The 56662-nt window shown below is 57.6% G+C and carries 56 protein-coding genes (1 of these 56 cut by a window edge); 24 read left to right on the forward strand and 32 right to left on the reverse strand.

From position 1 onward, the window contains the following. Window positions 1-226: 226 nt before the first annotated feature. The 5 genes from C4S72_RS23705 to C4S72_RS23725 form a co-directional block, all read right to left on the reverse strand. Window positions 227-832, reverse strand: a complete 606-nt coding sequence (locus C4S72_RS23705) for a Yip1 family protein (protein ID WP_104005692.1) — start codon at window positions 830-832, stop codon at window positions 227-229. A 126-nt stretch (window positions 833-958) separates the two neighbouring features. Beyond that, entirely contained in the window at window positions 959-1867 is a 909-nt protein-coding gene (gene cyoE, locus C4S72_RS23710) for a heme o synthase (RefSeq protein WP_104005693.1), read from the reverse strand. Further along, window positions 1845-2873, reverse strand: coding sequence for a COX15/CtaA family protein (locus C4S72_RS23715; protein WP_235009248.1), 1029 nt, complete (start codon window positions 2871-2873; stop codon window positions 1845-1847). Before C4S72_RS23715 ends, cyoE begins: the two co-directional genes overlap by 23 nt. A gap of 13 nt (window positions 2874-2886) precedes the next feature. Further along, on the reverse strand, window positions 2887-3354 hold the full coding sequence (locus tag C4S72_RS23720) for a hypothetical protein (protein WP_104005694.1): 468 nt from the start codon (window positions 3352-3354) through the stop codon (window positions 2887-2889). Next, on the reverse strand, window positions 3321-4076 hold the full coding sequence (locus C4S72_RS23725; RefSeq protein WP_160115581.1) for an SURF1 family protein: 756 nt from the start codon (window positions 4074-4076) through the stop codon (window positions 3321-3323). The genes C4S72_RS23720 and C4S72_RS23725 overlap by 34 nt, the downstream gene beginning before the upstream one ends. Before the next feature lie 26 nt (window positions 4077-4102). On the opposite strand from C4S72_RS23725, the gene C4S72_RS23730 reads away from it, so the two are divergent. Beyond that, window positions 4103-4306 carry a DUF2909 domain-containing protein gene (locus tag C4S72_RS23730; RefSeq protein WP_104005696.1) on the forward strand — a complete coding sequence of 68 codons (204 nt, stop codon included), beginning with the start codon at window positions 4103-4105 and terminating at the stop codon, window positions 4304-4306. 24 nt (window positions 4307-4330) lie between these two features. Here C4S72_RS23730 and C4S72_RS23735 read toward each other — a convergent pair whose 3' ends face one another. The 9 genes from C4S72_RS23735 to msrP form a co-directional block, all read right to left on the reverse strand. After that, entirely contained in the window at window positions 4331-5233 is a 903-nt protein-coding gene (locus tag C4S72_RS23735; RefSeq protein WP_407657731.1) for a cytochrome c oxidase subunit 3, read from the reverse strand. Further along, window positions 5230-5802, reverse strand: a complete 573-nt coding sequence (locus C4S72_RS23740; protein ID WP_104005698.1) for a cytochrome c oxidase assembly protein — start codon at window positions 5800-5802, stop codon at window positions 5230-5232. The genes C4S72_RS23735 and C4S72_RS23740 overlap by 4 nt, the downstream gene beginning before the upstream one ends. Window positions 5803-5806: 4 nt before the next feature. Further along, window positions 5807-7417 (reverse strand): cytochrome c oxidase subunit I, encoded by a 1611-nt coding sequence (ctaD, locus tag C4S72_RS23745; RefSeq protein ID WP_104005699.1) that lies wholly within the window; start codon window positions 7415-7417, stop codon window positions 5807-5809. Beyond that, on the reverse strand, window positions 7417-8547 hold the full coding sequence (gene coxB / locus C4S72_RS23750; protein ID WP_104005806.1) for a cytochrome c oxidase subunit II: 1131 nt from the start codon (window positions 8545-8547) through the stop codon (window positions 7417-7419). Before coxB ends, ctaD begins: the two co-directional genes overlap by 1 nt. A 220-nt stretch (window positions 8548-8767) precedes the next feature. Then, window positions 8768-8974, reverse strand: a complete 207-nt coding sequence (locus C4S72_RS23755) for a DUF2970 domain-containing protein (protein WP_104005700.1) — start codon at window positions 8972-8974, stop codon at window positions 8768-8770. Between the two features lie 90 nt (window positions 8975-9064). After that, window positions 9065-9307, reverse strand: a complete 243-nt coding sequence (locus C4S72_RS23760; RefSeq protein ID WP_104005701.1) for a DUF3144 domain-containing protein — start codon at window positions 9305-9307, stop codon at window positions 9065-9067. Window positions 9308-9321: 14 nt separating this feature from the next. Beyond that, on the reverse strand, window positions 9322-9624 hold the full coding sequence (locus C4S72_RS23765; protein WP_104005702.1) for a hypothetical protein: 303 nt from the start codon (window positions 9622-9624) through the stop codon (window positions 9322-9324). 167 nt (window positions 9625-9791) lie between these two features. After that, window positions 9792-10424 carry a protein-methionine-sulfoxide reductase heme-binding subunit MsrQ gene (locus C4S72_RS23770; RefSeq protein WP_104005703.1) on the reverse strand — a complete coding sequence of 211 codons (633 nt, stop codon included), beginning with the start codon at window positions 10422-10424 and terminating at the stop codon, window positions 9792-9794. Further along, window positions 10415-11419: a protein-methionine-sulfoxide reductase catalytic subunit MsrP gene (msrP, locus tag C4S72_RS23775; protein WP_104005704.1), complete on the reverse strand. Its 1005-nt coding sequence runs from the start codon at window positions 11417-11419 to the stop codon at window positions 10415-10417. Before msrP ends, C4S72_RS23770 begins: the two co-directional genes overlap by 10 nt. 308 nt (window positions 11420-11727) lie before the next feature. Here msrP and C4S72_RS23780 point away from each other — a divergent pair, with 308 nt between their 5' ends. Then, entirely contained in the window at window positions 11728-12657 is a 930-nt protein-coding gene (locus C4S72_RS23780) for a 2-hydroxyacid dehydrogenase (protein WP_104005705.1), read from the forward strand. A 70-nt stretch (window positions 12658-12727) separates the two neighbouring features. Here C4S72_RS23780 and C4S72_RS23785 read toward each other — a convergent pair whose 3' ends face one another. From C4S72_RS23785 to C4S72_RS23805, 5 genes are all read right to left on the reverse strand, one after another. Then, window positions 12728-14185, reverse strand: a complete 1458-nt coding sequence (locus C4S72_RS23785; RefSeq protein WP_104005706.1) for an NAD-dependent succinate-semialdehyde dehydrogenase — start codon at window positions 14183-14185, stop codon at window positions 12728-12730. Window positions 14186-14249: 64 nt separating this feature from the next. Beyond that, window positions 14250-15134, reverse strand: coding sequence for a GNAT family N-acetyltransferase (locus C4S72_RS23790; protein WP_104005707.1), 885 nt, complete (start codon window positions 15132-15134; stop codon window positions 14250-14252). 11 nt (window positions 15135-15145) lie between these two features. Then, window positions 15146-15622, reverse strand: a complete 477-nt coding sequence (locus C4S72_RS23795) for an Lrp/AsnC family transcriptional regulator (RefSeq protein ID WP_104005708.1) — start codon at window positions 15620-15622, stop codon at window positions 15146-15148. 54 nt (window positions 15623-15676) lie between these two features. Then, a complete protein-coding gene (locus tag C4S72_RS23800; RefSeq protein WP_104005709.1) occupies window positions 15677-16345 on the reverse strand; it encodes a hypothetical protein in 669 nt (222 codons plus the stop codon). 377 nt (window positions 16346-16722) lie between these two features. Then, window positions 16723-17685, reverse strand: coding sequence for a LysR family transcriptional regulator (locus C4S72_RS23805; protein WP_104005710.1), 963 nt, complete (start codon window positions 17683-17685; stop codon window positions 16723-16725). A gap of 103 nt (window positions 17686-17788) precedes the next feature. On the opposite strand from C4S72_RS23805, the gene C4S72_RS23810 reads away from it, so the two are divergent. The 6 genes from C4S72_RS23810 (at window position 17789) to C4S72_RS23835 (ending at window position 23782) form a co-directional block, all read left to right on the forward strand. Continuing rightward, entirely contained in the window at window positions 17789-18871 is a 1083-nt protein-coding gene (locus tag C4S72_RS23810) for an ABC transporter ATP-binding protein (protein WP_104005711.1), read from the forward strand. 57 nt (window positions 18872-18928) lie between these two features. Beyond that, a complete protein-coding gene (locus C4S72_RS23815; protein WP_104005712.1) occupies window positions 18929-19627 on the forward strand; it encodes an HAD-IA family hydrolase in 699 nt (232 codons plus the stop codon). A 1-nt stretch (window position 19628) separates the two neighbouring features. Further along, window positions 19629-20948 carry an NAD(P)/FAD-dependent oxidoreductase gene (locus tag C4S72_RS23820; protein ID WP_104005713.1) on the forward strand — a complete coding sequence of 440 codons (1320 nt, stop codon included), beginning with the start codon at window positions 19629-19631 and terminating at the stop codon, window positions 20946-20948. A 39-nt stretch (window positions 20949-20987) separates the two neighbouring features. After that, entirely contained in the window at window positions 20988-22037 is a 1050-nt protein-coding gene (locus C4S72_RS23825; protein ID WP_104005714.1) for an ABC transporter substrate-binding protein, read from the forward strand. Window positions 22038-22103: 66 nt separating this feature from the next. After that, window positions 22104-23003: an ABC transporter permease gene (locus C4S72_RS23830; RefSeq protein ID WP_235009250.1), complete on the forward strand. Its 900-nt coding sequence runs from the start codon at window positions 22104-22106 to the stop codon at window positions 23001-23003. After that, entirely contained in the window at window positions 23000-23782 is a 783-nt protein-coding gene (locus C4S72_RS23835; RefSeq protein WP_104005716.1) for an ABC transporter permease, read from the forward strand. Before C4S72_RS23830 ends, C4S72_RS23835 begins: the two co-directional genes overlap by 4 nt. 73 nt (window positions 23783-23855) lie before the next feature. Here the strand turns inward: C4S72_RS23835 and C4S72_RS23840 are convergent, their stop codons facing one another. Further along, window positions 23856-24476, reverse strand: coding sequence for a cupin domain-containing protein (locus tag C4S72_RS23840; RefSeq protein WP_104005717.1), 621 nt, complete (start codon window positions 24474-24476; stop codon window positions 23856-23858). Between the two features lie 255 nt (window positions 24477-24731). On the opposite strand from C4S72_RS23840, the gene C4S72_RS23845 reads away from it, so the two are divergent. From C4S72_RS23845 to C4S72_RS23860, 4 genes are all read left to right on the forward strand, one after another. Next, entirely contained in the window at window positions 24732-25481 is a 750-nt protein-coding gene (locus C4S72_RS23845) for a substrate-binding periplasmic protein (protein WP_104005718.1), read from the forward strand. Between the two features lie 72 nt (window positions 25482-25553). Beyond that, complete coding sequence (locus tag C4S72_RS23850) at window positions 25554-26210, forward strand: amino acid ABC transporter permease (protein ID WP_104005719.1); 657 nt, start codon at window positions 25554-25556, stop codon at window positions 26208-26210. Continuing rightward, window positions 26207-26938, forward strand: coding sequence for an amino acid ABC transporter ATP-binding protein (locus C4S72_RS23855; RefSeq protein ID WP_104005720.1), 732 nt, complete (start codon window positions 26207-26209; stop codon window positions 26936-26938). Before C4S72_RS23850 ends, C4S72_RS23855 begins: the two co-directional genes overlap by 4 nt. Window positions 26939-26944: 6 nt before the next feature. Then, on the forward strand, window positions 26945-28222 hold the full coding sequence (locus tag C4S72_RS23860) for an NAD(P)/FAD-dependent oxidoreductase (protein ID WP_200826890.1): 1278 nt from the start codon (window positions 26945-26947) through the stop codon (window positions 28220-28222). A 68-nt stretch (window positions 28223-28290) separates the two neighbouring features. On the opposite strand, the gene pssA is transcribed toward C4S72_RS23860, so the two are convergent. The 5 genes from pssA to C4S72_RS23890 form a co-directional block, all read right to left on the reverse strand. After that, window positions 28291-29061 (reverse strand): CDP-diacylglycerol--serine O-phosphatidyltransferase, encoded by a 771-nt coding sequence (gene pssA / locus C4S72_RS23865; protein ID WP_104005721.1) that lies wholly within the window; start codon window positions 29059-29061, stop codon window positions 28291-28293. Between the two features lie 83 nt (window positions 29062-29144). Next, window positions 29145-30134 carry a patatin-like phospholipase family protein gene (locus C4S72_RS23870; RefSeq protein WP_104005722.1) on the reverse strand — a complete coding sequence of 330 codons (990 nt, stop codon included), beginning with the start codon at window positions 30132-30134 and terminating at the stop codon, window positions 29145-29147. A 118-nt stretch (window positions 30135-30252) separates the two neighbouring features. Next, on the reverse strand, window positions 30253-30831 hold the full coding sequence (locus C4S72_RS23875) for a protoglobin domain-containing protein (protein WP_104005723.1): 579 nt from the start codon (window positions 30829-30831) through the stop codon (window positions 30253-30255). 533 nt (window positions 30832-31364) lie between these two features. Next, entirely contained in the window at window positions 31365-32192 is an 828-nt protein-coding gene (locus C4S72_RS23885) for a dienelactone hydrolase family protein (RefSeq protein ID WP_104005724.1), read from the reverse strand. Between the two features lie 99 nt (window positions 32193-32291). After that, window positions 32292-34172: a sigma 54-interacting transcriptional regulator gene (locus C4S72_RS23890; protein WP_104005725.1), complete on the reverse strand. Its 1881-nt coding sequence runs from the start codon at window positions 34170-34172 to the stop codon at window positions 32292-32294. A 320-nt stretch (window positions 34173-34492) separates the two neighbouring features. Between C4S72_RS23890 and C4S72_RS23895 the strand changes: the two genes are divergently transcribed. From C4S72_RS23895 to C4S72_RS23915, 5 genes are all read left to right on the forward strand, one after another. Beyond that, window positions 34493-35959 carry a CmpA/NrtA family ABC transporter substrate-binding protein gene (locus tag C4S72_RS23895; RefSeq protein WP_104005726.1) on the forward strand — a complete coding sequence of 489 codons (1467 nt, stop codon included), beginning with the start codon at window positions 34493-34495 and terminating at the stop codon, window positions 35957-35959. Between the two features lie 3 nt (window positions 35960-35962). Continuing rightward, window positions 35963-36790, forward strand: coding sequence for a nitrate ABC transporter permease (ntrB, locus tag C4S72_RS23900; protein ID WP_104005727.1), 828 nt, complete (start codon window positions 35963-35965; stop codon window positions 36788-36790). A gap of 3 nt (window positions 36791-36793) precedes the next feature. Then, window positions 36794-37705 (forward strand): ABC transporter ATP-binding protein, encoded by a 912-nt coding sequence (locus C4S72_RS23905; RefSeq protein ID WP_104005728.1) that lies wholly within the window; start codon window positions 36794-36796, stop codon window positions 37703-37705. A gap of 59 nt (window positions 37706-37764) precedes the next feature. Then, window positions 37765-38205, forward strand: a complete 441-nt coding sequence (cynS, locus tag C4S72_RS23910) for a cyanase (protein WP_104005729.1) — start codon at window positions 37765-37767, stop codon at window positions 38203-38205. Between the two features lie 73 nt (window positions 38206-38278). Further along, a complete protein-coding gene (locus C4S72_RS23915) occupies window positions 38279-38752 on the forward strand; it encodes a nuclear transport factor 2 family protein (protein ID WP_104005730.1) in 474 nt (157 codons plus the stop codon). A 140-nt stretch (window positions 38753-38892) separates the two neighbouring features. Here C4S72_RS23915 and C4S72_RS23920 read toward each other — a convergent pair whose 3' ends face one another. The 3 genes from C4S72_RS23920 to C4S72_RS23930 form a co-directional block, all read right to left on the reverse strand. Continuing rightward, window positions 38893-40908: a glycoside hydrolase family 3 protein gene (locus C4S72_RS23920; protein ID WP_160115582.1), complete on the reverse strand. Its 2016-nt coding sequence runs from the start codon at window positions 40906-40908 to the stop codon at window positions 38893-38895. Window positions 40909-41341: 433 nt separating this feature from the next. After that, on the reverse strand, window positions 41342-42850 hold the full coding sequence (locus C4S72_RS23925; RefSeq protein WP_104005732.1) for a sodium:solute symporter family protein: 1509 nt from the start codon (window positions 42848-42850) through the stop codon (window positions 41342-41344). A gap of 2 nt (window positions 42851-42852) precedes the next feature. Further along, a complete protein-coding gene (locus tag C4S72_RS23930) occupies window positions 42853-43035 on the reverse strand; it encodes a hypothetical protein (RefSeq protein WP_104005733.1) in 183 nt (60 codons plus the stop codon). A 616-nt stretch (window positions 43036-43651) separates the two neighbouring features. Between C4S72_RS23930 and C4S72_RS25830 the strand changes: the two genes are divergently transcribed. Both C4S72_RS25830 and C4S72_RS23935 read left to right on the forward strand, forming a co-directional pair. After that, the gene (locus C4S72_RS25830) at window positions 43652-43798 is read left to right on the forward strand and encodes a hypothetical protein (protein WP_160115583.1); all 147 of its coding nucleotides are present in this window, start codon (window positions 43652-43654) and stop codon (window positions 43796-43798) included. A gap of 206 nt (window positions 43799-44004) precedes the next feature. Continuing rightward, entirely contained in the window at window positions 44005-45357 is a 1353-nt protein-coding gene (locus C4S72_RS23935) for an SIR2 family protein (protein WP_104005734.1), read from the forward strand. Between the two features lie 128 nt (window positions 45358-45485). Here C4S72_RS23935 and C4S72_RS23940 read toward each other — a convergent pair whose 3' ends face one another. The 3 genes from C4S72_RS23940 to C4S72_RS23950 are packed head-to-tail and all read right to left on the reverse strand — an operon-like array spanning window position 45486 to window position 49977. Beyond that, window positions 45486-48404, reverse strand: coding sequence for a c-type cytochrome (locus C4S72_RS23940; RefSeq protein ID WP_104005735.1), 2919 nt, complete (start codon window positions 48402-48404; stop codon window positions 45486-45488). After that, a complete protein-coding gene (locus C4S72_RS23945) occupies window positions 48401-48877 on the reverse strand; it encodes a (2Fe-2S)-binding protein (RefSeq protein WP_104005736.1) in 477 nt (158 codons plus the stop codon). Before C4S72_RS23945 ends, C4S72_RS23940 begins: the two co-directional genes overlap by 4 nt. Before the next feature lie 47 nt (window positions 48878-48924). Further along, window positions 48925-49977 carry a 2,5-dihydroxypyridine 5,6-dioxygenase gene (locus C4S72_RS23950; protein ID WP_104005737.1) on the reverse strand — a complete coding sequence of 351 codons (1053 nt, stop codon included), beginning with the start codon at window positions 49975-49977 and terminating at the stop codon, window positions 48925-48927. A gap of 352 nt (window positions 49978-50329) precedes the next feature. Between C4S72_RS23950 and C4S72_RS23955 the strand changes: the two genes are divergently transcribed. The 4 genes from C4S72_RS23955 to C4S72_RS23970 all read left to right on the forward strand — a co-directional run bounded on the left by C4S72_RS23955 (window position 50330) and on the right by C4S72_RS23970 (window position 53759). Continuing rightward, on the forward strand, window positions 50330-51478 hold the full coding sequence (locus tag C4S72_RS23955) for an FAD-dependent monooxygenase (protein ID WP_104005738.1): 1149 nt from the start codon (window positions 50330-50332) through the stop codon (window positions 51476-51478). A gap of 2 nt (window positions 51479-51480) precedes the next feature. Then, the gene (locus C4S72_RS23960; RefSeq protein ID WP_104005739.1) at window positions 51481-52281 is read left to right on the forward strand and encodes an alpha/beta fold hydrolase; all 801 of its coding nucleotides are present in this window, start codon (window positions 51481-51483) and stop codon (window positions 52279-52281) included. Window positions 52282-52348: 67 nt separating this feature from the next. After that, on the forward strand, window positions 52349-53104 hold the full coding sequence (locus tag C4S72_RS23965) for a maleate cis-trans isomerase family protein (protein ID WP_104005740.1): 756 nt from the start codon (window positions 52349-52351) through the stop codon (window positions 53102-53104). Window positions 53105-53123: 19 nt separating this feature from the next. Beyond that, window positions 53124-53759, forward strand: coding sequence for an N-carbamoylsarcosine amidohydrolase (locus C4S72_RS23970; RefSeq protein ID WP_104005741.1), 636 nt, complete (start codon window positions 53124-53126; stop codon window positions 53757-53759). A gap of 105 nt (window positions 53760-53864) precedes the next feature. Here C4S72_RS23970 and C4S72_RS23975 read toward each other — a convergent pair whose 3' ends face one another. Then, on the reverse strand, window positions 53865-54269 hold the full coding sequence (locus C4S72_RS23975) for a MarR family winged helix-turn-helix transcriptional regulator (protein ID WP_235009251.1): 405 nt from the start codon (window positions 54267-54269) through the stop codon (window positions 53865-53867). 239 nt (window positions 54270-54508) lie between these two features. On the opposite strand from C4S72_RS23975, the gene C4S72_RS23980 reads away from it, so the two are divergent. Next, window positions 54509-56662, forward strand: partial view of a xanthine dehydrogenase family protein molybdopterin-binding subunit gene (locus C4S72_RS23980; protein ID WP_104005743.1) — the 5' portion only. It continues 126 nt past the right edge of the window; only the first 2154 of its 2280 coding nucleotides appear in the window; it begins with the start codon at window positions 54509-54511; the stop codon falls past the right edge of the window.

Genomic DNA, 56662 nt, shown 5'->3' on the forward strand with positions numbered 1-56662 from the left:
CTTAGAAATTCAAGTGGTTGGAAAACCGCCTCGCTGGTCGTCTGCAACCCCGAAGGGCGTGTCGTCTCAAGCGAGGAGGCGCATTCTACAGACCTACCGGAGGGAGTCAACAGCCTTTTTGGAAATAATTTACAAAAACTTCAAAGCGCCCTTTTGGGGCTGTAAACAGGCCATAAGAAAGGGAGCTAAGGCTCCCTTTCTTCACACTCCCTTCGATGCAGGAAAATCATCCAGAGACATAGCTTAACGGTACCACCGTACTCCAGAGAATCACCGTAGCGGCCAGCAGACCTACCAGCACTACCAGACCCACGGTGAGGATAGAGGTTGAAAAGAAGAATGCGCGGTCTTCCGGAATCTGCATGATCTCCGGTACACCACTGTAGAGCAGGTAGACCGAGTAGCTCAGCGCTATCAATCCCACGATGACGTTGAACCACAGCATGGGGTATAGACCTGCAAGCCCAGACAGGAACAAAGGTGTCGCGGTAAAGGTTGTCAGCACCATGCACTCGTCAAAGCTCACGCTGCCGCCATAGGTTTTCTCCATCCAGCGGATCGTATAGGCGATGAAGCCAACGGCGACCCACATCGCGATATAGAGCGCGATCGCTGCGGGTAACGCACTGGACACTGAAAGTTTTACGTAATCGGAACCGGTAATACTCCAGCCTACCTGAGTAGTACCTATAAACAGCGCTATAGCCGGGATTGCGGCCAGTACGCTGATCTGGGCGAGGAACACATGTGTTGTGGAGTAATGCTCACTCTTGATTGAGCGCCACTCCCGCTTCGGGTGATAGAACACCCCCATCATGTGCTGCAGGAACATACGTCTACCCTCCTAACGAACGGCTATTGTTATTTTCCCGTCCGTGTTGCTTTGCAGATTGGTCTTCAGGCATGGCGTGAGGATTCACGATTCCGCCTTTCCATCACCCGCTTTCCAGCGGACTTTTTACAGCTGCAGTTTCAAGTAGTGATCAACAAGAAGTATGGCAAACAACGCCATGATGTACAGGATCGAGAAGCGGAACATTTTCATCGGATCCGCAGCCTCACGCGTACTGTACAGACGCCAGGCCCAGTAAAGCAGGCGAGCATCTATTACCAGTACGCAGGCCAGATAGATCAGACCACTGAGACCAATAAAATATGGCAAGAAGGTCAGCAGCACGGTTATCAGCGTGTATAAAAGAATCTGTAACCGGGTGAAGTTCTCTCCATGGGTGATCGGCAGCATCGGAATCCCCGCACGGGCATAATCATCCTTGCGAGCGATACACAGCGCCCAGAAATGAGGTGGCGTCCAGGCGAAGATAATCAGCATCAGCAACAGACCGTCTGCAGTGATCTGGCCGGTGACGGCAACCCAGCCTATCAACGGCGGCGCCGCACCCGCTACGCCACCTATCACGATGTTCTGCGGCGTAGCCCGTTTCAGAAACGCGGTGTAAACGAAGGCATAACCGATCAGCGAACCGAGCGTCAGCCAGGCTGTGAGCGGATTGACCGTTAGCGCCAGCAAGGCGATACCCGCGATACCCAGCAACGCGGCAAACACCACCGCCTGTAAAGGCGTCACCCTCCCCTGTGGCAGGGGACGGCGAGCGGTGCGCGCCATACGAGCGTCTATCCCCTGATCCAGCACATGATTCACCGCTGCTGCCGAGGCCGCGGCCAGCCCAACCCCGAGATTGGTCAATAGCAGCAGGGGCAATGACGGCAATCCAGAGGTTGCCAGACACATTCCCACCACCAGGGTTAGCAACATCACTGCAATGACTTTTAGCTTGCAGAGCGCCAGGTAATCGCGCCAGCCCGCCTTACCGACTATCTCTGGTCTAGCCAGGGGATAGGTAGCCATGAATGACCTCCGTTCGCGTCCGCTTTACAAAAGCCCTGCCGTAAACGGCCATCACCGCTAGCAGCAGCATAACCGCTGCGGCGTGATGAGCCGTCGCTAAAGCCAGGGGTAACTGGAAAATCACGTTGAGCACTCCCAATGCAATCTGGCCACAGGTCACCACCCAAACCAGCCCAAGCCAAGGCATCAGGGAGTGGTTCTCGCGCAGGCGCCAGGTTGCCATCAGCAGGGAAATAACAAACATCAGCGCGCCGAGCCGGTGGCTGATCTGGATAGCAGCCCGCGCCTCAGCCGGAAGCAGGCCGCCCTCATAGTTGGGACCAAGAGGAACCACCGGATTCATCCCGGTAGCAAAATCATATTCGACCGAGCTCTCCTGATGACAGACCAGCCAGTGATCGCACGCCCAGCCTGCGTAGTTTGTGCTGGTCCAGCCCCCCAGTGAAATCTGAATAAACAGCGCCGCGACGAGCATCACCGCCCCAACATCTGGGTGACGATCGGTTTGCAGGCCATGATCTTTCAATACACTCAGCCTTTGGCGCAGCCTCACCAACAGGGCAAGAGTGGTCATTCCACCCAGCAGATGCAGAGTGACCACCCAGGGAACCAGCTTGAGAGTCACCGTCCACATGCCGAACAGCCCTTGAACGATCACCAGCACGAGCAGACCGCAGGAGAGCACAACGGGATAGCCTTCAAGCTTGCGCTTACGCATTGCAAGCAGCGCCTGCAAAAGAATCAGTAAACCCAACAGTGAAGCGGCATAACGATGCACCATCTCCAGCCAGCCTTTTTTCAGATCCACCACATGGCCAGGGAAATCGATCAGGATCCGCTCTTCAACCTGATGCGCTGACGGCAACACGAAATGCCCATAACAGGCCGGCCAGTCAGGGCAACCCAGACCCGCATCATTAAGACGGGTCCAGCCGCCGAGCAGAACCACCACAAGAGCAAGCCCTATGGACAGATTGACCAGGCGCAGGCTGACGTTCAGATTCATGCCCACCTCCGACTCAGCCTAGCTGAGATGCCTTAAGCAGACGCTTGAGATCCTTAAGCAGCGGCTTGCCGATCAGCTCAGGCCCGTACTTCAGCACCAGATTGCCGTTGGGATCAATCAACCAGACGCCCTGCTCCATGTCGAGCGTTTCCGCCTCGGCCACATGCACACGCAACCGGGTCGAATCCCGTCCGAGCGCATCATGAATGGCCTTAAGCTGCGCCACCTGGCTCTGACAGTTTTGCCGACACTCGCTTTCAGGCTTGACCAGCAGGGTCCAGTGCCCTGTGTATAACTCGCTGCTGCCGCCCCATTGGTTCAGCGTGAGTACCGGGTTCTGCAATTCACCTTGATTGGTACCCCCGCCTGTCAGAGAAAACTCCTGGGTATAGGCCAAAAACGCTGTCCCCATGGGTATCAGCGCTGTCGCCCAGATCGCCCAGAGAGTCAGTCGTGATGCTGTTTTCTTGTTATTTTCCATTCCAGCACTCCTCCCAGAATCAGCAGGGTCAGCGCTAACGCAAACCACTGCACCGCGTAGCCTAGGTGCCTTTCCGGCGGCATCTGCCCCGCACCGGGGACCCTCGCCTTAACTCCCTCGATCGCCGGCTGATCCAGCCAGAACATCCAGGGCTGCAGCGGCAGCTGCCATCGCTCCGCCAGCTGCGCCACGCTTTGCCGCTGTACTCGCCACGCGGCATCGGAACCGGAACCTTCAGCACTCAGGGTAAAAGTATCCACCGGTGCACCGATCACACCGGACAGACTGGTCACATCCGATCTACCTTCTATCGCCACTGTCGGCTCCTGGTTGCGACTGACCGGCGAAGGCAACCAGCCCAGATTCACTGCCATATAGGAACCATCTTCTAGCTGCACAGGCAGAAAAAGCTCATAACCGGCACGCCCCTGATCGGTACGGTTATCCAGAAACAGCGGACGGGCCTTGGGCCAGCGCACCGACAGCTGCGCTTTTATCCATCTATGCTCCGCCAACGCCCGGTTTATCTCACTCGCCGTTGGCGATATCAGCGGCGTCGCTTGTTGCTGCAACTGCCAATCTTTTTTCTGTTCGGCCCGATCCAGCTGCCAAAACCCCAGAGATGAAAGACCTGCAACGACAAGCAGCCAGAGCGGGTAGATCCATAACCGGGCATTCAGCTTGCCGGATACACGCCCCTCTTCTTTACTGAGTGAAAACAACAAACGAACCACCACAGGACAGCCCTATGTTTCGTGTCGCCGCGCTGCTGATCTTCGCCGCCATCGTCACCGCCCTGTTCACCAGCCTCTGGTTCATGATGAAAGACAAGGATGGCGAAAAACGCATGGCTAACACGCTGATGATCCGGGTGATCCTGAGTGCCGCACTACTTGCTTTGGTGCTGTTCGGTTTTCTCACCGGCCATCTCCACTCCCACGTACCCTGGTAGTCGCGCAGCGTCACTGCGCCGTTCCTAGAACACGTAAACAAACAGGAACAGCCCGATCCACACCACATCTACAAAGTGCCAATACCAGGCCACTGCCTCGAAGCCAAAATGATGCTTTGAGTCGAAGTGCCCCTTGAGAATCCGCAGCAGAATGATGATCAGCATCAGCGTACCGAGGGTGACATGCAGGCCGTGGAAGCCGGTCAAGATAAAGAAGGTTGCGCCATAGACACCGGCATGCAGGGTCAGACCCAGGTCGTTATAGGCGTGCACATATTCATAGGCCTGAAAGCCGATAAAGACCGCCCCCAGCGAGATAGTCGCAGCAAGCCATAGCGCAACCTGCGGCCGCTTATCCTTGAGCAGAGCATGATGCGCCAGCGTCACCGTGAAGCTGGAGCTCACCAGTAACACTGTGTTGAGCAGCGGAATATGCCAGGGGTCGACGATCGCTCTGGGGCCGGCGAACTGTTCCGCATCCGGTGGATTCATCAGCGGCCATTCCGCGGTGAACCCCGGCCAGAGCATCTGCGACACGCCCTTATCGCCCTCGCCGCCGAGCCAGGGCACCGCCAGGTTGCGCACATAGAAGAGCGCCCCAAAGAACGCCGCGAAGAACATCACCTCAGAGAAGATGAACCAGCTCATACCCCAGCGAAAAGAGCGATCCATCTGTGGACTGTAAAGACCGGCACGACTTTCATGGATGACATGGCTGAACCAGCCCACCAGGATACCCGCCATCAACAGCACACCCAGCAGCAGCAATACCACGCCGAAGGTCCCATCCGCCTTACCGCTAAGGCCGTTGATCGTCGTACCCGCCCCGAACGCCAGCAGGAACATGGCGAACGATGCCAGGATTGGCCAGCTGCTTTGCGCCGGAACGTAGTAGGACTCCTGAGTATTCATGTTTGAAGCACTCATATCCTGGAACCTCCCATCTGGGTCTCTTCAGAGCGGCTCGCGGTTTTATCCGGCGAGATATCGAAGAGCGTGTAGGAAAGCGTGATCGAATGAATATGCTCAGGCAGCTCCGCATCGATCACAAACAGCAGCGGCATATCCACCGATTCGCCCGCTGCCAGCGTCTGAGAGTTAAAGCAGAAACAGTTCACCTTGTGCAGATACTGTGCGGCCTCTCCCGGCGCCACCGAAGGGATCGCCTGGGCCACCATAGAACGCCCGGTGGGATTGGTCGCCTGAAACGCCGTCTGCCGCATCTCCCCCGGGTTCACGCTAACCAGGGAATCTATGGGTCCAAATCGCCAGGGCATTCCCTCATTATTCACCCCGATCAAACGCACCTTGATTTGGCGCTGCTCATCAATGGCGGTCTGTTCCACCGGCCCTGTATTGGTAATCTTGCCGTTCAGGCCGGTTACCCGACAGAACACGTCATAAAGAGGCACCAGCGCGAAGCCAAAACCGAACATCAGCACCGCCGCCAGCAGCAGGCGCGTGATCAAGCGACGGTTGGCACGTTGAAGGCTCATCGTCTTAATCCACTTTCGGCGGTGTGCTGAAGGTGTGATAAGGCGCCGGTGAATCCACGGTCCACTCCAACCCCTCGGCACCTTCCCAGACCTGGGCGCTGGCTTTTTCACCACTGCGCACGTTCTGGATCACGTTCCAGACAAACAGCAGCTGCGAAAAGCCAAAGATAAAGGCACCGATGGAGGCCACCATATTGAAGTCGGCAAACTGCAGCGCGTAATCAGGGATACGCCTTGGCATACCGGCTAGGCCAATAAAGTGCATCGGGAAGAAGGTGATGTTGACGCCGATAAAGCTAAGCCAGAAATGCAGCTTGCCCAGGGTTTCGTTGAGCTGATGCCCAGTCCACTTCGGCAGCCAGAAGTAGACCGCTGCCATGATCGAGAAGATCGCACCCGGCACCAGCACGTAGTGGAAGTGCGCCACGACGAAGTAGGTATCGTGATACTGAAAATCCACCGGCGCGATCGCCAGCATCAGACCGGAGAAACCACCAATGGTGAACAGCACCACAAAAGCGATAGCAAAGAGCATCGGTGTTTCAAAGGTGAGCGAGCCGCGGAACATGGTCGCCACCCAGTTAAACACCTTCACCCCGGTGGGCACCGCGATCAGCATGGTGGCGAACATAAAGAACAGTTCGCCCACCAGCGGCAGCCCCACGGTGAACATGTGGTGTGCCCAGACCAGGAAGGAAAGAATCGCGATAGACGCCGTTGCGTACACCATCGAGGCATAACCGAACAATTTCTTGCGCGAAAAGGTCGGAATGATCTGGCTGATAATGCCGAACGCCGGCAGGATCATGATGTACACCTCGGGGTGACCGAAGAACCAGAACACATGCTGGAACAGCACCGGATCACCGCCGCCGGCGGCATTAAAGAAGCTGGTACCGAAATGGATATCCATCAGCATCATGGTGACCACACCGGCCAGCACCGGCATCACCGCAATCAGCAGAAACGCGGTAATCAGCCAGGACCAGACAAACAGCGGCAGCTTCATCATGGTCATGCCGGGAGCACGCATGTTCAGAATGGTGGCGATGATGTTGATCGCGCCCATGATGGAGCTCGCCCCCATGATATGGATGGCGAAGATAAAGTAGGTCACGCTGGGTGGCGCATAAGTCGTGGACAGAGGCGCATAGAAGGTCCAACCAAAGTTGGGCGCACCGCCATCCATAAACAGGGTGGAAACCAGCATCGCGAAGGCGAACGGCAGAATCCAGAAACTCCAGTTATTCATCCGCGGCAGCGCCATGTCCGGCGCTCCGATCATCATCGGAATCATCCAGTTGGCCAGCCCAACGAAAGCAGGCATCACCGCGCCGAATACCATGATCAGGCCGTGCATGGTGGTCATCTGGTTAAAGAAGCCCGGCTCCACCAGCTGCAGCCCCGGCTGAAACAGCTCGGCGCGGATCAGCAGCGCCATCACGCCGCCGGTCAGGAACATCAGCAGGCTGAACCAGAGGTAGAGCGAGCCGATATCCTTGTGGTTGGTGGTGAAGAGCCAGCGGCCTATACCTTTCGCCGGGCCGTGATGATGCTCCTCGTGCAGTTCGCCAGCGGTAGTATCCAAGCCCCCGGTCGTATCCAAGATAGCCATCAGTTGCCCTCCCCTTGTGCAGCGCCGATCCGGTCCGCAATCTGCGTGGGCGAAACCGCCTCGCCGGTACTATTACCCCAGGCGTTGCGCTCATAGGTGATCACTGCAGCCAGCTCGACCGGATCCAGCTGATCGCGGAACGCCTGCATCGCTGTGCCGGTTTTGCCGTTAAGCACGATATCGATATGCGCACCCACATCACCCACGGCGATCGGGCTGTTTTTCAGCGCCGGGAAGGCAGGTGGCAACCCTTCGCCATTGGCCTGGTGACAGGCGGCACAGGTGCCCAGGTAAACCTGCTCACCCCGCTGCATCAGCTCGTCCAGCGTCCAGCTGCGATTGGCCGCCTCCGCTGCTGCGGCCTTTTCGGCCTTGGCAGCCACCAGCCACTGCTGGAACTCCTCTGGCGAAACCGCCTCAACCACGATCGGCATAAAGCCGTGATCCTTGCCGCAAAGCTCGGCACACTGACCGCGGTAGATGCCGGGCTCATCGATCTGGGCCCAGGCTTCATTGATAAAGCCCGGAATCGCATCCTTCTTCACCGCCAGTGCCGGCACCCACCAGCTGTGGATAACGTCATTGGCCGTAAGTAGAAAGCGAATTTTGGTATCGGTAGGTAGTACCAGATGGCGATCCACTTCCAGAAGGTAGTTTTCGCTCTTGGCCTGGTCGTTAGTGACCTGCTCTTGAGGAGTTGCCAGGTTACTGAAGAAATCCAGATCCTGATCCAGGTACTGGTAGCGCCATTTCCACTGGTAACCGGTGACCTGCACATCGAGGCCGGCATCTTTGGGGTCGTACATCTTGACCAACGTCGCCGTTGCCGGCACCGCCATGGCGACCAGAATACCCAGAGGAATCAGCGTCCAGATCACCTCCACCAGCGTGTGCTCGTGAAAATGATGGGCTTTAGCACCGCGTGACTTGCGGTGATGAAAGATCGACCAGAACATGATGCCGAATACCACGCAGCCGATGGCCACACAGATCCAGAAGATCGTCATGTGCAGATCGTAGATGGAGCGACTGATCTCGGTCACACCGGGACTGAGATTCACCGTCCACTCGGCCCTCGCCGTCAGCGGCAACAGGGTCAGCGGGAAGCTCCGGGATATTATTCTTATCATTCCCATGCCTGGCCTCCATAAGGATATGCCCAGGTTCCATTCCGGCCCGCCGGGGAGCGGGTCCCTTTCCCTTTGGAATCAGAGAGCTAAGCAAACACCTTTTGACTGCTGGCGACTGGCTTTGCGTTGGCCCTCACTGCCGAGTATAGCAGCCGTCAGAAAAATGCAAGGAAGTGACAGGTTGAAGATGCGAACGTCGGGCTTTGTCGCCAAAAAGGTATTAAGCGCCACTTAGACTCAAAGCCCAACGAACGAGAAAAATCACGAAAATCACGAAAAGTGCGGCCATCAACAGGCCTACGACCACGAAGTGGATGGCGCGCCCCTCTTTGAAATCCTCCTCCCGGCGACGCTCGGATTGAACGCCGAAAAAACCGGAAAGAACACCAATCAGGGTTCGCCACCAGCGCTGCAGAATATGACTCATAAGACTCACCTTCCTTAAGAAACCTGTGAGCAGGTCTCTTAAGATATAGGTCAGGCAAGCCTCTTTTGCGAAATGGCTATACCGAGACGATCAGCCGCCGCGCTGCATCTCTCGAATCGCCTCTTCCAGCATCTGACGATACTGGTCGGTCAGAAATCCCACCGCCTTGGCGGCATCCTCATCCTCGCCCTGGCTGATGTAATTAAATGCATTAAACCGCGCGGCGGCATGCATGATCGCGGCGCTCAACATAGGCTGAGCCCACTCCTCCAGCATCTCGTTGGCGAGATTGACGAACTCATCCGATACTTCAAAAAAATCAGCTTCAAGCATCTCGCACTCCTCGGTTACTCAACCATATCGCCGCAGAGATATTCATCTATCTCACGCAAAATGTACGGGTTCGACTTGATATCGCGGGCCAGAGCCACGCTTTCAGCGGGGCTGAAACCGTTCAGATCGAAGGAAAGGGAACCCGCCTGCTGGTTGTCATAGAACAGACTGAGATGCAGCCGAATCGTATGATGAGCTTCGGTGGCAAGCTGCAAGCGGGATACCACGCGCAGATGCATGTCCACCACATTGATAAAATTCAGCGCGCCATCGCCGGTAAGCCCCGCCGTATCGATTCGTTCTGCGGTGTTCGACATCCCCTTTTCTCCCTGTCGTGTTTTTCAACCCGTCGAGAGAAATTGCATATCGAATGCCAGAACAGCAACTACGCGAAGTACAGCTAAGCTACTGATATGGAAGGAGTGACCCAAACCCGACAACACGCCCGCTAGCGCAAAGTGTCGGGTTTACGCCAAAAACAGGCTCAGGCGTGCTGAACCCGACTACGTCGTTTCAACCAATAAACAACCCGGTGGCCCAGCAGAACCAGCAGCACCAGCGCGTAGCCAAGCACCTCCCCGAAGCCTGCGCGAATCAGCCAGGCAAAATGCAGCATCGCCAGCAGCGCTATGGGGTAAACCAGGTAGTGCAGCTGCTGCCAGTGCCTGCCCAGCCTGCGAACCCAGCCTCTGGTCGAGGTGATACCGAGCGCCACCAGCCCCAGCCAGGCAATAAAGCCGACAATGATGTAGGGCCGCTCCGACAGCTCCCGCGCGATGAGGTCTGCGCGCCAGCCGAGAATAAAAGTGGCGAAGGAGAGCAGATGAAGACAGGCGTAAAACAGCGTGTAGAGCCCGAACATACGCCGGTAGCGCTGCAGCCAGCCCCATCCAAACAGGCGGCGACAGGGTGTCACCGCCAGGGTCAGAAACAGAAATCTGAGCGTCCAGATACCGAAAAAGGTGACAATGGTCTGCGCAGGGTCCGCGCCCAGATCAAGGCTATAAGCGGCCTCAGCAATATACGCCAGCGGCAGCAACGGCAGTAGAAACAGCAACCACCAGAAGCTCCTGCGCCCGACCTTGGAGCGATGCAGCTCAGCGATACTTAATACCATTTGCGCAGATCCATACCCTGATAGAGATGCGCCACCTGATCAGCGTAACCATTGAACATCCGTGTATCGATCTGGTTGGGGTTGAACAGCGACGACGGCAGACGCCGTTCGGTGGCCTGGCTCCAGCGCGGGTGGTCCACTTGCGGGTTCACATTGGCGTAAAAGCCGTATTCGCTCGGCGCCGTCTCATTCCAGGTCGCGCGCGGCATCTGTTCGGTAAAGCGGATGCTGACGATCGACTTGATACTCTTGAAGCCATATTTCCAGGGCACAACCAGCCGGAACGGCGCGCCGTTCTGCGGCGGCAGCGCATCGCCATAGACACCGACCGCCATCAGCGTCAACGGATGCATCGCCTCATCCATCCGCAGGCCTTCTGAATAGGGCCAGTTCAGCGTACTGAAAAAGCTCTTCTGCCCCGGCATCTGCGAAGGGTCATGCAGAGTGGTGAACTCTACGAACTTGGCGTTACCGGTGGGCTCCAGACGAGAGATCAACTTGTTGAGCGGCACGCCGACCCAGGGAATCACCATGGACCAGGCTTCGACACAGCGCAGGCGATAGATCCGCTCCTCCAGCTCGTGAGGCTTGAGCAGATCCTCCAGGTTATAGGAACCTGGCTTGCTGCACTCGCCACTGACCTCAACCTTCCAGGGGTCGGTTTTCAACCCCTGCGCCTTGGCCTTGGGGTCCTCTTTTGCCAGACCGAATTCGTAAAAATTGTTATGACCAGTGACGTGGCGATAAGGCGTCAGATCTTCACCCTCGATCACCTCGCCCTTGCTGGCAGCACGCAGTTTTTCCTGCAGCCATTCCGGGCCCGGATAGCGTTTCGCCTCATCCGGTAACTCGTAACGTTCCAGCGCCCGAGCGGGTCCCGCAGCCATCAGCGCGCCACCGGCCAGCATCGCCTTGAGCAGCTCGCGACGGCGGCGGTAGACCGATTCCGGTGTTATTTCGCTGGACCGGATATCCGATGGTTTCTTAATCAACATCCGACGTCTCCTTATTTCGTAACGGGTTAGACGCCAGGCTTTACGTAAAGCTCCCTGCGTCTTCTGCTGTGTAGTCGCGCGAAGGCGTTAAACCTTACACTGGAGCACCCCATTTCTTTGATTTCCTCAGGACTATCTCCATTACGAAACGGGGCTCATTACCGATCATCTGCGCCCTGCGGGCGCAGAACTCGCAGAACCTGCTTTAACGAGTGTCGATTTAAGCAGTCAATGCTGCCAACTTTCAGTAGGCTAAGGGATTATGCAGACAAACGGCCCAACGTCGGCAGCCGCCAAAAGGAATCCCCATGAGTTTTATCTACCACGCTGACCGGCAGCGCGGTCTTCGCTGGAAGCAGTACTTTGCCGATCACGCACCGCATATCCCCTTTCATATCTGGCCGGAAACCGGCGACCCCGAAGCGGTACGTTTTATCGGTACCTGGTCACCGGAAGCGATCGAGGATCTGAGCCGCTTTCCCAACCTCGAGGCGATCTTCTCCATCGGCGCCGGTATCGACCAGTTCGATCTGACGCGCATCCCTCCGCAGATCCCGCTGATACGGATGCAGGAACCGGGTATCGTCTACACCATGCGTGAATACGTACTGATGGCGGCGCTCGGCATCCATCGCAACCTGGTCGACTATATCGATCAGCAGCGCCGCGAAGTGTACGAAATCTTCGACGTGAAACCGGTTGCCGAAACGACTATCGGTGTTCTTGGCATGGGTCAGCTGGGAACGGCGGTTGCCTCAACACTTTCCAGTATAGGTTTCGACTGCCGCGGCTGGAGCCGCTCGGGCAAACCGCAGCAAGGCGTGCAGGTGTTCAAAGGAGAGCAGGAGCTGAGCGTTTTTCTCGCCGGCTGCGATATCCTCGTCTGCCTGTTACCGCTGACCGCCGAAACCCGCGGCATACTCAACAGCCAGCTATTCAGCAAACTACCCAAGGGCGCAGGCCTGATAAATGTAGGTCGCGGCGATCATCTGGTCGAGGCCGATCTGCTCAACGCGCTGGAAAGCGGCCAACTGTCATCAGCCGTGCTTGATGTGCAGAGCCCGGAACCGCTACCTAAAGGCCACCCTTTCTGGCAACACCCGCAAATTTTGATGACGCCCCACATCGCCAGCCAGACCCAGCCGGAGTCCGCAGCGGCGGTACTGCTGGAAAATATCGACAACCTGACCCAGGGCAAGCCGGTCACCGGACTGGTAGACCGCTCCAGGGGCTACTGAACCAGCCAGATATCAGACGTAAAAAAGCCGCCCTTTTCAGGCGGCTTGTTTCTGGCGCTTCAGCCGAAACTCAGAGGCCGCCGATATGGAAGGCCTTCACCTCGAGATATTCATCCATCCCCAGGCTTGAGCCTTCACGACCGATCCCGGACTGCTTGATTCCACCAAACGGCGCTACTTCCATGGAGATAGCGCCGGTATTCAGGCCCACCATGCCGAACTCCAGTGCATCCATCACACGCCAGGAGCGCTGCATATCCTGGGTAAAGTAGTAAGAACCCAGGCCAAAGGGTGTACCGTTGGCGATGGCGATCGCCTCCTCTTCGGTTTCGAATCGGATCAACGGAGCCACAGGACCAAAGGTTTCCTCATGGGCAAGCAGCATATCGGTGTTTGCTTCCGAGAGAACGGTCGGCTTCACGTATGGCGACCCAGCTTCCGGCAGACCGCCGGTCAGCACCCTGGCCCCCTTATCGATGGCGTCCTGAATATGGGCGGTCACTTTATCCACAGCCTGGGCGTTGATCATGGGGCCGATGGTCGTGCCCGGCTCCATGCCGTAACCGACCTTGAGCTTTTCCACCTCTTCGACCAGACGCGCGGCAAAACGGTCATAGATACCGCTCTGTATCAGCAGACGGTTGGCGCAGACACAGGTCTGCCCCGCGTTACGGAACTTGCTGGCCATGGCGCCGGCCACGGCAAGCTCGATATCGGCATCGTCGAAGACAATAAACGGCGCGTTGCCGCCCAGCTCCAGGCTCAACCGCTTGATGGTATCGGCGCTCTGGCGCATCAGCAGGCTGCCAACTCCGGTGGAGCCGGTGAAGGAGATTTTGCGTACCGAGGGGTTAGCGGTCAGTTCGCCACCAATACCCGCCGGCAGACCGGTGATCACGTTAAACACACCGGCCGGAATACCCACACGCTCGGCCATTACCGCCAGCGCCAGCGCCGACAGAGGCGTCAGGTCCGCTGGCTTCACAATGATCGGACAGCCTGCCGCCAGCGCCGGCGCTACCTTGCGGGTAATCATGGCGTTGGGGAAGTTCCAGGGCGTGATCGCAGCACAGACACCCACCGGCTGCTTGATCGTCATCAGGCGGCGATCACCGCTGGGCGCCGGGATCGTCTCACCATAGCTGCGGCGCGCCTCTTCCGAAAACCACTTGGCGAAACTTGCGCCGTAACGCACCTCACCCTGAGATTCGGCCAGGGGCTTGCCCTGCTCCATCGTCATGATGATCGCCAGGTCTTCCAGGTTTTCCAGCATCAGATCGTTCCAGGCTTCCAGCAGCGCAGCGCGCTCCGCCGCAGGGCGGGCACGCCAGGCCGGCCAAGCCTTTTCGGCCAGCTCAATCGCACGGCGGGTTTCGGCTGCGCCCATGGCCGGAACCCTGGCGATAGTCGCGCCGGTAGCCGGATCGGTCACCGCCAGTGTTTCACCGCAGTCGGCATCGATCCATGCGCCATTCACATAAGCTTTCTCCGCCAGCAGCGACGGATCCTTGAGCAGATCTTTTAACATCACACACCCTCTATATCTGTTGGTTTCAGCGCTCTGCCACCGCGGAGTCACTGGCAATTTCCCGTTAGCCCGTTGCCTGGCTGAACAGCGCGTACAGCCGCTCCGCACCCAACGGAGCCGGCGCTTCGCCGCGCCACATCAAACTCACCCGGTCTACCTCGCTCAGCCCCAGCGATGACATCAACGGCTCTAGCCCCGTCTGCTCCGGCAGATCGATACGCAGAAACTCGCCGTCGAGATCTGCCGCCAGCGCTTCGATCATCCGCGCCGCATTCGCCCGGGTAGCGGCAACTACAGGGCCGATCACCCATCCCCTGCCAAAGCGGCGCAGGCAGGCAAAGCCTGTCAGCGCATCTTTTTCTCGAACACCGACCAAACGCTGCTGCGAACGTCGTAACGCCCCGATCAGAGCATCGGGATCCACGCCCCTGGCACGCTTCAGCAGTTGCACGATTTCATCGGCACTCTCGAGTGCCTCCAGCTGACCAAACGCCTCCCCAAGAGCCGACGCCCGGCAGATCCCCTGCCACTGAATCACCGTTCCGGCATCGTTGAAGCCATATTTTCGATACAGGGGAGCCCCCTCTGCAGTGGCGTTCAGGAACAGCGAAGCCGTGGGCGATCGTTCAATCAGCGTTTGCATCAACAGCCTGCCCAGGCCACGGCCGCGACAGGCGCGCCTGACCAGGATCAGCGCCAGCGAGGCACTATCGCCCTGAGCGATACGCAGCCCACAGCCGATCACCTCGGCATCCTCCTCTAGCACCACCGCCTCACCGATCTCCAGCATCAACAGCCAGTCACCGACGCGGTGCGGCCAACCCTGCTCAAACGACAATTGACACATGGCGGGAAGATCCGCAACGCCAGCAACCCTAACGCTGACCCCGGAGACCTCTTCATCAACACCGGCATCCCGGCCGGGCGCGCTGGAAAAACTGTTCGACATAGTCAGGACTCTCACTCCTGTAACAGATTGCGCAGCGGCACAGCTCCGCGCTGCAGCGGCGATTTGATGACGATGTAACTGAAGTATTTCTCGATGCCCAGATCCTGACTGATAAGCGACTCGATCACTTCCTGGTAGTGCCGGATACTGCGACAGAGAAAACGCAGCAGGTAATCGTACCCGCCACTGATAAGGTGACACTCCATCACCTCGTCCACCCGGCCTACCGCCCTTTCGAAGCGGGTAAAGTCCGACAGCCGGTGATCGTGAAGAAAGATTTCGGTGAACACCGTCACCGTTTCCGCCAGACGGCCCAGATCCAGACTGGCGTTGTAGCTGCTTATATAGCCGGCCTGCTCAAGCCGCTTCACCCGCTGCAAGCAGGGGCTTGGCGAAAGACCCACCGCCTCGGCCAGGTTGACGTTGGAGACCCGGCCATTCTCCTGCAACGCCACCAGGATATTGATATCGATGCGGTCCAGCTTCATCGCCTCAGACCTCTCCCCGCATCGACGTCACGTTTTTCAACCAGCGTCCCGGCATCACGGCATACAACCCTCGGTCCTGGTGCTCGCTCCGCGCAGCTGCGTCTGGTGCATCACAACGAGCTCCAGCAGGCTGCTCACTACCAACGCGGCTTCGCCCACTATCTCTGACTTCTGTGCCTCGCGTTGCAACCAACACCAGTCAGCTCCCTCAGGCAGCTGAGATTTGCGTCCGCCGATAAACAGCGCCGGCACGCGCTGATCGACACGCACCTCGTCACAGAGCTCCCCTTCAAGAAAACGAACACCGGGTATCGCGCTGGCCTGCGCCTGGTATGGCTGGGGGCAAAGCACTGAAAGGGTGAAAAACTTACGCAGATAAAGCAGCGCACCGGGCACATCCTCATGGGCCACCCACTGCACCGCACGGCGTATAAAAGCCTCGGTAGCAGCCAGATCCCGGGGCAGGTCCAGTTCATGACGAAGCTCCGTGTAGACCTGCCCGAGACAGGCTTCGAGGCTCGACTCCGGCTGGATATTGCATCGATAAGCAAACAGCGAGTCGAAGCGGCGCAGCAGATACGCATCGTCATGCACACTGCCCGCCGCTTGCGACAACGCCCGCAGTGAGCTCATCAACGAACTGTCGAAGTCCACCAGCCCTGCCGGCAGATCAAGAATCAGATGACGATAGCCAACCAGATCCAAACCACCCTGTCCCTGCATAGGATCCCCCTTACATCCTCATACGCAGATGAAAACAGCACTCCCGGGAAGGGAGTTAGCCGTCACGTCCTGCGCCAAATTCCGGCCGCAAAAAGCCAAGCCTCAAAAAAAAAAGAGGACGATTTTCAAAACCAATGAAATATGCCTTCGGGCGTTTAATTACATTCAGAATAATATGAGTCGCAATTTAAATAAAAGCCAAATTTATAAAAACATATTTATAAAAACATAAAACAAGATATTCCTTATCGTTAACCATGATTTTCCGATATGGATAACATAAAAATAAAGGAGATTTTATGCACCAATAGAAGACATTAAAAACCAACCATGAAAACTAATGGTGCACTACAGGAAGAGAGGGATTTACGGACCTATCAACTTAAATCCAGGTTATGCCTGCGACAGGTTTCTGTAATATTCAGTTCAGGAAAGCGCTCATTCAGCAGAGCAATATCGGCGTGGGTTTCGGCGATGATCCAGTCCTTGACCCTGCGCGCTGCTGGCGACAGAGGCTTGGTTCGGGGGAAGGTGATATGACAGAGACGCCCGGTGGCCACCAACTCGGAGTTGACCGGCACCAGCGCACCATTACAAAGCCAGTTCGAGACAATGTTCATCCAGCCCACCGCAAAACCCTGCCCCAGCAGCGCCGCCTGCAACACCACCGCGTAATCGGTGAACTCCAGGGAGTGGAGCGCCGATGTGGGGCAGTCCACGCTGCTGAAGTAGTCCAGCCAGTTGGTGCGGTTATCAGTGAGGCCGATGTAGGTAGGAGGCTCTCCCTGAGCGGTGAAATGAGTGTCCTTGTACTCCGGGCTGCAGACCAGCACCAACAGCTCAGGTATCAGTAATTCCGCGCCCTGCGAGAGATCTTCCCCGGACATGAAGCGCATGCCGAAGTCCACATCTTCCACCGATCCGGAGATGGCCCCGGACATCAGCTGAAAGCGTATATCCACGTTGGGCAGCTGCGTCTGCAGCCTGTGCATCCTTGGCATCAGCCAGTGCGTGGTGAACGCTGTGGATACAGACAGAGTGACGGTCTCCATGCCTGATCTGCGTGCCGCGATCTCCTGCAGAGATGATTCGATACGCTGGAAACCATCCTTCACCCCGCGATAAAGAATTTCCCCCTCCTCGGTGAGCAGGGTCCGACCGGCACTGCGCTCGAAAAGCTTTACCTGCAGATGCTCTTCAAGCAGCGACAGCATACGACTGACGGCCGGCTGGGTTACCCCCATTTCGGCAGCTGCTTTGGTGAAGTTTCCACAACGCGCGGCGGACTCAAAAACAAACAGAGCGTTGGCGCTTGGAATTTGTCGTCTTAACGATGGCATAACCTCACGTTATGGTATCCAAAATTTTTTTTCAATTGATTCTTACGAACTTCTGCTGTTATTTATTGAATCAGACAAAACGAAAACCGGAACGAGATAAGCTATGAATACCAGTCACAGCAGCGGAGTTTCTATACGAGGCGCAAGTAAAAGCTACGGCGAAACTCAAGCTTTAAAACCGGTAAATCTCGAAATTAAAAAAGGCGAATTCGTTTCGCTATTAGGTCCTTCGGGCTCAGGTAAAACAACATTACTTGGTTTATTAGGCGGTTTTGTAATGCCATCTTCCGGTTCTATCTGGGTAGATGGAAAAGATATGACCTTCACTCCGCCGCACAAGCGTGAGATCGGCATCGTATTCCAGAGCTACGCGCTGTTCCCACACATGACCGTGGGTGAGAACGTGGCCTTTCCGCTGCGCGCAAGACGCCTGCCCAAGTCCACCTGGCCGGAAAAGGTCAAGAAGGCTCTGGCGATGGTGGAGCTGGATGGTTACCAGGATCGTAATATCGCTGCACTTTCCGGCGGTCAGCGCCAGCGTGTAGCCCTGGCACGCGCCATGGTTTTCGAGCCCAGCCTGATCCTGATGGATGAGCCGCTCTCCGCGCTGGATAAACAGCTGCGCGAAAACATGCAGATAGAACTGCGCAACCTGCACAAGCGCCTGGGCGCCACCATCGTCTATGTGACCCACGACCAGGGCGAAGCACTGACGATGAGCGACAGGGTCGCGATTCTGCGTAACGGCGAGCTGGTTCAGATCGGCGCGCCGGAAGAGCTTCACAACAACCCCAGAGATTCCTTCGTTGCCGACTTTATCGGTGACTCTACCCTGGTATCGGCCACCCGCCTCGATGGCAATCGAGTCAAGGTGGGCTCAGCAGAACTGACCACGGCGCGGGCTCTGCCCGATTCCAACGACCTGTTCCTGTCGATCCAGACAGAGAAACTGCTGATCGACGACGGTAGCCACCCGGACTGCGTCAACCGCCTCAGCGGCAAAGTCACCGACGTGGTGTACCAGGGCGACAGCCTGCGCGTTTACCTGGAACTGGATAACGGCAAGGCGATCACGCTGCGCCAGCCCAGCCACTACACCGCCAGCAAACAGATTCCCGCCATCGGGGAGACCCTCAGGGTCGCACTGCATCCGGAAGACACCATCGTCGTGCCGCAATGTGCCTGAGCCGACGACCACAAACACACTCCACAACCTGCAATCATTGATAGGAGCTTTCCACTCATGGAGCTTACCGATTTTAAAGTACTGACATTCGACGTAGTCGGCACTCTGATCGACTTCGAATCCGGCGTTCTCAACGCGGTGCGTCGTATCGGTGGCGAAGTTGCCCAGCGTTACACCGACGACGAGATCTTTGCGCCCTACAAGGAAGGCCGAGATCTGTTCCCGGGTCGTTCCAGTAGTGCCATGGCCGATGTTTACAAGCACCTGGCGATGAAACTGGACCTGCCGGCCGATCAGGAATCCGCCGACGCCTTCCAGCTGGCCGTGCTGCGCTGGCCGGCATTTGAAGACTCCATCGAAGCGATGCAGCGCCTGCGCAAGCACTTCCGCCTGGTGGCGATGACCAACGCCGACCGCACCGCTTTCACCGCCTATAACCACACCCTGGGCTACCCGTTCCATGACAGCGTCACCTGCGATGAGACCGGCTGTCCGAAACCCGATCCCAAGTACTTCGCCTACAACAAAGGCCGCCAGTTCGCCTTTGGCTACCAGCAGAACGAGATCCTGCATGTAGCACAGAGCCAGTACCACGACATCGGCGTCGCCAAGGCCGAGGGTTACACCACCTGCTGGATCGAGCGTCGTCACGACCAGGCCGGCTTCGGCGGCACTCCGGATCCGAAAGAAGTCACCAAGCCCGACTTCCACTTCACCTCCATGAAAGCACTTGCCGACGCGGTAGAAGGACTCTGAGATGAACGCGTTGACCTCAGCTCCTGTTAACTCACTCTGGCAGGCCACCACGGCCTTTCCAGACGGCTTTCCAGTTTTTGAAGGGGACAGCGAAGGGAAGGCTACCGCTGATGTGGTCATCATCGGCGGCGGCTTCACCGGTCTGTCGGCGGCGCATCATCTCGCCTCGGCGGGCATGCAGCCGATCCTGCTGGAAGCAAATCCCATTGGATGGGGCGGAAGCGGAAGGAACGGCGGCGTCGTCACCGCCAAATACCGCATGAGTTTTCCGGAGATGACGAAGGCGTTCGACCTGGACACAGCCAAGCGTATGCACCAGTTGGCGCATGCGGCGGTGGACAAGGTCGAAGAGATGGTCAACGCCTATCAGATCAGCGACGCCAAGTTCCAGCGCAGCGGCAACCTCAAATGCGCGCACAACGCACATTCGCTGCAGCACGCCATAGAGGAAGCCGAGTGGATCAAGCGCGAACTGAAGGATGACACGCTGAACATCCTCAGTCGCGAGCAGGTGGCCGAGGAGACCGGCACCGAAAGTTTCGTTGGCGGTATCCTCGGTCTGAATGTGGGCACGGTACATCCGCTGAACTATGTGCGCGGCCTGGCCCAGGGGATCAATGATCGCTTCGGCCAGGTGGTTCATCAGTGCAGCCCGGTCGCATCGATCCAGTATGAAAACGAGGGTGTCCGGGTCACTACCGCATCCGGCGCCAGCGTGCTGGCCAAGCAGATCATCCTCGCCACCAACGCCTACTCCGACCTGTTTCCCAGCACCGAATATATCCGCAAACGCACCATCCCGTTCCGCAGCTCGATGATTGCCACCGAGGTGCTCAACGACGAGTTACAGGCCAGGCTGCTTTCGAACGAGCGCAGCTACGTGGAAACCCGCCGCATGATGCGCTGGTTCCGCAAGGCCGAGGGCCGCTTCATGTTTGGTGGTCGTGGCGCCTTCGGCAAGGAGGATTCCCAGGCTGCGTTCGACGGTCTCTACAAGGCAATGACCGAAATTTTCCCTGCGCTAGAGGGCATCAAGGTGGACTACCAGTGGTCCGGGCACGTCGCGATGACGCTCGACGCCCTGCCCCATGTGGGCCGTCTTGATGAGCGCACCTGTGTGGCCGCCGGCTTTAATGGCGCCGGTGTCGCCCAGTCCACGCTGCTCGGCAGTCTTGCCGGCCAGTTCGCCCTGGGCGAAACACCCAACGTCGCCCTGCTCGATGCTCAACGATTCAAAGCTGTACCTTTCTACGCGTTCCGTGAAATCGGCATCCGTACGGTTGCTGGTTGGTACCAGTTCCTGGACGCCATCGGGCGCTGAAGACGCTGTCTTTCACCTGAATTTTTGGAGAACCACACGATGAAGTACAGAAATCGCTTATACCAACTGATGGGGTGCACCTTTCTCTCCGCTGCACTGCTTGGCGCCAACGCCAACGCCGCAGACAAAGTCACCTTCGTCTCTCAGGGCGGCGCCTGGCAGGATGCCCAGACTGTGGCCATTCTGGACCCGATCACCGAGCAGTACGGTATCGAAATCATGCAGGACAGCGCACCGGATGCCTGGCCGATGATCAAAACCCAGGGCACTACCGGTCAGGCGGTATGGGATGTGGTTGATACTCCGCCACTGAACTGCGTACGTGGCGGCCAGCAGGGCCTGATCGAAGAGATCGATTACGCCAAGGTGCCTAACGCGTCGAGCATGCCGGACGCCTACAAGACGCCTTACTCCGTGGCTTACGAGTTCTACTCCAGCGTACTGGCCTACAACAAGGACAGTCTGGAAAAGGTACCGACCAACTGGGTCGACTTCTGGGATGTGGAAAACTTCCCCGGCAAGCGCGCCCTGCGTAACCACCCGCTGGCCACCCTGGAAGCCGCACTGCTGGCAGACGGCGTAGCGCCGGACGCACTCTATCCGCTGGATGTGGATCGCGCCTTCGCCAAACTCGAAGAGATCAAACCCTACATCACCACCTGGTGGACCTCCGGCGGCCAGTCGGCGCAGCTGCTGTTCGACGGTGAAGTGGACATGCTGATGATGTGGAACGGCCGTGTCAGCGCCGCGGTTGAAGCCGGCGCCAATGCGGGCATGAGCTACGACCAGGGCATCCTGCAGAGCACCCACCTGTGCATGATCAAGGACTCCCCAAACCCGGAAGCGGCGGTGAAATTCCTCAACGCTGCGATCTCCCCGGACCTGCAGGCCAACCTGCCGCTGCATATCGATTACGGCCCGGGTAACCCGGCTGCTTTCGATACCGGCAAGATCTCTGAAGAGATCGCCAAGACCCTGCCTAGCTACCCGGAAAACGCCGCCAAGCAGGCGATGATGTCCTACGAGTGGTGGGCATCCGAGAAGGGTGAGGCCGCCGAGCGCCGCTGGCTGGAGTTCATGCAGCAGTAAAACCACCTGTGTGCAGGGCCGGCCCGGTGCCGGCCCCTTTCCGTCACAGATGTACAGGAGATTTCCGTGTCTACGCTAACCATACCTTCGACGGAGTCAACGACCGCAGCGGTCGACCCATCGGTCAAACTGCTCAAGCGCGAGCAGCGGACCATGCTGATGCTGCTCTCGCCGGCACTGGCCGTAGTAACACTGCTACTGGTGGTGCCACTGGGATGGTTGTTTATACAATCGTTCTATTCCGACGGGTTCACGCTTGAACATTACGCGCGGATATTCACCGAGGGCATCTACTGGAAAACCTTTGCGCTGACTTTCAAGATCAGCATTATCGTGACCATCGCAGCCCTGCTGCTGGGTTACCCGGTGGCCTACGCCATCACCCGCCTGCCAAGACGCTGGTCGATGATCGTGCTGGCGGTGGTCATTGTCCCTTTCTGGACCAGTATTCTGGTGCGCGCCTACGCCTGGCTGGTGCTGTTGCAGCGCTCCGGCGTGGTCAACGACTCACTGATGGCGATCGGCCTGACCGATAAACCCCTGTCACTGGTCCATAACGAGCTGGGCACCATTATCGCCACCGTGCATATCCTGCTGCCGTTCATGGTGCTGCCGCTCTACTCCACCATGCAGAAGATCCCCAAGGACCTGCTGATGGCCGGTTCAAGCCTCGGCGCCTCCCCATTCATGGTGTTCTGGCGCGTGTTTTTCCCCATGTCGATGAGCGGCGTGATTGCCGGCTCAACCCTGGTGTTCGTGCTTTGCCTCGGCTTCTACATCACTCCTGAGCTGATGGGTGGCGGTCGCACCGTGATGGCCTCCATGCTGGTGAGCCGAAACATTCAGCTTTACAGCGACTGGGGCGCCGCCAGTGCCGTCAGTGTCGTGCTGCTGGTCTGTGTTGTTCTGATCTTCAACATCGTCAGCCGCTTTGTACCACTTGAGAAGATACTGGGTAGCAAATGAAGAGCATCAATCTGACAAAAATCGTCTTTGTGGCGGTCGTCCTGGCAGTACTGGTCTACCTCATCCTGCCGATTCTGATCGTGGTACCCATGTCCTTCTCGGACAGCCGCTTCATGAGCTTCCCGCCGCCGGGATACTCGCTGCGCTGGTACGAAAGCTTCTTCGACAGCCTGGCCTGGATGTCGGCCGCGGGCACCAGTATTACGCTGGCCTTTTCCACCGCCATCATCGCCACCCCGCTGGGTGTGGCGGCGGCCTATGCCATCCATAACTGCGATCACTGGACCGTACGTTATGTGAAGCTGATCCTGCTGCTGCCGCTGATCGTGCCGATCATCATCGTCGCGGCGGGTGTGTTCTTCATCTACGCACTGACCGGGCTGCTGGCGACCATGCCTGGCCTGATTCTGGCGAACGTCATGCTGGCCATGCCCTACGTGATCACCTCGGTTATTGCCGGGCTGTACGGCTTTGACAAGACTCAGGAGATGGTGGCCCGCAGCCTCGGCATGAACCGCTTTCGCGCCTTCATGACCGTGACCCTGCCGCAGATAAAACCCAGTGTGGTCACCGGCGCTGTGTTCGCCTTTATCCAGGCGCTGGATGAAACCATGGTGGCGCTGTTTATCTCCGGCGGTGAGAACCAGACCATCACCAAGCGGATGTTCACCGCGCTGCGCGATGAGATCGACCCCACTATCGCATCGATCAGCACGCTGCTCACGGCAGCTTCATTCGCCCTGGTGCTGCTGATCACCATGAGTCGGAAACGCGCCTGAATCACATAAGCGGAAGCAAAACGAGCGGCCCTGGGGCCGCTCGTTTTGTTGTGTCAGCAAGAGTCGCCGGTGGTTACCAGACTGCCGGCGTCGTTACCCAGAGAATCCGCGTTGGCGTATCGGCCAGGTTCTGGAATTTGTGCGGCAGCGTACTTTGGAACTGAAACGAGTCGCCTTCACTGAGCAGGTAACGATCGCCATCGACATAGAGCTCCAGGCGCCCCTCAAGGACGACGCCACACTCCTCCCCTTCGTGGGTATAGGGCTGCTCGCCGGAACCACCGCCCGGCTCCAGCGAGATCTCCATCAGCTGCAGCTCGGAGGTGTCGGAGGTGGTCAGAAACTCCTTCACCATCTTCTTACTGCCGAAGTTAACCACCCGCCGATCCACCTTTCGGATGATCCGCCCGGTCTCGTCCCGGCTGCTGTCGCTGGCTTCAATCAGGTAGTCCAGGGGGACATTAAGTTCTTTGCAGATGCCGCGCAGCACGCGCACCGAGGGCGAGGAGATCCCCCGTTCGATCTGGCTGAGCAGACCAACGGATATCCCCGTATTGCTGGCGACGGCACTTAATGAAAGCCCCCGCTCAATGCGGGCGCTGCGAATGGCACCGCCCAGCGCTACATCCGCGTCTGTATTCGACGCTGCATTGGAGGGCTCTGCGGAGGGGGCGTGGTAGTTATCATTTTTCATCTTGGTGAAAACTTTCAGCTGTTATTGCCCATAGGTTACCGAATATCAGCCGCTGCTTATAGCTAAAAATAGCCGTTTAGTTTCAAAATCATGAAACCAAACAGCGAAAAATCGACAACAAACCAACAAATAAAGTGAAAAAACCACCTTGCCGCGGATGTAATTTTCATTATATTGAAAATACATGCTCGCATCAGAACGGGCCGACATCAGCCTGTGAAGTGGGTTATCAGACTTACCAAAAGGAGTTATTTCATGTCATTGAAAAACCGCTTAAGTATCTGCGCACTCTCTCTTGCCATCGGTCTGGCGAGCACCACCACTTCCGCTGACGAGCTGGACGTGGGCGTAACCACCACCGGCATCCCGTTCACCTTTGTCGACACTCAGACACAGGAGCCCACCGGCGCCATGGTTGACCTGGCCAAGGCGATTGCCGCGAAAACCGGCGACACGGTCAGCTTCGAGATTACCGCCTTCTCCGCGCTGATCCCTGCACTGAAAACCGGCAAGATAGATATGATCTCCGCCGGCATGTTCGCCACCGAGAAGCGCGCTGAAATCGTCGACTTCTCCGACGTGGTCTACAGCTATGGCGACGCCATGTTCGTAGCCTCCGACGATGACACCCCTTACACCATCGATGATCTGGACGGCGAAGTGGTCGGCGCCCAGGTCGGCACCACCTTTGCTGATGCGCTGCAGGCGCGCGGCACCTTCAAGGAGGTCAAACTCTATGACGCCCTGCCGGACATCATGCGCGATGTGAAACTGGGCCGCCTCAAGGCAGGCTTTGGCGATAAGCCGATCATCGCCTACCAGATTGGCCAGAATCCGGGTCTGGGTGTACGCATGGTCGGCACCTACGAAGCGGCCAAACAAAGCCCCCTGGCCCTGGCGGTCTCCAAGGACAACCCCGAACTGCTGGCGCGGGTGAACAAGGCGATCGCCGAAATGAAAAGCAGCGGCGAACTGTTCGATATCTTTGCTAAATACGGTCTCTGATCGAGCCCGCCATCTCCCCGGGCCGGACCTCTCCGGCCCGATGCTCAGCCCAACACCGAATATGTGAATGCTATGAACGACTTTCTTACCCGGTCAGCGGAGTATCTGCCTCTGCTGCTGAACGGTCTGTGGCTGACCGTGGCCGTGACCGTACTATCGCTGGTGCTCGCCACCGCCCTGGGCCTGCTCTGGGCACTGCTGCGTACTTCCGGCGTGCCCTGGCTGTCGGGCCCAACCCGTGTTTTCGTGGAGCTGGTACGCGGGATACCGATCCTGGTTGTACTCTTCTACATCTACTTTGTGATGCCCGAGCTAGGCGTCGACCTGACCGCCTTTCAGGCGGGTGTTATCGGCCTGGCGCTGACCTACTCCTGCTATATCGGCGAGACCTTCCGTGCCGGTATCGAAGCGGTGGACAAGGGCCAGATTGAGGCGGCCAAATCGATCGGCATGAAGCGTCCGATGATGATGCGCCGCATCGTGCTGCCGCAGGCGTTCAAAATCGTGATGCCGCCCTACGCCAACAACTCGGTAATGCTGCTGAAAGACTCCTCCCAGGTATCGGTGATCTCCGTGGCGGAGCTGACCATGCAGGGCAAGATGCTCGCATCCTCTACCTTCGACAACATGACTGTATTCACCCTGGTCGCCCTGCTCTACCTCTGCCTGACCATCCCGCTGAACCTGGGCATGGGCCGTATCGAAAAAATGTTGAGGCGCTCACGATGATCAGTTTTAACAATGTCCACAAAGCCTACGGCGATCACGAAGTGCTCAAGGGTATCAATGCCGAGGTCGGCAAAGGGCAGGTGGTCTGCCTGATCGGCCCCTCGGGTTCTGGGAAATCCACGCTGCTACGCTGCGTCAACGGCCTGGAGGAGTATCAGAAGGGCGATATCCTGATCGATAACGACCGCGTCAACGCCGAAGCCAAGTCGATCCATGCCCTGCGCACCCGTGTTTCCATGGTGTTTCAGCGTTTCAACCTGTTCCCCCATATGACGGCACTGGAAAACGTGATGGAAGGCCCGGTTCATGTCCTCAAAGAGAGCAAGGCCGACGCCCGCAAACACGCCGAGGAACTGCTGACCCGTGTTGGGCTCAGCGAAAAAATGGATTTCTATCCCTCTGCTCTTTCCGGCGGCCAGCAGCAGCGAGTCGCCATCGCCCGTGCTCTTGCCATGAAGCCGGAGGCGATTCTGTTTGACGAACCCACCTCGGCACTGGATCCGGAGATGGTCGGCGAGGTGCTGCAAGTGATGCGTTCACTGGCGGAAGAGCACATGACCATGATCGTGGTGACCCACGAGATCCAGTTCGCCCGTGAAGTTGCCGACAGCGTACTGTTCCTTGATGGCGGCAAGATCGTCGAGCAGGGACAGGCCCGCGAGGTATTGACCAACCCACAACATGAACGCACCCAGGACTTCCTGCGCCGCGTCACACACCCGGTCTAAGAAAATATGACTGACCCGAACAAGTCGCTATGGACGGCGACTGCCCGCCCGGCCGAAAGCGATGAAACTAGCCATGAAACCCTGCACGGCACTCATCGCACCGATGTCGTTATCATCGGCGCCGGCTTTACCGGCCTGACTGCCGCCCTCAAGCTAGCCGAGGGCGGCGCCAAGGCGATTGTGCTGGACAGTGTCGAACCTGGCTTTGGCGCCAGTGGGCGCAATGGCGGCCAGGTTATCCCCGGGCTTAAATACGATCCGGACCAGGTAGACCAGATGTTCGGTGAAGCCAGCACCGACTTTATCGGTCGTGCCGCGGATACCGTCTTCGAGCTGATCGACAAATACCGCATCGATTGCAGTCCGGTGCGACAGGGCTGGATTCAGCCCACGATCAAACAGGCTCACCTGCCGACCCTGAAACGGCGGCTGCTGCAGTGGCAGAACCGGGGCTGCAACGCAGAGTGGCTGGATGCTGACCGCATGCAGAAACTCACCGGCAGCCCCTGTTTTGTCGGCGGCTGGATCGATTATCGCGCCGGCAGCCTGCATCCACTTAACTTCGTGCAAGGTCTTGCGCGTGCCGCCACTGACGCAGGCGTCACCATCAGCAGCCAGAGCGAAGCCACCAGCCTGCAGCGCAATGGTGATAACTGGATAGTTAAAACCGCTGCCGGGGCCGAGATTATCGCCAGCCAGGCAGTGATCGCCACCAACGGTTATTCGGGCAGCCTGCTGCCCAAACTGCGCGCCACCATCGTACCGGCCAACAGCTTCCAGATCGCCAGCGAACCGCTGAGTGAGTCGCAGCTGAACGAGATTCTCCCCACCCGGGCGGTGGTTTCCGATACCCGCCGCCTGGCCAACTATTTCCGTATCAGCCCCGACAACCGGCTGATGCTTGGGGGTCGCGGTACGTTCAGCGAGCCCGCCAGCCTGAAGGACTACGGCAAGATGATGGCCGATCGCCGTATGCTGTTCCCGCAATTCCCAGACCTGAAGGTGGACTATGCCTGGTCTGGCCGCATCGCGATGAACCGCGAGCATCTGCCGCATATCCACCAGCCGATGCCCGGCCTGACCATGGCGCTCGGTTTTAACGGTCGCGGCGTGGCCATGGGCTGCTCCATCGGCGGCGCCATTGGTGAGCACCTGCTCGACTCCCGTGTCAGGCTGCCGTTGCCGTTCAGTGAGATGAAGCCACTGCCTCTGCACGCCTGGCACCCCTTCTATGCAACGCTGGCGATCTGGTACTACCGCCTGCGCGATCAGCTGGAAAACTGAGCCCCCCTCTCCTGCCCACAAACAAAAACGCCCCGAACAGGTCGGGGCGTTTTGAATTACGCTTGCGTTTACTTGGCGCTGCGGGGGCGGCGGCGCCAGAGCCAGAGCAGCGGGCCAGAGATCGCGTACAGCAGGAACAGCACCCAGAGGAACAGCGCCGGATTGGTGGCGATCACCGCTACCACCAGAACGATGGCGGCCAGCTTGAGGAAATGGATCCGGCCTTTGAAATCCACATCCTTGAAGCTGTAGTACAGAATGTTACTGACCATCAGCACACCGGCCAAAGCGACGTACACCGCCATACCGTAGGCGAAACCGCTGGGATCGATTTCATTGACGGTGCAGAACCAGATCAGACCGGCAATCGCCGCGGCAGCCGCCGGGCTCGGCAGGCCCATAAAGTAACGCTTGTCGATGGAGCCGATCTGCGTGTTAAACCGCGCCAGACGCAAGGCGCCGCCGGCACAGTATACAAAGGCAGCCACCCAGCCAACCTTGCCCAGGTCACTCAACACCCAGGTGAAAGACACCAGAGCCGGCGCAATACCGAAAGACACCATGTCGGACAGGGAGTCGTATTCAGCGCCAAACTTGCTCTGCGTTCCCGTCATCCTGGCCACACGACCATCCAGCCCATCGAACACCATCGCCAGGAATATGGCCACGGCAGCGGCCTCGAAACGCCCGCTCATCCCCGCAATTACGGCATAAAAACCGGCAAACAACGCACCGGTGGTAAACAGATTGGGCAGCAGGTAGATGCCGCGGGGTTTGCGCCCCTCCTGTCCGTTCTCAGCCGATTCGTTCTGCGGCTGCGGATCACTCGAGTCAGTCATAGGTCTCCGTCTCTTAAAGGCACTCGGTGGCCACATTCTACTCGACACCCAGCGCCTCGCCCAGCCGGCAGGGGTGGTTGATATCAGAGAAAATTGCGTTGCAGAACACAGCTTGTTCGCTTACCCAGTTTATTACCGTGCAGAGAGATAAACCGGCTGGCCTGATCCCGGCCCCGATCGCGCAGCTCATAAAGAAAGCTGCGGCTGGTATCGTACTTGGTGGATCGGTGCAACGAAGCCAGGGTTTCGTCCGGCCCCACCAGATGAAACCTGAGATGACGAAAACGCCGTTCGAGATTCCCCAATAGCCAGGGCCGGCGCTTGAGCCGCTGCTGCATCAAAATGACGGCGCGCATTTCACGCATAAACGCGGTCTGAAAACCGAGCTCCGCCACCCGGTCGGCGATCGCCTGAGAAGAGGTCGGCAGGCCCGCTCGTTCCATCGGCTGCAGCAGCACCATCAGCAAATCAAGGCTCTTGCCCTCCATCAACAGGGGGTAGAGCACAGGGTTACCGGCAAAACCGCCATCCCAGTAATACTTGCCCTCGATCTCCACGGCTTGATGGAGCTTGGGGAGACAGGCGGATGCAAGCAGGTGCTCCACCCGCAGCTCGTTCTCGCGAAACAGTTTCAGCTTGCCGTTATCGATCGCGGTGGCAGCGATGTAAAGCTTGAACGGCGAGGCTCGCCGGAGCGCCTCGAAGTCGACACTTTTTTCCAGCAGACCACGCAGAGGATTGATATCGAAAGGATTCAGATCATAGGGAGAAAGATGTGAACTGATACTCTGCCAGAGCCAGCCCACCGCATCGCCGAGCGCATTGCCGGACAGGTTCACCGGCTGCATCAGCTCTTCCCAGAACAGAGCGAGCTGTTCACGGGCACCCTCCACCCGGTTTTTACGCCAGCCCTCGGCCAGCATCAGGGCGTTCATGGCGCCAGCACTGGTGCCGCTGATACCCTCGATTTCGAACCAGGGCTCTTCCAGCAGGCGGTCGAGCACACCCCAGGTAAACGCGCCGTGAGCACCGCCTCCCTGGAGCGCCAGATTAAGTCGTATCCGATCCTTCATCCTGCCCCCTTCCTTTTGTGCACTGCACAAAAATTGCGCTATAAAAAGATGGGAGTCAAATGAAAGAAATTGGACAGGAGGCACTATCCTCCTTAAACCACGCCCCTTAAACCACGCCTCAAAGGCTGGGGCCGGTATCCCTGTAGGCTGACGCCAGGTTGTTGAACAATGCCCTGCTGATACCGGTAATTGCCATGAATTTTTCCAGCTCCTTGGCCAGCAGCGAGGTCTGGTAGGACTCCTGCATGATAATCAGGCAGAAGCCAGTCACGGCGCTGACCGCCTTCACCATTCGTCCCATCAGCGCCGGGTCATCGGCGTAAAGATTGGCGATAACAGGGATCAGGTGCTTCTGAATCAGCAAGGTGCCACTGGCCATAAACTCCACCGGCAGGCTCACCTTCACGTGCACGGCGCCCACATGGTGCATGTATGAGGCGAAATCGTCATCATAAGGACCGGTAAACACGCTATCCAGCCAGGCGTTGTGCGTCGCTTTCAGTGCGCTAAGGCGCCCTTCCAGAAACGGCCGGGCGGCGGGAATCAGCTGCAACTCAGCGTAAAACTTATCGGTGACGTCGGGCAGGTAGGGCAACAGTTTCGCTCCCTCAGCCAGTAGCAGCGCTTCATCCTCGCTGTCGAACCCCGAATACTGCTTTCCGTGCAGGCATAACTTGGCAAAATCCATCTGACTCATTGAAACACCCTTGTCCAAACCGATATCGCGGAGGCCATACCGGTGCAAAAGCGATATTTTCGCACGCACCTCGGGGCCGCCAAAGGCAGGAGCGGGGGTTTATGGCTGGGATCTATTGACCGGGCTCAAGGATCGGCTAATTAATACATCCAGCCCGCATATTTGCACTGAAAAGGCGCAGTGTCCCGACGTCTATGACGGGACAGCAACGCCGCAGTAAAGACACTTTAGATTAACGAGGCTTGGGCGGAAGCGTGGCGATACGACACTGCGCATCTTTGTAAGGCCCATTCACCCGGGTCCAGCCCTCACCGGGATCGAATTGACGACAAAGCCTGTGACCATCAACCTTACTCTCCCAGAGATACCAGGGAGCGGGTTTGGCAAAGGCCTGAATCGCCCAGATAGTTAACAGACAAGCAAGAATGGCTACGGCCACCCGAATAAACACCGTCGGACTCCGCGTATAAGGTAAAGGGTATTTTACTGACAGCTAAAGCAGGGTTCCGGTTCCGTCCAGAACCCTCGCGCCTTTATCCCAGCGTTTTGTAGAGGAAGCTCACCGTCCGGCTCCAGGCCAGGGCGGCATCCTCTTCGTCATAGCGGGAGCCGGTGGGGTTGGCAAAGGCATGATCCGCCACATACCAGTGCACCTCAAGATCGGTTTTACCGGCTTCGGCCATCGCTTTCTCGAAGCCGCCCACCATCTCTTCATTGATGTTGTTGTCCAGGGTGCCGAAATGGCCCAGCACCGGACTCTGCAAGGGCGCCAGCTCCGCGGCGGTTTTAGCGACACTGCCGTAATAGATCACCGTGGCATCAACCGGCGTGGCCAGGGAGGCATTCAACGACCAGCCGCCGCCAAAGCACCAGCCCAGGGTTGCCACCTTGCCGGTGCTGTTAGGGTGTTGCTTGAGCCAGTCGATCCAGCCCACCAGGGTCTGCGTGGCAAGCTCGGAATCCAGCGCCATGCGCAGCGCATTCGCCTCCTCCGGAGTGCTGCCGTACTCGCCGTTGTATAGATCCACCGCCAGTGCAATAAAACCCTGCTCGGCCAGCTCCGCCGCCACCGCCTTGATCTGGTCGTTAAGCCCCCACCATTCATGGATCAGCAGCACAGTGGGTGCCTTGTCGACACCTTCAGGCAGTGCCAGATAAGCGTTCGCGGTCTGCCCGCCCGGCAGCGCCAGCGATACCTTTTCCATGCGCTCACCTGCGGCCTGCGCCAGCTGGCTATCGGCCAGCACCACCGCCAAAGGCAGCGCCGCCATCCCTTTCAGAAAGGCGCGACGCTGCTCAAGCGGCGCCGTCGGTAGAGGCTTGTCTGAATATTTTTGTCCACAACCGGTGATATCGCACATCTTCTCTCTCCTTTAGCCAAGACGGTGCTTAAATTTTCAAAACTTAGATCAGGATAGACCCTAACCCTGTACTGAGTTCCCTCGGCATAGACCTTGGCGTCAGGCAGGTACGCTCAGATTTCCGCCCTTGAACCGCCTTGGGTCTATACCATGCTTCTTCAAACGAGACGCCAGCGTCGTGGGCTTGAGCCCCAGCAATACCGCGGCGCCATCCAGTCCAGACACCTTACCGCCGCAACATGTCAGCGCCTTGATCATGTTCTCTTTCTCCTGCTGCGCCATCAAACACGCCGGCAGCACTTCCTGGCCGGCAGCTCCGCTACCGCCCACCTCTGGCAATACTTCCAGCAGCTCCCTGAAGTGCAGCAGCTCGCCTTTAGCCAGGATCACCTGGCGCTCGATGACGTTTTCGAGCTCGCGGATATTGCCCGGCCAGTCATAGCGCTGCAGCGCTTCCATCCCCGCATTCGAGATCTGTAACCCGAACTTGTTCGCCCGCTGCTCGGTGCGCCGCAGAAAATGCAGCGCCAGCTGGGGAATATCCTGCTTTCGCCGCCGCAGTGGCTCAGACTCAATGGGAAATACGTTCAAACGGAAATATAGATCTTCACGAAACAGGCCATCGCTCACCAATTGGCGAAGATTGCGGTTGGTGGCGCTGATAATGCGCACATCCACCTGGCGTGTTTTTGCCTCGCCGACACGCTCAAACTGCTGCTCCTGCAACACCCGCAGCAGCTTACCCTGCTGATGCAGCGGAATCTCCCCGACTTCATCGAGAAACAATGTGCCGCCATCGGCCAGTTCGAATCGGCCTATGCGATCCTGAATAGCGCCGGTAAACGCACCCTTGGCATGACCGAAGAACTCGCTTTCGAACAGATCCTCGGGGACCGCAGCGCAGTTCACCCTGATCAGCGAGCGGCCGGCGCGATCACTCATCTCATGAATAGCCCGGGCGATCAGCTCCTTGCCGGTGCCGGACTCGCCGTGGATCAACACCGTCGAGTCCGTCGGCGCCACCATCTGTATCTGATGGAAGGTGTTCTGGATGGCGTGACTGTTTCCGATCAGCTGATGGTGGTTAAACTCGGAATTGAGCTCCTCCTGCAGGTAGGCGTTTTCCAGCTCCAGCCGGTGTTTCAAAGCCTGCACCTCTTCCAGCACCTCCAGCAGCCGACGTCGGTCCGCCTTTTTCTGCGAGACATCGCGAAACACCACCACCGCGCCGACAATCTGGCCGTTCTCCTTGATCGGTGTACTGGTGTACTCCACATCGATCGGCCGGCCATCCTTGCTCCAGAACACATCATCCTCAACGCTATGTACTTCGCCATCCCTGAACGCAGCAAAGATGGGGCAGCGCCTGGCATTGAAATTGGAGCCGTCGGCGTGGGAGTGATGCACGGTGGAGTGCATATTTTTTCCCGCCAGCTCCGCCGCCGTATAACCGAGGATCTCTTGGGCCGCCGGGTTCACAAAGGTAGTGAGGCCTTCGGTATCGACGCCGTAAATGCCCTCGCCGGCCGCATCGAGCAGCAGCTGGTTCTCACGCTCGAACTCCTGAAACACCCGCGCCACCCGGTTCCAGTGACCCAGCCCATGGCTGTGATGGCGGCTCGCATCGGAGCGGTCGCGCAGTATCTTCAACGCTTGCGCGGGTTGCAGGCTGAGGTACAGATACTGCCGTTCCCCAACCTGCACGCAGCGGCCGGAGATCTCCATACGCTCCGGCTGCGAACCGATGTCGACACTCAACCTGTCGGTCCAGCTCTGCCCCTTATCGAGCAGCTCCTGGGTGAACGTAATCAACTCGGGGAAGCAGTCACCAAAGAGCGAGCTGACCGGCCGGGATGTTAGTTCCTCCCGGCCGATGGCCAACAACCGGCTGGCTTCCTGATTAGCGCAGACGACGCTATCACCGACCGCATCAACGACCAGTTGCGCCGTGGCCGAGGCATCGAAGTGACGATCAAACATTCTTCCCTCCCTGAAGCCTTGCAGAAAACAGTTCTGTCAGGGGAAACAAGTTTCGCGCCAGGTTACGAGATTTCGTAAAAACCACTGGCGACATTTCGTATTTAACGAAATCTCGTCATTCTCTCCGGCTCAAACAACGAAGCGAAAACCAATCAATTTCAACAGGTTAAATTGAAGATCCGGGTTTGGCACCGGACTTGCCTTAGAGCTACTCAGCAAGGACAACGCGGCCTCAGGCAGCTCAAGGATCCCGCACTGCCTGGTGGCAAACGCACCATTTAGAACCAGAGCCTAACTTCACAACGAGAGGAAGCACGTTCATGACGACCAAGAGCCTGGCGAATCCGTTTGACGCGTCCAACAGCCTTACCCACTCCAATAGTTGCACCTGCGAGCTCTGCAGCGCAGAAGCTCGTTCCGCTCAGGGCCTTTCCGACCGGGACCGACAGATCCTGATGGAGAAACAGGCCGAAAAAGACCATATCCATCGGGCTGACGCGCCGACCGCCGACACCCGGTTCGACTCAAGCGACGACATGATGGATCGGGTAGTGGAGAGCGCCATCGTCCGCGGCGTATTTGGCCACCATGACCCGAGCCGGCGTAACTTCATCCGCATGATAGGTGGCGGCACCCTGGCCGCAGCGCTGGGCAGCGTTCTGCCGCTGGACAAGGTCAAGGCGGCGGTGAAGGAATCGATGGGGCCGCTGGAGAAAACCAAGCTCAAGGTGGGATTTGTGCCGATCACCTGCGCCACCCCGATCATCATGGCCGAGCCCATGGGCTTCTACGCCAAGTACGGCCTGGATGTGGAGGTGATCAAGACCGCCGGCTGGGCGGTAGCGCGCGACAAGTCACTGAACGGCGAGTATGACGCCTCGCACATGCTGACTCCGATGCCACTGGCGATGACCCTGGGTGCGGGCTCCAGCGCCACGCCGTACATCATGCCGGCGGTGGAGAACATCAACGGCCAGGCGATCGTGCTGCACAACAAGCACAAGGACAAACGCGATCCCAAGCAGTGGAAGGGATTCAAGTTCGGCGTCCCGTTCGAATACTCCATGCACAACTTCCTGCTGCGCTACTACGTGGCGGAACACGGCATCGACCCGGACCAGGATATCCAGATCCGTGTAGTGCCGCCGCCCGAGATGGTGGCCAACCTGCGCGCCGGCAACCTGGATGGCTACCTCTCCCCCGACCCGTTCAACCAGCGCGCCGTCTACGAGAAAGTCGGTTTTATTCACATGCTGACCAAGGATATCTGGGAGGGTCACCCCTGCTGCGCATTCGCCTGCAGCCAGAAGTTCGCCACCGAGATGCCCAACACCTACGCAGCACTGTTCAAGTCGATCGTCGATGCGACTCACTACTCATCCAAGCCGGAAAACCGTGCCGAAATCGCCAAGGCGATCTCGCCTACCAACTACCTGAACCAGCCGGAGGTGGTAGTGCAGCAGGTACTCACCGGGCGCTATGTGGATGGCCTGGAAGCCAAGGTGCAGGACGTGCCCGGCCGCATCGACTTCGATCCCTTCCCCTGGCACTCCATGGCGGTATGGATCCTCACCCAGATGAAGCGCTGGGGCTATATCAACGGCGAGGTGGATTACCGCGGCATCGCCGAGCAGGTCTACCTGGCATCCGATACCAGCCAGGTGATGCGTGATCTGGGTTACGAGCCGCCATCCAAGACCTATGAGAACTACATGATCATGGGCAAGGAGTTCGATTACACCCAGCCCGAGGCGTACATCAACAGTTTCGCCATCAAGCGGAGTTAAGCCATGGCCTCACTTAATGTGAAAGCCGTTATCGTCTCGCTGCTGATTCTGCTGGTCGGGCTCGGTGTCTGGGAGGCGCTGAACCAGCCTCCCGCCGCCAGCGCCGAAATGACCGAGTACGAGCGGCTGATGGGCGGCGCCGACCAGGAGGCGCGGGTTCCCCCGCCCTCCCAGGTGTTGAGCCACGCCTTCGATGAACTCAGCGATCCGTTCTACGACGCAGGCCCCAACGACAAGGGGATCGGTATCCAGCTCGCCTACTCCCTGTACCGGGTGCTGACCGGCTTTATCGCCGCCGCCCTGGTGGCGATCCCGCTGGGCTTTCTGATCGGTATGTCACCGCTGATGTACAAGGCGCTAAACCCGTTTATCCAGGTGCTGCGGCCGATCTCGCCGCTGGCGTGGATGCCACTGGCGCTGTTCGTGATCAAGGACTCGGAGCAGTCGGCGATCTTCGTCATCTTCATCTGCTCCATCTGGCCGATGCTGATCAACACCGCCTTTGGCGTCGCCAATGTGCGCAAGGACTGGATTCGCGTGGCCCAGACCCATGAACTGGGCGCCCTGAAGACCGCCTTCCTGGTGATTCTGCCGGCGGCGGCACCGACCATCCTCACAGGCATGCGCATCTCCATCGGCATCGCCTGGCTGGTCATCGTCGCCGCCGAGATGCTCGTCGGTGGTACCGGTATCGGCTACTACGTCTGGAACGAGTGGAACAACCTGGATTTGAACAGCGTGATCTTCTCGATCCTGATGATCGGGCTGATAGGCATGCTGCTGGACCTGGTGCTCGGGTCACTGGCGAAACTGGTGAAATACGAGGAGTAACACATGTCCAACCGCTTTTTAAGCATCGAAGGACTGAGCAAGAGCTACCCATCGAAATCCGGCGAGCTGGTGGTGTTCGAGGACGTCAATATCGGCATCGACAAGGGCGAGTTCGTCTGCATCATCGGCCACTCCGGTTGCGGCAAGTCCACCATCCTCAACGTGCTGGCGGGTCTTGATACGCCGAGCAGCGGCAACGTGATCATGGACGGCAAGGAGGTTTCCGGCCCCAGCCTGGATCGCGGCGTGGTGTTCCAGAACTACAGTCTGCTGCCCTGGCTGACCACCCTGCAAAATGTTGCCTTTGGCGTGAAAGCGCGCTGGCCCAAGTGGAGCAAGGATAAGGTCAACGAGCACAGCCGCCGATTTCTCGAGATGGTGGGCCTGGGTCATTCGCTGCAGAAGAAGCCCTCGGAGCTTTCCGGCGGCATGCGCCAGCGCGTCAGTATCGCCCGCGCCTTCGCCACCAGCCCAAAACTGCTGCTGCTCGATGAGCCGTTCGGCGCCCTGGACGCACTGACCCGCGGCATTATCCAGGAGGAGCTGATCAAGATCTGGGCTGAAACCCACCAGACGGTATTTATGATCACCCACGATGTGGATGAAGCGATCCTGCTCGCCGACCGCATCCTGCTGATGACCAATGGCCCGCAGGCGCGGGTGGCGGAGTCGGTGAAGATCTCCATCCCAAGGCCGCGCAGTCGGGCGGAGATTATCGAAACCCCGGCTTATTACAAGATCCGCAACTACCTGGTGAATTTCCTGGTGGCTCGCTCCGGCAACCTCTCTGGCTCAAGCGGCAGCGCCGCCAGCGAAACCCGCGAAGTGGATCCGACACTGCTCAGCAGCGAAGCCGACACCACAACCAGCAAGGAGCCGGCCCCGCCCCGGCCCAGGGCTGTGAATAACTATTAATCGCTTACACAACCGCCAAAAGTACGCAATAAGCACAGACAAAAGCCAAGGAGCTTCTGATGGACAAAGTGACAATGACCGAAACCATTATCGCCAGCAAACTGGAGAAGGGCCTGACCTGGGAAGCGATCGCCGAAAAGGTCGGCGCCTCACCGGTCTGGCTGACTTCCGCTTGCCTCGGCATGAACAGCGCATCACCGGAACAGGCCGCTGCGATCTGCGACTGCCTGGGGCTCGGCAGCGAGGTATCCACAGCACTGCAGAAATTCCCCACCAAAATCTGGGAACAGACCGTACCCACTGACCCGCTGGTCTATCGCTTTTACGAGATCATGGGCGTCTACGGCGACACCCTGAAAGAGGTGATCCAGGAAAAATTCGGCGACGGCATCATGAGCGCCATCGACTTCAACATGGAAGTGGATAAAGAGGAAAACCCGAAGGGCGACCGCGTGGTCGTGACCATGAGCGGCAAGTTCCTCAAATACTCTGCCTGGTAAGCTCTCAACTGGTAAATGCAGGATCCAATACATGGGCGGCGCATAGTGCCGCCCCTTTAGTGGAGAGACCGAGATGTCCACAGAACCGCGCCCGCCCTTACCGCCGTTTACGCGCGAAACCGCCATCCAGAAGGTCCGCGCGGCAGAAAACGGCTGGAACGGGCGTAAACCTGAACAGGTGGCGCTAGCTTATACACAGGATTCACTCTGGCGTAACCGCAGTGAATTTATCCACGGCCGGGACGAAATCATCCAGTTCCTGACACGAAAGTGGCAGAAGGAACACGAGTACCGCCTGATCAAGGAGCTATGGGCGTTCGACAGCCACCGCATCGCCGTGCGCTTTGCCTACGAGTGGCATGATGACAGCGGCCAGTGGTTCCGCTCCTATGGCAACGAAAACTGGGAGTTCGACGCTAACGGATTGATGCAGACCCGCCACGCTAGCATCAATGATCTGCCCATCGATGAGTCTGAACGTAAGTTCCTCTGGCAGCAGGAAATCCGTCCGGATGATCATCCTGGGCTCAGCGATCTGGGACTCTAAAAGTCCACCCGATGCCAGGCTGAAGCTCCACCCTGGGACTGGCAACACCGATGCAAAGCCCGGCGCGAAGCCGGGCTCTGGGGCAACCACTCATGATGGCCGCGATAGCTCAGTAGTGCGATAGCTGAATAGCCCGGTTATTAATAGCCCAAGCCAAAGCCTCGGGGAAACTCCGGATCATCGAGATCGTTAGGAATTTCCGAGCGCTGCTCTGTCACCGCGTTGTTATCAGCCGGCAACGCCATGGGCAACCTACCCTGTGGCGGTATTACACCAGTAATGACGCTCAGAATCGCATTATCACTGGCGCCGAAGTTGCCCAGCACGGCCTGGCTTTGCGCAGCCACTGGCGTGAGAATCGCCGGACGGCTGAGATCTGCGAGCGCGATCACAGGCAGCTTTCCAGCAAGGCTCTTTAGCATGCTGTATGCAGGTTCGTCATCGGCATAGCCGAGACTCCCTTCGACGAAATAGGGGTCAAACCCCGGATGGTCGTCCCCCGCCGGCATCGGCAGGTTCACGATCGCCAGCTCGGCCATCTCCGGGCGATCGACCGGAACCAGACCCACAGCGCGGGCAGCCTCTGCCGACAGACCCACCAGGTAAACACGCCGTCCGGCCTGCAGCGGCAGCAGCGGACCGCCATCTACCGCGGCGTTTTTCAGCAGCACCTGAGAACGAGCCTGGGTTTCCAGTCCCTGCTGCAGAAACGCCGGACTGGCAAACAGTGCTTCGGCTGCCTGTGGAGAGACATAGGGGTTATCAAAAAGTCCCAGCTCAAACTTCTGGCGCATGATACGGGTCACCGCCGCGTCTATGGCGGACTCAGACAACAGACCGTCGGTGACCGCCTGAGCCAGCAGATCGGCATCCTGCGAGCCGCCGAACTGATCGACGCCAATCGACACAGCGCGGGCGTATCGTTCCTCCGGGGAGAGCGACTCAACGCCCCAGGGCACCCCGAGACGACTTCCGAGACTATTCGCCTCTTCCCGCGTCATATCCGCCGGCAAGCCTTCCCGACAGATCTGATTACAGTCCCGTGTGACACCCCAGTCCGTCATCACCACCCCATTGAAATCGTAATGACCCCGTAGGAGCTCCTTAACCAGCGGCGCATTGAAAGCACCACCTTCGGTACCAAGCGTAATCCCTTTAGCCGTGATGCCGGCAGGCAAAGCGCCATAGGTCACCATTACCGAGCCCACATCGGCCGAGAATGCGCCCTCAAAGGGAATAAGGTGAGTATCGAAGCTGTCATCGCCAGCATCGAAGTCGAGCGTTGAGGCGTAAGGCATGATCGCATCGTAACCCTCCCGGGCTGCTCCGTAACCGGCAAAATGCTTGGCAACAGCCACGACACTATCCGCGCCGAGCCCGTTGTCGCCCGACTGGATGCCCTCGATCTCCGCTCGTGCCAACAGCGCAGAGAGTTCCGGATCGTCGCCGAACGTGCCGAACAGGCGCCCCCAGCGTGGCTCGCTGGCCAGGTCGATCTGCGGCGAGAGCGACACCCGAATGCCCACCGCCTTCAGCTCCTGGCGGGTGATATCGCCGTAGCGGCGAGCGAGATCAGTATCTCCCAGTGCAGCGAGCCCCAGCGGGTTGGGCCACTGCGAAAAGCCTTCAGCATCCACACTGGCGCCGCGCACCTTGCTATAGATATTGCGCGGATCAGAGCTGAAGGTGACCGGAATACCCAGACGGCTCCGCTCGGCCATTTTCTGTACGGCGTTGTTCGCTCTAGCAAGTTCACCTGGCGCTAACGTCAACCCGGTGATGAAAGTGTTGTAGCCTGCGGCGATCTGCTGCTCGACCTTTGCCGCGTCATAGTGACCCGAGTCATCGCTGGCGTAGGGGTGCATCATGGCGGCACTTTTTTCACTCAGGCGCATCCGGGCGACCAGGTCCTGTGCACGTCGCGCCGCGGGAAGTCGCCAATCCTCGTAAGGTTGAAGTCGGCCATCATGATTCAAATCACGAAAGGTAAAGCCGTCGAGGGTCAGGGTGTCGCCACCCAGACTGGGCTCTGCATAAGCAACATCCACGGCAGTGGAATCCAGACTGGTACAGCCGCTTACGCCAGCCGCCAGCGCGAGCAGCAAAAGCGACGCACGCAAAGGGAAACGGGCCTCAGGCGAAGCAGCCTCTCGCATCTTTCCTGCCTGATAATTGATTGAGCGATTTTTAAAACATAAAGAAACTACTGGGGGTTTAAGCATTGAAACCATCCGGTTTAACCAGTGTTTATGTCAAAGATTAGGAGTGGCGCCCATATTGAGAGCCCCTGAATCTCTAGGCGGATTGTTTAGGAAGCCAGGAACAGATTCTTGGCGTAGCCGACTTGAAGATTGATCTCCTTTGGGCTGCCACTTCTGCAAAAGACAGCCCCAAGGAGCGGGCATGAAACGCCGATATCTCATATAGCTATCGCGTTATATAGCTTTGATTTTTAAGAAGTTACTACCAAAGCCTTCTTTAGACAGACCCCGGTATTGGCCGCAAATCTCAGCCAGTATATGGACGCCTTATACCACAGGGAGACGCGATAAATTTATATCGCGGTCTCCTTCGGCCCTAATGGACTCATTACGCCTTCTGGGCAGCCATAGCCGGTGCAGATGAACGAGGAGCTTTCTTTTTAAGCACACTCTTCGACTCATCGATAAACTCATCCGCAATGGCGCCCGGGCGCTGGGTGCAGAGGCTGACGACCACATACAGCAGAGTCGCAACCGGAACGCCCCAGATCCCCGCAGGCAAGCCGAACAGCTTTCCGCCAGTGGCATAGATGTAGAGCACCAATGCGCCGGCACCCAGGGTGCTGGCCAGCACGCCTGCCGCCGTTGCGCGACGCCAGAAGAAGGCACCAATGGTTGCTGGCACCAGCACCGCAAGGCCCGAGGACGCGGCCACCGACAGTACGGCGATCAGATCCAGCTCCAGCTGGGCAAAGACGTAGGCCAGGATAGCGATAACGGGGATAACCAGCTTGCCCACCAGCAGCTGACGCGATTCAGGCACATCCTGCTTCACGTTCGCATAGACATCACGCGCCAGCATGGAAGATAGCGTCAGCATGATCGAGTCGATGGTCGATACCGCCGCAGCCATGATGCCGATCATAACGATAACGCCCAGCACCGGCGGCACCATGCCGGAGGAAAGCAGTGCCGGAGTCGCCATATCTGCCTTTTCCAGCGAGGGGAAAGCCACCAGAGCGGAAAAGCCCCAGAGCACAGACACCAGCGTATAGATGAAGCCGAAAATCAGGAAGCCGATCAGCATCTGGCGCAGCGACTTCAGCGATGAGGGCATAAACAGACGCTGACTCACCTGGGGGTTAGACAGGCTGAAGAAGAACCAGGGAATGGTCAGCCCCAGGAAGGTAACAAAGCTGAACAGGCCACTGCCGGGCACGGTCAGAGACTCTGGGTGATCCTTCTCCAGGGTAGCGAACATGGCGTCAAACCCGCCAAGCTTGTCGATTACGATCAGTGCAACGATGGTAGAGACCACGACCATCATGATCGCCTGCAGCGAATCGGTCCACATCACCGAGCGGATACCGGCGATATAGGAGAAGAACAGCGCCAGCACTGTGGCGAAAAGCACCCCGGTAGTGAACGAGATAGCGCCATCGGTCATCCCCGCCAACAGGTAGCCGACACCGGTCAGCTGTACCGCTGCGTAGGGGATAAGGAACAGGCAGCTGGCCAGCGCAGTAGAGGTGGCTACCGCCTTGCTCTGGTAGCGATGGCCCAGCATTTCACTGGGAGTGACATAGCCGAACTTCTTGCCGACGGACCAGAATTTAGGCCCAAAAATCGCGACCAGCGAAACACCGGCAAAATAAACGATCTCAAAGCCCAGGGCGCCGACGCCCCCCTTATAGGTCAGGCCCGCCAGGCCTACCATCATGAACGCGCTGTAGGTGGTAGCGCTGTAGCTCAGCGCGGAGACAAAACCGTTCATCTGTCGCCCACCGAGGAAGTAACTCGACATATCGGCGGCCTTGCCCTGACGGGAGAGTACTGCGATGCCTATCGCTATTACCAGATAGATGGCGACGGACCACCAGATTAATGATTCACTCATGCTCAGTGCTCCTCAAAATCTTTGGTAATAATCAGATTAGTGACGATCACAAGAGCACCAATCAGACACCAGAATAGAAAGCTGCCATACCAGGCTTGCACGCTGGTCAGGACCGTATAGGGCACCAGGTAGCACAGCAAAACCAGGGCCCAGATAAACCAGGTACCGATGCTTGTTGGAGTCATCTCAATTCCCTCTTCTCTTCTTACTGCTTGCAGTTGCTTTCAGCACAGCCGCAGTTTGAAGAACAGCTAAAATAATTTATGGCACGACACCTTTTATGGCGTACACGCTATTTAATACTTAGCAAGGACCGTTCCAAGACCTAAAAAACATGCAATATTCATTGCTCCAGGACAATTATTTGATATTTTTTTAAAGCGTATACACTATTAGTGCACAGACTTGTAACACGCATACATCTTATCGCCCCAAAACAGGGCAAAAAGACTGCACCAGCAACCGTTGTTCAGCGTTTCCCTCTGCCTGAAAAAGTGACTAATGCACCGAGCCTCTGGATACCGTCCACCTTGTCGTTTAATCAATGCTATGGCGACTCAACACCTTGGGAATGCGAGTCAACCCAGTACGACGGTCAGGCCCTTGGGCAAGCCCTTTCGCCACCTATTGATAGCTGCTGTACCGTTTCTAATCGGTCGAGATAGCGGACTTCAGGGCTGCTTACCTATACACGCAAATACTGTGTATACGCCGAGTTGGGCCTGCCGCTTAACGCTTATGCAAAAAAGGTACGATTTATGCTTGGTCCTGCGGACGCTAAACTGACTGGAGGCACCGACCATGGCCATGAGATTTAAAGCATTCATCATCGACCTTATCGACTCCTGGGAACTGCTCGCTTCAGAGAGCCTGGTGGCCGACGACTCGGATAAGCAGGGCGAGAAGCTGGCATCCCAAAATGAGACGATGATCCCGCCCTTTGTTTAATACAAAATTAAAAATCCCCCCTTATCATCTCCCCACTCTGGTTTATTCCTTTTCCGGCGCGACGAAACAGGGCTGTCGCGCCTGATATCTCCGGAAAAACTGAAACTGATCAACCATCCTGGTTGGTCTATAATTAGCCAGTTAACTTTTTATGATAAAAAGTTGAGACAAAACGAGTCTTCGCGCTAATTTTCCTGGCGGGCACAATGAAAATTTATTTGACCTATAGCGACAAGGACAATGATACAGCCTCGGTAATATCCTCTGCCCTGAAAAAGGCCAGGCATAAGGTTATCGAAGACCCCCTTTCCACCACGCCGGGTGAGAACGTATTTAAAAAACTGGAAGAGAGCAGCAGCTCATCTGACGCCTATGTTGTGATACTCAGCACACACTCGCTGGCTTCAGATGCCCTTAAGCACGAACTCTCGGCACTGGCCCTGAACGAGCTGTCAAAAAGCACCCTGAGAGTTATTCCCCTGTTAATCGACAAGTCCCAGGCCCCGAGTTATCTGATACAAGACTTTATAATCGATATGAGCGACAACCTAGACCTTGGTATCAGCAAACTGCTTGAAATACTGCAGGATGAAGAGCGGTTCAAAGATGACAGGGTAAGCGCTAAACCGAGCATCACAGAGAAATACGCCAACCAGATCCAATCCATTGCCGAATCCCTGCATGCTGGCCAGCTGACCCTTTTCTGCGGCGCCGGAGTCACCATCGGCGCAGGCGTGCCCTCCTGGAACAAGCTGCTGCTCACCTTGCTTGAGTCGATGATGCGCCGGGTATCCAATGACCACTCCATATCACTGGAGGGAAGCGACGCGGGGATATTTCAAAGAAGGTATAAGCCCTCCTCGCTGTTGATGGGCAAATACCTGAAGAACAACCTTGGAAAAGACTTCCTCAAGGAAATACGTTCATCGCTTTATAGCAGCAACCCTCATAGCTGCGACATTATTGATGCCATCGTCGAGCTGTCTCGCCCACAGAGAGATGGAAAGCCGCTGGACTCTATTATCACCACTAACTTTGATTCCCTGCTGGAAGAAAATCTAAAAAAACAGAACATTAATTTTCATTCCATTTATAAAGAAGGAGCCCGAAACTCTCCCAAAGAGATTCCCATTTATCACGTCAACGGGTTCTTGCCGAGAAAAGGTGAAATACCCAGTCAGATGGAGCTGGTATTCAGTGAGGATGCTTACCACAATCAGTTTATCGAGCCATTCAGCTGGTCTAACCTGATTCAGCTTAACAAGATCAGCCAGAATACCTGCCTCTTTATCGGCCTCAGTCTGTCAGACCCGAACCTGCGAAGACTGCTGGATGTGGCAAATCGAAAGAATCCCGAAAAGGTGCTGAACCACTACATCATCAAGAAGACGCCAGGCACCTCATCCGGCCAGGACCCCATGGACGCACTTGCTCTGCTCCTCGAAGAGCAGGATGCGAACGACCTGGGGCTCAATGTGCTTTGGGCCGATGAGTTCGAGGATATTGCCCCCCTGCTGCTGGCACTGACCAATAACCGACAAGCCGGAGAAACCGGATAGTGTAGTTTTAATGAGCACAATCCGGTTAAGGATCAAACTGTAATAATTTTCCGTGTGGTCACGGGACGACAGCCCGATAGCAGTACTATTTTCAGTCCCTGCTGCCCCTCCCCATAGCCTCAACCAGCTCAGTGCGTACCAGGGTACGCCCTGTAGTCGGCGACCTTGCTTCGGATATCCGCATCACTCCACGGCTTTTTACCCGGTGCAAAAGCAGAGCGCAGATATTTAACCAGTGCGACCACTTGGCCATCATCATAGTCCTGCTTGAAGCCAGGCATCATGCCGACCTTGGGCAGCTCCAGGGTCTTCGCCTGTACACCATAGAGAATGGTCTGGATGACATTGTCCGGGGTGTTGCTGTGAAGGTTGGTATTCACGCCCAAGGGGACATCCGCACGGGTGAGCGATGGCAGGCCGCCCTCGTCATGACAAACGGCACAGCCTGAATCAAAGATTCGCTGCCCCTCGCCCAGGGCCGCCAGCGATGCCTCATCCAGCCCCGCGGGCAAAGGCGCCGGCGTGGTCAGCACCGCTTCAGCCACAGCGGATTGATCGGAGAAGGAAGCGACATAATGAGCGATTGCACGCACATCGGTCTCTGGCAGATTGGCAAGGCCTGCCACCACCGGCGCCATGGGACCACCCGCTACACCGTGATTGACGGAGCGCCCTTCACGCAGGTACTGGAAAAGATCCTCTTCCGTCCAGGGTTTGGGCGCATTGGACAACGAACTTAGCGCCGGCGCTTCCCAGCCATCGACCAGGGCGCCGGCCAGATAGTTACTGCCTTTCTTTTCCGCGCCCAGCAGGTCCCTGGGGGAGTGACAGGCGCTACAGTGACCCAGACCCTCGGCCAGATAGGCGCCCCGATTCCAGAGATCCGACTTGGATGCATCGGGTTCAAAGGGTTTGGGATCGTGATTCAGCGTGTTCCAACCCGCCAGTATCGGCCGATAGCTCATGGGGAAGCTCATCTCTGCCGCTTTATTGACCTGCGTCTCCGGCTTCTGCGCCATCAGGTAAGCGTAAAGCGCCTGCATATCACCGTCGCTGATCTTGGCGAAAGCGGTATAGGGAAAGACCGGATAGAGATGTTTGCCATCACGGCTTATGCCGTGACGCATGGCGCGATTGAACGCCTCAAAGCTCCAGCTGCCGATCCCCTGCTTCTCATCCGGTGTGATATTGCTGCTGTAAACGGTGCCGAATGGGGTTTCAAACGGCCGGCCGCCGGCATTTTCGATACCGCCGATTTCGGTATGACAGACCGCACAGTCCCCGGCTTCCGCCACCAGCCGACCGCGCTCGATAGTCGCCTGTGAATAAAGGTCAGGCGCCGGTCGCGAAACCGGCACCATCGCCTTCGGCCAGGGCCAGGCCATGGCCGCCACTCCAAGACCGACCGCGGCCGCTGCCCTGAAGCCATTACGTTTAATTCTGCGGGACTTTTCCGCCGCTGGTACGCTCGACGCGCCCTGCAGGGCTGCACCACGAATCCGCTCTGCCGAAAACGGCAGGCTTCTGAAACGTACGCCGGTGGCGTTATGTATGGCGTTGCCTATGGCAGAGATAGCGGGATAGAAAACTTCGGGGCTGACTTGCTCCATACTAGCTTTCTGCGCACTGACTTCGGATCCACTCTCACTATCCTCGACCGAGGGCAGGCGACTGATCTCCACCGGCAGTTCGCCACTGGCTGAAATCTGAGCAGAGTCGTCACTGCCCCATTGATCGTAGGCGGTCTGCCCCAGCAGCAACGGCCGGCTCACAGACAGCAGCTCTCGCTGCAGCAGATCCTTGAGGAACTCCTGCTCCGGCGCAGGGCCAGAATCCTGGCCAACCACCAGGCGCTTCAGCGTGATATCCCCGGTGATCTTGTTCACCTCAAGATCGACGATCCAGGCCGAGCGTACACCCTCGCTCTGGTCACCCTGTTCGCCCCCCTGCTGAGAGCAGGCGACGCCGCGCCCTGTGGATATATCAACCTTGTCGGAAACCGGCCTATTAGCGTCCCCAGGTTGCCAGCCCGCTTTGGCGGCTACCGAGGCGAGCAGCTCCCGACTGCGTTCATCGTTAAGATGGCGCAGGCGGTAGGCGATGGGATCGCAACCATCCTTATCGGCCAGTTCATCAACAAAGGTTTCCCGGGCAAAAACATCCTGCAGTCGATCCTGCTCCAGGTCCCAGTATGCCTCCTGCTCCGACGGCCCGTCCTCTATCGACACCCGGTCGAAATCGTAAGGCCAGTGACGCTCACTCACTTCACGCCGGTTCAGCGCCGGCGCGATATTAGCCAGTAACAGGGCGACGGCGGGAGCGCTGTTCCAGAACTGCTCGACTTTCTGGTCGATGCTACGATCTGACGACGCATAGTTGAGACGATTTGCCTGAGCGACCCCCAAACCATCAACCACATCCTGATAGGCCTCATCCAGCAGCACCGACACCGATCGCTTGGTCAGTTTTGCCAGCAGCGCCGCATCAGCGGCGGCGTCATCAGCACAGGTACGGCTGATGCCGGTTTTATGACCGCCGACCACCTCAATGTCATCGACACTGCACCCCAGCATCGATGACAGGTCTGCCCTGAGCCGAGTGTGACTGTTGGATGGAGCCCAGATGGTCCAGCGCCCCTGGGTTTCAGCAGCCGCCACCCACTCCGGACTTTCGCCCCAGCGGATCCGGTTGGGCCAGGCAAAACGGGAGCCGTAGCTCTCTTTGTGGGTCGCCAGATCCTGACTCGTGCTGTTATCCACAGCCACTAGACTGGCCTCGGGTTTATTCCAGACCAGTTTTGCCTGTCGGGCACCCAACCTCGCCTGCTCCGGAGTTTGTGCCACCACGGCAACGAAGTTATCGGCGACGATCAACTGCGCGCCACTCAGCACGAGCTCCGCCTTTACCAGACGGCTGCTGACAAAACGCCCATTAATTAATTGGAACTGAGGTGGACGCAAAGCCACCCCGTATAACATATCTTCCGGGCCCGGCTTACAGGGCACGTGCGACTCCCGCTGAACCGCTTTGCTGGTGTCTTCACTCATGCCTTTACCGCCTGCTGCTCCGCTGCCCGTTTTACCGCTCTTAAAATTTCTACATGGGTACCGCAGCGGCAAAGGTTGAACTTCAACGCTTCGCGAATCTCGTCATCTGTCGGTGCGGGATTGGCGGCCAGCAGAGCCTTGGTGGCCATAATCATTCCGTTCAGACAGTAACCGCATTGGGCCGCCTGCTCGTGGATAAAGGCTTCCTGCACCACGTCGGGCTGCTCAGCCGTTCCCAGCCCCTCCAGGGTGGTAATGGAACGGCCTTCCAATCGGCCGATGGGAAGCACACAGGAACGAGCGCAAAGGCCATCAACAATGACGGAACAGGCACCGCACTGCCCCAGGCCACAACCGAACTTGGCCCCGTTCAGGCACAGGTCATTGCGCAGCACATACAACAGGGGCGTTTCCGGCGGCAGATCCAGCCTGTACTGTTCGCCATTAATTACTAATGAGACCTTAGCGCTCATAATTGTCACCACTTACGAAATGATTGCAGCCCGTTACCTCACGATCCTTACTTGACGATCGACATGTCCGGCGCGACTACATCGCCTTCCACGACTACAGGCTTATCATCCAGGTAAACGCTGCATTTTCTGAGCGGGATATCCATGTGGCAAGGCGTCTTGCGACTGCCGCCAACCTCGGTGTTCGGACCTGTTGAGAACAGGAAGTTACCGTAGAACGCACGCGCATCCATACACATGCCATCGTTCTTATCGTACAGCCCCATGGCGGTCCACTGCGCCCGCGGCTGCAGCCCCCAACCGATGTGCGAGATGCCGTAAACCTCTTCATCTTTGAAGTAGGCCATGTAATCACGCAGGTATTCCGCTTCGAAGCCACCATGGATACTGGTAATAAAGCCTTTTTCAATCTCCAGCACGGTTTTTTCCCGCGCGTAGGTCTTAAACGGCAGCAGGATATCACCCACATCGATCACCAGCTTGCCTTCGGCGGTACCTTCGTTCGGCCAGGAGAACAGGAAGCCGCTGGGCCAGTGGTCCCAACGTCCCGGCTCGTCCGCATAACCGTACTCGGTGACGGCCGGATACTGACCGAGGCTGGCACGGAAATCGGAACCCGCCTTGGAGGTTACATGCATCGACCTAGCCGACTGCAGCAACTCTTTAGAGGCCTCTACGCGCAATTTATCGGCTTCTGTCGGCAGCATTCGGGCCAGCACTTCCGGCGGCTCTACCGCCAGCAGGATACGGGTACCCGACTTCAGGATCTGCTCCTGCTCCGGCGAGTGCAGCAGCATCATGGTATCCACTACCATATCGGCGGCTTCCAGCGCGCGCTGCGCGGCCAGATTTCCGGTCAGAGGCGTATCGCCACAATAGGCGGTCAAGTCGGCGCCCATCGCCTTGGGGTGATTGAAGGCTGGCAGCTCCACTATATAGACCTGGGCTTTCAGTCGCTGCGCGGCATCCATCGCGGCGCTGACGATACGCTCATTAGAGTAATGGCTTTTCAGAATCGCAACGCTCTGGGTCTCGTCCACTTTCGACAGACGCAGTACCTCTTCGAACATCTGCGCCAATTCGGAATTACTTACCGGCATCGTCTCTCTCCTCAGGATCCTAATGACTTTAGACTGCGGCCATCGCGTCACGACCTACCGAAGCCCGCTATACCACATAGTGTATACACTATTAATATCTCATGTAAAAGCCCTCCGCGTGGCTAGCAAAGCTATCAAACAGCTATAACAGGCTGTTTTTATTGATACACATCAGCAATCTAATGTCACATTTTTTGAAAAGCCTGATCTAAGGCACAGCCTTTTTCATATTTTTTTGGTCTGTACACTTTACTTAGCCCCCTCGTTGGATTAATTATAGTGTATACGCTATTTGCTGCGCAGCTGTCGCTGCCTTGCAACCGCACTAACCAAATGCATTACGAGGTTAAGAATGAGTACTGACAAACAGAAGAAGATCGCCATTGTTGGCGCGGGTCTTGGTGGTGCTGCTGCAGCGGCCCTGCTTCAGGAGGCCGGATTTAACGTTACTGTTTATGAACAGTCCGAAGAGTTCTCCCGTCTGGGTGCCGGTATCCATGTGGGTCCCAACGTCATGAAGATCTTCCGCAAGATCGGACTGGAACAGAAACTCAGCGACATGGCCTCCCACCCGGATTTCTGGTTCAGCCGTGACGGCGAAACCGGCGACTACATGTCGCGTATCCCGCTGGGCGATTACGCACTGAAAGAGTACGGCGCTCCCTACATCACCATCCACCGCGGTGATATGCACGCTACCCAGATCGACCATCTGAAACCGGGTACCGTTCAGTTCGGTAAAAAGCTGTCTGGTGTTGAAGATTCCGGCGATGACGTACTGCTTTCCTTCGAAGACGGCACGACTGCCCGTGCCGACATAGTCGTCGGTGCCGACGGCATCAACTCCAAAATCCGTGAAGTCCTGCTCGGCCCAGAAGACCCGACCTACAGCGGCTGGGTTGCTCACCGCGCACTGATCACCGGCGAAGCGCTGGCCAAGCACAACCTGAGCTTCGAAGACTGCGTTAAATGGTGGTCTGAAGATCGCCACATGATGGTCTACTACACCACCGGCAAGAAAGACGAGTACTACTACGTTACCGGTGTTCCGCAGGAAAAACTGGAATTCGAAGGCTCCTTTATCGACAGCAGCCGCGAAGAGATGTTCGAAGCGTTCAAGGGCTACCACCCGGTTGTCCAGGCACTGATCGAATCCACCGAAAGCGTCACCAAGTGGCCGCTGAAAAACCGTAACCCGCTGCCGGTATGGAGCGAAGGCCGCCTGGTACTGCTCGGCGATGCCTGCCACCCGATGAAGCCGCACATGGCTCAGGGCGCCTGCATGGCGATCGAAGACGCCGCCATGCTGACCCGCTGCCTGCAGGAAACCGGAATCGACGATTACGCCACCGCGTTCAAACTGTACGAGAACAACCGTAAAGAGCGCGCCACCCGCGTACAGAGCGTTTCCAACGCCAACACGTTCCTGCGCGACCAGGAAGACCCGGCATGGGTTTACGGTTACGACCTCTACGCACAGGACCTGAAAACGGAGGGCTAATCATGAGCAGCACTTTCCTTTACGGCGCGAACGTTTGCGCCAACAACATCCGTCAGCACTACCTGCGTTACGGCGGCAAGGGCACTCCCCTGCTGCTGGTTCCGGGTATCACCAGTCCCGCTATCACCTGGGGCTTCGTGGCTGAGCGTCTCGGCGAGCATTTCGACACTTACGTTCTCGACGTACGCGGACGCGGGCTGTCCTCCACCGGACCGGACCTCTCCTATGACATCGACAGCTGCGTCGATGACATTATCGAGTTCGCCAAAGAGCTGGGCCTGAAGGATTTTATCCTGCTGGGCCACTCCATGGGCGCCCGCTTCGGTATTCGCGCGGCACGTAAAGGGCTCGCAGGCCTGAGCAGACTGGTACTGGCGGATCCGCCCGTATCCGGCCCGGGCCGCCGCGAGTACCCGAGCAAACTACCCTGGTACGTGGACTCCATCCGTGACGCCACCCGTGGCTGCGACCTTGAGACCATGCGCCAGTACTGCCCGACCTGGACCGACGAGCAGCTGCACCTGCGCGCCGAATGGCTGCATACCTGCTACTCCCCGGCCATCGTCAAGGCGTTTAACGACTTCCATGAAGATGACATCTTCCCGGATCTGCCGGCCGTTAAGGTACCGACCCAGCTGATGGTCGCTGGCAAGGGCGGCGTTATCCAGGAAGAAGATATCGAGGAGTTCCAGGACGCGGTGGCCAACCTCACCGTCAGTCATGTGCCCAACGCAGGACACATGATCCCCTGGGATGACCTCGAAGGCTTTCTAAACAGTCTGTACGCGTTCCTCGACGTTTAAGTCATGAACCGAATCCGCTGTGGGACCTATCCCGCGGCGGAAAACACACTCTTCCAAAGGCATAAAAATGAGCAAGACTTTTAGAATCGGGCAGATCGTGCCGAGCTCCAACCTGACCATGGAAACCGAAATTCCGGCAATGCTTAACGCCCGTCAGCTGATCCGCCCGGACGAGCGTTTCACCTTCCACTCCAGCCGCATGCGCATGAAGAAGGTCAGCAAAGAAGAGCTCGAAGCGATGGATGCCGACTCCGATCGCTGCGCACTGGAACTGAGCGACGCCCAGGTCGATGTGATGGGTTACGCCTGCCTGGTGGCCATCATGTCCATGGGCCTGGGTTACCACCGCGAATCTGAATCCCGCCTGGCACTTCGCACCCGCGAGAACGGCTCAGATACTCCGATCGTCACCAGCGCCGGCGCCCTGGTGCAGGGCCTGGAAGCGATGGGTGTGAAGAAGATCGCCCTGGTCGCTCCGTACATGAAGCCGCTGACCGAACTAGTGGTTAACTACATCCGCAATGAGGGTTACGAAGTGCTGGATTACCGCGCTCTCGAGATCCCCGACAACCTGGATGTGGCCCGCCACGATCCGATGAACCTGCCCGATATCGTCGCCTCCATGGACCTGACCGATGTGGACGCCATCGTGCTGTCCGCTTGCGTACAGATGCCGTCTCTGCCGGCGATCTCCAAGGTTGAGGCGATGACCGGCAAGCCGGTTGTTACCGCAGCGGTCGCAACCACTTACCAGATGCTGAAAGCGCTGGATCTCGAGCCGGTGGTACCGGGCGCAGGCGCACTGCTGTCAGGCACATACTAATTAAACAGGGGGCAAAAAAATGAGTGACCAGCCGACTTCAGAAGCAAACGACAACTACAAGGGAGTGTGGGACAGCCGTATCGGTTTTGGCCGGAAAACCGCCATCATCGTTATCGACTTCATGAAGGGTTACACCACCGAAGGCGCTCCTCTTTACGCCCCCGGCGTTGTCGAAGCGATCAAGCACGCACCCAAGCTGCTCGAGGCCGCCCGTAAGAACGGCCAGCTCGTGATCCACACCAATATCCGTTACCAGCCTGGCTCCTTCCAGGATGGCGGTATCTGGGTGAAAAAGGCGCCGGTGATGAAAGACATGGTTGAGGGCAACCCTCTGGCCGAGTTCTGCGACGAGGTAAAACCCGTTGAAGGCGAACTGGTGATCACCAAGCAGTATCCGAGCTCCTTCTTCGGTACCAGCCTGGCGGCGACTCTGGTGGCCCAGGGTGTGGATACTGTACTGCTGGCGGGCTGCTCAACCAGCGGCTGCGTTCGCGCCACCGCAGTGGATGGCGTATCACACGGTTTCCGCGTGATCGTCGCGCGGGAGTGCGTGGGTGACCGTCATTCGGCGCCACACGAGGCCAACCTGTTCGACATCGACAGCAAGTATGGCGACGTGATCAGTTTGGAGGAGTGCCTGCAGCATCTCAGCTGATACACGCGGAACAAAAAAGAGCACCATCGATGATGGTGCTCTTTTGCCTTTGAATACAGGTTTTTTCCGCGCGGGCTAATTAAACGAATGCGGAAAAAAATACTCTCAGGAGTTCATTTTATTAAGCAGAAGCGCCAGGGCCACCCTTTCGGTCCCGGTGAGATTTTCCAGGGTTTTCTCGGTAATTTCGAAAGCGCGGGGAATCATGTTGTTAACCAGGGCCTTGCCCTCATCCGTAATATGCACAATAACTTTGCGCTGATCCCGCGGGTCCGATTTAAACTCGATCAGGCCACGCTTATTCAGGCGCGAGATGACACCGCGGATCGTGGCCTGGTCGATCGCAGTCAGCCTGACAAGCTCGGTTTGCGAAGAGGGGCCGTTATCAACCACCGTGCAGAGAATAGCGAACTGCATGGGCGTCAGCTGCTTGTCGCAGCTAAGCTGTTGAAATATTGCAGTGTGACGTTGATGAGCCTTGCGGATCAAATGACCGATCTGCTCCGTCACTACATAATCACTGGCAGCGGATGATAGATCACTATTTGCCGCCGGTACTGGAGCCTGCATAACGCTAGACGTTTGTTTTGCCATAGTTTTATTTGTCTTTATCTGGGTTATTAAAAAGCGACCTCAGGCTTCAGCCCTGCTTAGCTGCTATGCTAGCTTTATAGCGCGTACACTATTATATACTGCTAACGACTAAATCTACCATCTGTTGTATTGATGAGATCCATCAGGAGTGACCCATGAGTAATAATTCAGCCTCAGTTCCTTCCCGGGAGCACATCCTTACTGCCGATGGTACGCTCGTCGTTTACCGCGACCCCAAGCCTTCCCCCAGGCCAGCGCCCGGCCAGCCCGGCACCTACTCCAATTATGTGCCGACCGAGCCCGAGCTGTTTCTCGCCATGCTTGACGATGGCAGAACCCTCGCCTTCAACGGCCACGTCGATCTGGGCACAGGCATACGTACATCACTGGCGCAGATCGTCGCCGAAGAGCTCGATATCGCGCCGGAAAAGGTGTGCATGATTCTCGGCGACCCCAAAGATGTACCAAACCAGGGGCCAACCATCGCCAGCGCCACCATCCAGATCACGGCACAACCGCTACGAAAAGCAGCCGCTCAGGCGAAGCAGTACCTGCTCAAACTGGCCGCCGACAAACTCGCAACCGACGTGGATAAGCTAAATGTTAACCGTGGCGTCGTCGAGTCCAACGTCAACCCGGAACTCAACATCAGCTATGAAGCGCTGCTAAAAGGCGCCCGTCACGAGCTGCAGCACGATGACAGCGTGCAGGTTAAGTCCCCCGCCGAATATAAAACGGTGGGCACCTCCTTTGGCCGCGTCGATATTCCGAAGAAAGCCACCGGCCAACTGACCTTTGTGCACGATATGCGCGTTCCCGGTATGCTGCACGGCCGCGTGATCAGGCCTCCCTATGTGGGCCGCGACAGCGGTGAATTTGTCGGCACCAGCCTGATCCGGATTGATCGTCACTCCATCGACCATATCCACGGCATCGTCGATATCGTTGTCCAGGGTGATTTCGTTGGCGTTGTCGCCGAGCGCGAAGAGCAGGCGATCAAAGCTGCCAACGAACTTCACGTGGAATGGAAAACACCACCAAAGCTGCCGGATCTCAACAATCTGGAAAAAGTGCTGCGCGAGATTCCGGCCAAATACCGCCCCCTGCGCCAGCAGGGCGATTTCGAGCGGGCCAGTCAATCAGGCACCGAGAGTATCGCTCACACCTATATCTGGCCCTACAACCTGCACGGCTCCATCGGCCCCTCCTGCGCCCTGGCCGACTGCACCGAATCCAGCCTTAAGGTCTGGTCCGGCACGCAGAATCCGCACAGCCTCAGAAACCACCTCTCCTCACTGATGGACCTTGATGAAGGCGCCATCGAAGTGGTGCGGATGGAGGCCTCAGGCTGCTATGGCCGGAACTGTGCCGATGATGTCTGCGGCGATGCCGCGCTGCTCTCCCGTGCGGTCAAGAAGCCGGTCCGGGTGCAACTGTCACGGGAGCAGGAACACGGCTGGGAGCCCAAGGGTACCGCCCAGCTGATGGACGCCGAGGCAGTACTGGATAAGGACCGGATCTCCGCCTACAAATTCAGCACCCGCTATCCGTCCAACGACGCGCCGTTACTGGCGCTGGTGCTCACCGGCAAGGAGGACGCCAGCAACCGCATTTTCGAGATGGGTGACCGCACGGCGGTGCCGCCCTACGCTTACGCCAACTTGGATATCTCCTGCGACGATGCCCCACCGGTGGTGCGCTCAGCCTGGCTGCGCGGCGTTTCCGCCCTGCCGAACACCTTTGCCCACGAGTGCATGATCGACGAACTGGCCAGCCGGGCCGGAGCCGATCCCATAGAATTCCGCATCAGCCACCTGAACGACGAGCGCGTGATCAGTCTGATCAACGAGCTGAAAGAAAACTATGGCTGGCAGAGCCGCGTCGCCGGCAAGGGTACCCAAACCGCCGATGGTGGCCTTAAGGGACGGGGTTTTGCCTACGCCCACTATGTGCACAGTAAATTCCCCGGTTTTGGTGCGGCCATGGCCGCCTGGATACTGGAGCTCACCGTATACCCGGAAACCGGCGAAATCAAAATCGACAGAGTCGTTGCGGCCCAGGACGCGGGGCTGATCGTAAACCCCGCCGGGGTCCAGCACCAGGTTCACGGCAATATCATTCAGACCCTCAGCCGCTGCATCAAGGAAGAGGTGGTATTCAACAGCGACCAGCCCACCACGCTGGAATGGGGCAGCTACCCGATCCTTAAGTTTAATGAGCTGCCGCAGATCGACATTCTGCTGCTGAACAAGCCCGACGAAGCACCGCTGGGTGTCGGCGAATCTGCCGCCCTGCCCTGCGCACCAGCC

The sequence above is a fragment of the Marinobacterium lutimaris genome (assembly GCF_900108065.1).
Classification (GTDB): Bacteria; Pseudomonadota; Gammaproteobacteria; order Pseudomonadales; family Balneatricaceae; genus Marinobacterium_D; species Marinobacterium_D lutimaris.

Excerpts from the sequence above, each read along its gene's own strand:
- C4S72_RS23705 (WP_104005692.1), bottom strand. The coding sequence starts at position 832 with ATGTTCCTGCAGCACATGATGGGGGTGTTCTATCACCCGAAGCGGGAG.
- cyoE (WP_104005693.1), bottom strand. The coding sequence starts at position 1,867 with ATGGCTACCTATCCCCTGGCTAGACCAGAGATAGTCGGTAAGGCGGGC.
- C4S72_RS23715 (WP_235009248.1), bottom strand. The coding sequence starts at position 2,873 with ATGAATCTGAACGTCAGCCTGCGCCTGGTCAATCTGTCCATAGGGCTT.
- C4S72_RS23720 (WP_104005694.1), bottom strand. The coding sequence starts at position 3,354 with ATGGAAAATAACAAGAAAACAGCATCACGACTGACTCTCTGGGCGATC.
- C4S72_RS23730 (WP_104005696.1), top strand. The coding sequence starts at position 4,103 with ATGTTTCGTGTCGCCGCGCTGCTGATCTTCGCCGCCATCGTCACCGCC.
- C4S72_RS23735 (WP_407657731.1), bottom strand. The coding sequence starts at position 5,233 with ATGAGTGCTTCAAACATGAATACTCAGGAGTCCTACTACGTTCCGGCG.
- C4S72_RS23740 (WP_104005698.1), bottom strand. The coding sequence starts at position 5,802 with ATGAGCCTTCAACGTGCCAACCGTCGCTTGATCACGCGCCTGCTGCTG.
- ctaD (WP_104005699.1), bottom strand. The coding sequence starts at position 7,417 with ATGGCTATCTTGGATACGACCGGGGGCTTGGATACTACCGCTGGCGAA.
- coxB (WP_104005806.1), bottom strand. The coding sequence starts at position 8,547 with ATGATAAGAATAATATCCCGGAGCTTCCCGCTGACCCTGTTGCCGCTG.
- C4S72_RS23755 (WP_104005700.1), bottom strand. The coding sequence starts at position 8,974 with ATGAGTCATATTCTGCAGCGCTGGTGGCGAACCCTGATTGGTGTTCTT.
- C4S72_RS23760 (WP_104005701.1), bottom strand. The coding sequence starts at position 9,307 with ATGCTTGAAGCTGATTTTTTTGAAGTATCGGATGAGTTCGTCAATCTC.
- C4S72_RS23765 (WP_104005702.1), bottom strand. The coding sequence starts at position 9,624 with ATGTCGAACACCGCAGAACGAATCGATACGGCGGGGCTTACCGGCGAT.
- C4S72_RS23770 (WP_104005703.1), bottom strand. The coding sequence starts at position 10,424 with ATGGTATTAAGTATCGCTGAGCTGCATCGCTCCAAGGTCGGGCGCAGG.
- msrP (WP_104005704.1), bottom strand. The coding sequence starts at position 11,419 with ATGTTGATTAAGAAACCATCGGATATCCGGTCCAGCGAAATAACACCG.
- C4S72_RS23780 (WP_104005705.1), top strand. The coding sequence starts at position 11,728 with ATGAGTTTTATCTACCACGCTGACCGGCAGCGCGGTCTTCGCTGGAAG.
- C4S72_RS23785 (WP_104005706.1), bottom strand. The coding sequence starts at position 14,185 with ATGTTAAAAGATCTGCTCAAGGATCCGTCGCTGCTGGCGGAGAAAGCT.
- C4S72_RS23790 (WP_104005707.1), bottom strand. The coding sequence starts at position 15,134 with ATGTCGAACAGTTTTTCCAGCGCGCCCGGCCGGGATGCCGGTGTTGAT.
- C4S72_RS23795 (WP_104005708.1), bottom strand. The coding sequence starts at position 15,622 with ATGAAGCTGGACCGCATCGATATCAATATCCTGGTGGCGTTGCAGGAG.
- C4S72_RS23800 (WP_104005709.1), bottom strand. The coding sequence starts at position 16,345 with ATGCAGGGACAGGGTGGTTTGGATCTGGTTGGCTATCGTCATCTGATT.
- C4S72_RS23805 (WP_104005710.1), bottom strand. The coding sequence starts at position 17,685 with ATGCCATCGTTAAGACGACAAATTCCAAGCGCCAACGCTCTGTTTGTT.
- C4S72_RS23810 (WP_104005711.1), top strand. The coding sequence starts at position 17,789 with ATGAATACCAGTCACAGCAGCGGAGTTTCTATACGAGGCGCAAGTAAA.
- C4S72_RS23815 (WP_104005712.1), top strand. The coding sequence starts at position 18,929 with ATGGAGCTTACCGATTTTAAAGTACTGACATTCGACGTAGTCGGCACT.
- C4S72_RS23820 (WP_104005713.1), top strand. The coding sequence starts at position 19,629 with ATGAACGCGTTGACCTCAGCTCCTGTTAACTCACTCTGGCAGGCCACC.
- C4S72_RS23825 (WP_104005714.1), top strand. The coding sequence starts at position 20,988 with ATGAAGTACAGAAATCGCTTATACCAACTGATGGGGTGCACCTTTCTC.
- C4S72_RS23835 (WP_104005716.1), top strand. The coding sequence starts at position 23,000 with ATGAAGAGCATCAATCTGACAAAAATCGTCTTTGTGGCGGTCGTCCTG.
- C4S72_RS23840 (WP_104005717.1), bottom strand. The coding sequence starts at position 24,476 with ATGAAAAATGATAACTACCACGCCCCCTCCGCAGAGCCCTCCAATGCA.
- C4S72_RS23845 (WP_104005718.1), top strand. The coding sequence starts at position 24,732 with ATGTCATTGAAAAACCGCTTAAGTATCTGCGCACTCTCTCTTGCCATC.
- C4S72_RS23850 (WP_104005719.1), top strand. The coding sequence starts at position 25,554 with ATGAACGACTTTCTTACCCGGTCAGCGGAGTATCTGCCTCTGCTGCTG.
- C4S72_RS23855 (WP_104005720.1), top strand. The coding sequence starts at position 26,207 with ATGATCAGTTTTAACAATGTCCACAAAGCCTACGGCGATCACGAAGTG.
- C4S72_RS23860 (WP_200826890.1), top strand. The coding sequence starts at position 26,945 with ATGACTGACCCGAACAAGTCGCTATGGACGGCGACTGCCCGCCCGGCC.
- pssA (WP_104005721.1), bottom strand. The coding sequence starts at position 29,061 with ATGACTGACTCGAGTGATCCGCAGCCGCAGAACGAATCGGCTGAGAAC.
- C4S72_RS23870 (WP_104005722.1), bottom strand. The coding sequence starts at position 30,134 with ATGAAGGATCGGATACGACTTAATCTGGCGCTCCAGGGAGGCGGTGCT.
- C4S72_RS23875 (WP_104005723.1), bottom strand. The coding sequence starts at position 30,831 with ATGAGTCAGATGGATTTTGCCAAGTTATGCCTGCACGGAAAGCAGTAT.
- C4S72_RS23885 (WP_104005724.1), bottom strand. The coding sequence starts at position 32,192 with ATGTGCGATATCACCGGTTGTGGACAAAAATATTCAGACAAGCCTCTA.
- C4S72_RS23890 (WP_104005725.1), bottom strand. The coding sequence starts at position 34,172 with ATGTTTGATCGTCACTTCGATGCCTCGGCCACGGCGCAACTGGTCGTT.
- C4S72_RS23895 (WP_104005726.1), top strand. The coding sequence starts at position 34,493 with ATGACGACCAAGAGCCTGGCGAATCCGTTTGACGCGTCCAACAGCCTT.
- ntrB (WP_104005727.1), top strand. The coding sequence starts at position 35,963 with ATGGCCTCACTTAATGTGAAAGCCGTTATCGTCTCGCTGCTGATTCTG.
- C4S72_RS23905 (WP_104005728.1), top strand. The coding sequence starts at position 36,794 with ATGTCCAACCGCTTTTTAAGCATCGAAGGACTGAGCAAGAGCTACCCA.
- cynS (WP_104005729.1), top strand. The coding sequence starts at position 37,765 with ATGGACAAAGTGACAATGACCGAAACCATTATCGCCAGCAAACTGGAG.
- C4S72_RS23915 (WP_104005730.1), top strand. The coding sequence starts at position 38,279 with ATGTCCACAGAACCGCGCCCGCCCTTACCGCCGTTTACGCGCGAAACC.
- C4S72_RS23920 (WP_160115582.1), bottom strand. The coding sequence starts at position 40,908 with ATGCGAGAGGCTGCTTCGCCTGAGGCCCGTTTCCCTTTGCGTGCGTCG.
- C4S72_RS23925 (WP_104005732.1), bottom strand. The coding sequence starts at position 42,850 with ATGAGTGAATCATTAATCTGGTGGTCCGTCGCCATCTATCTGGTAATA.
- C4S72_RS23930 (WP_104005733.1), bottom strand. The coding sequence starts at position 43,035 with ATGACTCCAACAAGCATCGGTACCTGGTTTATCTGGGCCCTGGTTTTG.
- C4S72_RS25830 (WP_160115583.1), top strand. The coding sequence starts at position 43,652 with ATGGCCATGAGATTTAAAGCATTCATCATCGACCTTATCGACTCCTGG.
- C4S72_RS23935 (WP_104005734.1), top strand. The coding sequence starts at position 44,005 with ATGAAAATTTATTTGACCTATAGCGACAAGGACAATGATACAGCCTCG.
- C4S72_RS23940 (WP_104005735.1), bottom strand. The coding sequence starts at position 48,404 with ATGAGTGAAGACACCAGCAAAGCGGTTCAGCGGGAGTCGCACGTGCCC.
- C4S72_RS23945 (WP_104005736.1), bottom strand. The coding sequence starts at position 48,877 with ATGAGCGCTAAGGTCTCATTAGTAATTAATGGCGAACAGTACAGGCTG.
- C4S72_RS23950 (WP_104005737.1), bottom strand. The coding sequence starts at position 49,977 with ATGCCGGTAAGTAATTCCGAATTGGCGCAGATGTTCGAAGAGGTACTG.
- C4S72_RS23955 (WP_104005738.1), top strand. The coding sequence starts at position 50,330 with ATGAGTACTGACAAACAGAAGAAGATCGCCATTGTTGGCGCGGGTCTT.
- C4S72_RS23960 (WP_104005739.1), top strand. The coding sequence starts at position 51,481 with ATGAGCAGCACTTTCCTTTACGGCGCGAACGTTTGCGCCAACAACATC.
- C4S72_RS23965 (WP_104005740.1), top strand. The coding sequence starts at position 52,349 with ATGAGCAAGACTTTTAGAATCGGGCAGATCGTGCCGAGCTCCAACCTG.
- C4S72_RS23970 (WP_104005741.1), top strand. The coding sequence starts at position 53,124 with ATGAGTGACCAGCCGACTTCAGAAGCAAACGACAACTACAAGGGAGTG.